The sequence below is a fragment of the Rothia sp. HMSC058E10 genome (assembly GCF_001809415.1).
Classification (GTDB): domain Bacteria; phylum Actinomycetota; class Actinomycetes; order Actinomycetales; family Micrococcaceae; genus Rothia; species Rothia dentocariosa.
Map to the genome: position 1 here is coordinate 115343 of NZ_KV797612.1, position 54488 is coordinate 169830.

58 protein-coding genes (1 of these 58 cut by a window edge) are annotated in these 54488 nt (G+C 55.2%); 27 read left to right on the top strand and 31 right to left on the bottom strand.

Going from position 1 to position 54488, the window contains the following annotated elements; genetic code table 11:
* The 3 genes from HMPREF2609_RS01585 to HMPREF2609_RS01595 form a co-directional block, all read right to left on the bottom strand.
* Positions 1-516, bottom strand: partial view of a uracil-xanthine permease family protein gene (locus HMPREF2609_RS01585; protein ID WP_070534652.1) — the beginning only. 819 nt of this gene lie to the left of the window's left edge; the window shows 516 of its 1335 coding nt (coding positions 1-516); its start codon is at positions 514-516; its stop codon lies beyond the left edge, outside the window.
* A 172-nt stretch (positions 517-688) separates the two neighbouring features.
* Entirely contained in the window at positions 689-1771 is a 1083-nt protein-coding gene (locus HMPREF2609_RS01590; protein WP_004005854.1) for an acyl-CoA dehydrogenase family protein, read from the bottom strand.
* Positions 1772-1806: 35 nt separating this feature from the next.
* On the bottom strand, positions 1807-2331 hold the full coding sequence (locus tag HMPREF2609_RS01595; protein WP_004005853.1) for a DUF4242 domain-containing protein: 525 nt from the start codon (positions 2329-2331) through the stop codon (positions 1807-1809).
* Between the two features lie 534 nt (positions 2332-2865).
* On the opposite strand from HMPREF2609_RS01595, the gene HMPREF2609_RS01600 reads away from it, so the two are divergent.
* Positions 2866-4062, top strand: a complete 1197-nt coding sequence (locus tag HMPREF2609_RS01600) for a Fic family protein (protein ID WP_048755371.1) — start codon at positions 2866-2868, stop codon at positions 4060-4062.
* A 143-nt stretch (positions 4063-4205) separates the two neighbouring features.
* Here HMPREF2609_RS01600 and HMPREF2609_RS01605 read toward each other — a convergent pair whose 3' ends face one another.
* Positions 4206-5660: a peptide MFS transporter gene (locus HMPREF2609_RS01605; RefSeq protein ID WP_070534654.1), complete on the bottom strand. Its 1455-nt coding sequence runs from the start codon at positions 5658-5660 to the stop codon at positions 4206-4208.
* Positions 5661-5904: 244 nt separating this feature from the next.
* Here HMPREF2609_RS01605 and HMPREF2609_RS01610 point away from each other — a divergent pair, with 244 nt between their 5' ends.
* The 6 genes from HMPREF2609_RS01610 (at position 5905) to HMPREF2609_RS01635 (ending at position 11220) form a co-directional block, all read left to right on the top strand.
* Positions 5905-6237, top strand: a complete 333-nt coding sequence (locus HMPREF2609_RS01610) for a rhodanese-like domain-containing protein (RefSeq protein WP_070450675.1) — start codon at positions 5905-5907, stop codon at positions 6235-6237.
* A 177-nt stretch (positions 6238-6414) separates the two neighbouring features.
* Positions 6415-7920: an anthranilate synthase component I family protein gene (locus HMPREF2609_RS01615; protein ID WP_070534656.1), complete on the top strand. Its 1506-nt coding sequence runs from the start codon at positions 6415-6417 to the stop codon at positions 7918-7920.
* Entirely contained in the window at positions 7917-8708 is a 792-nt protein-coding gene (locus HMPREF2609_RS01620) for an HAD-IIB family hydrolase (protein WP_070534658.1), read from the top strand. The genes HMPREF2609_RS01615 and HMPREF2609_RS01620 overlap by 4 nt, the downstream gene beginning before the upstream one ends.
* A 197-nt stretch (positions 8709-8905) precedes the next feature.
* Entirely contained in the window at positions 8906-9616 is a 711-nt protein-coding gene (locus HMPREF2609_RS01625) for a C4-dicarboxylate ABC transporter permease (RefSeq protein WP_070534659.1), read from the top strand.
* A 160-nt stretch (positions 9617-9776) separates the two neighbouring features.
* Positions 9777-10358 (top strand): orotate phosphoribosyltransferase, encoded by a 582-nt coding sequence (gene pyrE, locus HMPREF2609_RS01630; RefSeq protein ID WP_070534661.1) that lies wholly within the window; start codon positions 9777-9779, stop codon positions 10356-10358.
* 121 nt (positions 10359-10479) lie between these two features.
* Entirely contained in the window at positions 10480-11220 is a 741-nt protein-coding gene (locus tag HMPREF2609_RS01635; RefSeq protein ID WP_070534663.1) for a TrmH family RNA methyltransferase, read from the top strand.
* A gap of 106 nt (positions 11221-11326) precedes the next feature.
* On the opposite strand, the gene HMPREF2609_RS01640 is transcribed toward HMPREF2609_RS01635, so the two are convergent.
* The 3 genes from HMPREF2609_RS01640 to HMPREF2609_RS01650 form a co-directional block, all read right to left on the bottom strand.
* On the bottom strand, positions 11327-12367 hold the full coding sequence (locus HMPREF2609_RS01640; RefSeq protein WP_070534665.1) for an ornithine cyclodeaminase: 1041 nt from the start codon (positions 12365-12367) through the stop codon (positions 11327-11329).
* Between the two features lie 175 nt (positions 12368-12542).
* Entirely contained in the window at positions 12543-14126 is a 1584-nt protein-coding gene (locus HMPREF2609_RS01645; protein WP_048753559.1) for an amino acid permease, read from the bottom strand.
* A gap of 371 nt (positions 14127-14497) precedes the next feature.
* Complete coding sequence (locus HMPREF2609_RS01650; protein WP_070534667.1) at positions 14498-14803, bottom strand: hypothetical protein; 306 nt, start codon at positions 14801-14803, stop codon at positions 14498-14500.
* 207 nt (positions 14804-15010) lie between these two features.
* Between HMPREF2609_RS01650 and fbaA the strand changes: the two genes are divergently transcribed.
* From fbaA to HMPREF2609_RS01670, 4 genes are all read left to right on the top strand, one after another.
* Positions 15011-16036, top strand: coding sequence for a class II fructose-bisphosphate aldolase (gene fbaA, locus HMPREF2609_RS01655; protein ID WP_048755365.1), 1026 nt, complete (start codon positions 15011-15013; stop codon positions 16034-16036).
* A 174-nt stretch (positions 16037-16210) separates the two neighbouring features.
* Entirely contained in the window at positions 16211-16960 is a 750-nt protein-coding gene (locus HMPREF2609_RS01660; RefSeq protein ID WP_070534669.1) for a hypothetical protein, read from the top strand.
* A gap of 273 nt (positions 16961-17233) precedes the next feature.
* Entirely contained in the window at positions 17234-18040 is an 807-nt protein-coding gene (locus HMPREF2609_RS01665) for a hypothetical protein (RefSeq protein WP_070534671.1), read from the top strand.
* Positions 18041-18076: 36 nt separating this feature from the next.
* Positions 18077-18775 (top strand): alkaline shock response membrane anchor protein AmaP, encoded by a 699-nt coding sequence (locus tag HMPREF2609_RS01670; protein WP_246825532.1) that lies wholly within the window; start codon positions 18077-18079, stop codon positions 18773-18775.
* 115 nt (positions 18776-18890) lie between these two features.
* Here HMPREF2609_RS01670 and HMPREF2609_RS01675 read toward each other — a convergent pair whose 3' ends face one another.
* Positions 18891-19493: an arsenic metallochaperone ArsD family protein gene (locus tag HMPREF2609_RS01675; RefSeq protein WP_070534672.1), complete on the bottom strand. Its 603-nt coding sequence runs from the start codon at positions 19491-19493 to the stop codon at positions 18891-18893.
* Positions 19494-19841: 348 nt separating this feature from the next.
* Between HMPREF2609_RS01675 and HMPREF2609_RS01680 the strand changes: the two genes are divergently transcribed.
* The 3 genes from HMPREF2609_RS01680 to HMPREF2609_RS01690 all read left to right on the top strand — a co-directional run bounded on the left by HMPREF2609_RS01680 (position 19842) and on the right by HMPREF2609_RS01690 (position 23347).
* Positions 19842-20354: a PTS sugar transporter subunit IIA gene (locus HMPREF2609_RS01680; protein WP_041321625.1), complete on the top strand. Its 513-nt coding sequence runs from the start codon at positions 19842-19844 to the stop codon at positions 20352-20354.
* A gap of 402 nt (positions 20355-20756) precedes the next feature.
* Positions 20757-22418 (top strand): glycerophosphodiester phosphodiesterase, encoded by a 1662-nt coding sequence (locus tag HMPREF2609_RS01685; RefSeq protein ID WP_070534674.1) that lies wholly within the window; start codon positions 20757-20759, stop codon positions 22416-22418.
* 179 nt (positions 22419-22597) lie between these two features.
* A complete protein-coding gene (locus HMPREF2609_RS01690; RefSeq protein ID WP_070534676.1) occupies positions 22598-23347 on the top strand; it encodes a DUF6891 domain-containing protein in 750 nt (249 codons plus the stop codon).
* 122 nt (positions 23348-23469) lie between these two features.
* Here the strand turns inward: HMPREF2609_RS01690 and HMPREF2609_RS01695 are convergent, their stop codons facing one another.
* The gene (locus tag HMPREF2609_RS01695; protein WP_070534678.1) at positions 23470-24066 is read right to left on the bottom strand and encodes a TetR/AcrR family transcriptional regulator; all 597 of its coding nucleotides are present in this window, start codon (positions 24064-24066) and stop codon (positions 23470-23472) included.
* 168 nt (positions 24067-24234) lie between these two features.
* On the opposite strand from HMPREF2609_RS01695, the gene HMPREF2609_RS01700 reads away from it, so the two are divergent.
* The 3 genes from HMPREF2609_RS01700 (at position 24235) to HMPREF2609_RS01710 (ending at position 27610) form a co-directional block, all read left to right on the top strand.
* Positions 24235-25443, top strand: coding sequence for an ABC transporter permease (locus tag HMPREF2609_RS01700; RefSeq protein ID WP_070534680.1), 1209 nt, complete (start codon positions 24235-24237; stop codon positions 25441-25443).
* A gap of 83 nt (positions 25444-25526) precedes the next feature.
* Entirely contained in the window at positions 25527-25916 is a 390-nt protein-coding gene (locus HMPREF2609_RS01705; RefSeq protein ID WP_006888382.1) for an RNA-binding S4 domain-containing protein, read from the top strand.
* Between the two features lie 191 nt (positions 25917-26107).
* Complete coding sequence (locus HMPREF2609_RS01710) at positions 26108-27610, top strand: MATE family efflux transporter (protein ID WP_070534681.1); 1503 nt, start codon at positions 26108-26110, stop codon at positions 27608-27610.
* 174 nt (positions 27611-27784) lie between these two features.
* Here HMPREF2609_RS01710 and HMPREF2609_RS01715 read toward each other — a convergent pair whose 3' ends face one another.
* The 9 genes from HMPREF2609_RS01715 to HMPREF2609_RS01750 form a co-directional block, all read right to left on the bottom strand.
* Positions 27785-28126: a transcriptional regulator gene (locus tag HMPREF2609_RS01715; RefSeq protein ID WP_070534683.1), complete on the bottom strand. Its 342-nt coding sequence runs from the start codon at positions 28124-28126 to the stop codon at positions 27785-27787.
* Positions 28116-28652 (bottom strand): Asp23/Gls24 family envelope stress response protein, encoded by a 537-nt coding sequence (locus HMPREF2609_RS01720; protein ID WP_070534686.1) that lies wholly within the window; start codon positions 28650-28652, stop codon positions 28116-28118. The genes HMPREF2609_RS01715 and HMPREF2609_RS01720 overlap by 11 nt, the downstream gene beginning before the upstream one ends.
* Complete coding sequence (locus HMPREF2609_RS01725; RefSeq protein WP_070534690.1) at positions 28649-29296, bottom strand: RNA polymerase sigma factor; 648 nt, start codon at positions 29294-29296, stop codon at positions 28649-28651. Before HMPREF2609_RS01725 ends, HMPREF2609_RS01720 begins: the two co-directional genes overlap by 4 nt.
* Positions 29286-29936, bottom strand: a complete 651-nt coding sequence (locus tag HMPREF2609_RS01730; protein WP_070534692.1) for an Asp23/Gls24 family envelope stress response protein — start codon at positions 29934-29936, stop codon at positions 29286-29288. The genes HMPREF2609_RS01725 and HMPREF2609_RS01730 overlap by 11 nt, the downstream gene beginning before the upstream one ends.
* Positions 29937-29949: 13 nt before the next feature.
* Positions 29950-30498 carry a DUF6286 domain-containing protein gene (locus HMPREF2609_RS01735; protein WP_048755352.1) on the bottom strand — a complete coding sequence of 183 codons (549 nt, stop codon included), beginning with the start codon at positions 30496-30498 and terminating at the stop codon, positions 29950-29952.
* On the bottom strand, positions 30495-30914 hold the full coding sequence (locus tag HMPREF2609_RS01740) for an Asp23/Gls24 family envelope stress response protein (protein WP_048755351.1): 420 nt from the start codon (positions 30912-30914) through the stop codon (positions 30495-30497). Before HMPREF2609_RS01740 ends, HMPREF2609_RS01735 begins: the two co-directional genes overlap by 4 nt.
* Positions 30914-31090 (bottom strand): hypothetical protein, encoded by a 177-nt coding sequence (locus HMPREF2609_RS10870; protein ID WP_004005823.1) that lies wholly within the window; start codon positions 31088-31090, stop codon positions 30914-30916. Before HMPREF2609_RS10870 ends, HMPREF2609_RS01740 begins: the two co-directional genes overlap by 1 nt.
* Before the next feature lie 33 nt (positions 31091-31123).
* Positions 31124-31606 carry an Asp23/Gls24 family envelope stress response protein gene (locus tag HMPREF2609_RS01745; RefSeq protein WP_070534802.1) on the bottom strand — a complete coding sequence of 161 codons (483 nt, stop codon included), beginning with the start codon at positions 31604-31606 and terminating at the stop codon, positions 31124-31126.
* A 370-nt stretch (positions 31607-31976) separates the two neighbouring features.
* Positions 31977-32237 (bottom strand): GlsB/YeaQ/YmgE family stress response membrane protein, encoded by a 261-nt coding sequence (locus HMPREF2609_RS01750; RefSeq protein ID WP_037231409.1) that lies wholly within the window; start codon positions 32235-32237, stop codon positions 31977-31979.
* Positions 32238-32985: 748 nt separating this feature from the next.
* Here HMPREF2609_RS01750 and HMPREF2609_RS01755 point away from each other — a divergent pair.
* The gene (locus tag HMPREF2609_RS01755; protein ID WP_048753593.1) at positions 32986-33324 is read left to right on the top strand and encodes a hypothetical protein; all 339 of its coding nucleotides are present in this window, start codon (positions 32986-32988) and stop codon (positions 33322-33324) included.
* Between the two features lie 198 nt (positions 33325-33522).
* On the opposite strand, the gene HMPREF2609_RS01760 is transcribed toward HMPREF2609_RS01755, so the two are convergent.
* The 3 genes from HMPREF2609_RS01760 to HMPREF2609_RS01770 all read right to left on the bottom strand — a co-directional run bounded on the left by HMPREF2609_RS01760 (position 33523) and on the right by HMPREF2609_RS01770 (position 35018).
* On the bottom strand, positions 33523-33957 hold the full coding sequence (locus HMPREF2609_RS01760) for a hypothetical protein (RefSeq protein ID WP_070534694.1): 435 nt from the start codon (positions 33955-33957) through the stop codon (positions 33523-33525).
* A 117-nt stretch (positions 33958-34074) separates the two neighbouring features.
* A complete protein-coding gene (locus tag HMPREF2609_RS01765) occupies positions 34075-34224 on the bottom strand; it encodes a hypothetical protein (RefSeq protein ID WP_048753597.1) in 150 nt (49 codons plus the stop codon).
* A gap of 65 nt (positions 34225-34289) precedes the next feature.
* On the bottom strand, positions 34290-35018 hold the full coding sequence (locus HMPREF2609_RS01770) for a nitroreductase family protein (RefSeq protein WP_048753598.1): 729 nt from the start codon (positions 35016-35018) through the stop codon (positions 34290-34292).
* Between the two features lie 194 nt (positions 35019-35212).
* Between HMPREF2609_RS01770 and HMPREF2609_RS01775 the strand changes: the two genes are divergently transcribed.
* A complete protein-coding gene (locus HMPREF2609_RS01775; RefSeq protein WP_070534696.1) occupies positions 35213-35473 on the top strand; it encodes a hypothetical protein in 261 nt (86 codons plus the stop codon).
* A gap of 44 nt (positions 35474-35517) precedes the next feature.
* Here HMPREF2609_RS01775 and HMPREF2609_RS01780 read toward each other — a convergent pair whose 3' ends face one another.
* The 7 genes from HMPREF2609_RS01780 to HMPREF2609_RS01810 form a co-directional block, all read right to left on the bottom strand.
* Positions 35518-36177, bottom strand: a complete 660-nt coding sequence (locus HMPREF2609_RS01780) for an NAD(P)H-dependent oxidoreductase (RefSeq protein WP_048755347.1) — start codon at positions 36175-36177, stop codon at positions 35518-35520.
* Between the two features lie 132 nt (positions 36178-36309).
* Entirely contained in the window at positions 36310-36738 is a 429-nt protein-coding gene (locus HMPREF2609_RS01785; RefSeq protein WP_070534698.1) for a DUF2703 domain-containing protein, read from the bottom strand.
* A gap of 72 nt (positions 36739-36810) precedes the next feature.
* Entirely contained in the window at positions 36811-37503 is a 693-nt protein-coding gene (locus tag HMPREF2609_RS01790; RefSeq protein WP_070534700.1) for an O-methyltransferase, read from the bottom strand.
* Positions 37504-37678: 175 nt separating this feature from the next.
* Positions 37679-40078 carry a heavy metal translocating P-type ATPase gene (locus HMPREF2609_RS01795; protein WP_070534702.1) on the bottom strand — a complete coding sequence of 800 codons (2400 nt, stop codon included), beginning with the start codon at positions 40076-40078 and terminating at the stop codon, positions 37679-37681.
* Between the two features lie 89 nt (positions 40079-40167).
* On the bottom strand, positions 40168-40605 hold the full coding sequence (locus tag HMPREF2609_RS01800; protein WP_048753608.1) for a hypothetical protein: 438 nt from the start codon (positions 40603-40605) through the stop codon (positions 40168-40170).
* 2 nt (positions 40606-40607) lie between these two features.
* A complete protein-coding gene (locus tag HMPREF2609_RS01805; RefSeq protein WP_023133507.1) occupies positions 40608-40823 on the bottom strand; it encodes a heavy-metal-associated domain-containing protein in 216 nt (71 codons plus the stop codon).
* Positions 40824-40880: 57 nt separating this feature from the next.
* The gene (locus HMPREF2609_RS01810) at positions 40881-41204 is read right to left on the bottom strand and encodes a metal-sensitive transcriptional regulator (RefSeq protein ID WP_006888377.1); all 324 of its coding nucleotides are present in this window, start codon (positions 41202-41204) and stop codon (positions 40881-40883) included.
* Between the two features lie 166 nt (positions 41205-41370).
* Between HMPREF2609_RS01810 and HMPREF2609_RS01815 the strand changes: the two genes are divergently transcribed.
* The gene (locus tag HMPREF2609_RS01815; protein WP_070534704.1) at positions 41371-42312 is read left to right on the top strand and encodes a type IV toxin-antitoxin system AbiEi family antitoxin domain-containing protein; all 942 of its coding nucleotides are present in this window, start codon (positions 41371-41373) and stop codon (positions 42310-42312) included.
* Positions 42313-42411: 99 nt separating this feature from the next.
* Here the strand turns inward: HMPREF2609_RS01815 and pta are convergent, their stop codons facing one another.
* Positions 42412-44505: a phosphate acetyltransferase gene (gene pta / locus HMPREF2609_RS01820; RefSeq protein ID WP_048751675.1), complete on the bottom strand. Its 2094-nt coding sequence runs from the start codon at positions 44503-44505 to the stop codon at positions 42412-42414.
* A gap of 406 nt (positions 44506-44911) precedes the next feature.
* Between pta and HMPREF2609_RS01825 the strand changes: the two genes are divergently transcribed.
* The gene (locus tag HMPREF2609_RS01825; RefSeq protein WP_013398021.1) at positions 44912-45232 is read left to right on the top strand and encodes a thiamine-binding protein; all 321 of its coding nucleotides are present in this window, start codon (positions 44912-44914) and stop codon (positions 45230-45232) included.
* Between the two features lie 274 nt (positions 45233-45506).
* Positions 45507-46370, top strand: coding sequence for a spermidine synthase (locus HMPREF2609_RS01830; protein ID WP_070534707.1), 864 nt, complete (start codon positions 45507-45509; stop codon positions 46368-46370).
* A gap of 136 nt (positions 46371-46506) precedes the next feature.
* On the opposite strand, the gene HMPREF2609_RS01835 is transcribed toward HMPREF2609_RS01830, so the two are convergent.
* The gene (locus tag HMPREF2609_RS01835; protein ID WP_070534709.1) at positions 46507-47436 is read right to left on the bottom strand and encodes a hypothetical protein; all 930 of its coding nucleotides are present in this window, start codon (positions 47434-47436) and stop codon (positions 46507-46509) included.
* Positions 47437-47576: 140 nt separating this feature from the next.
* Here HMPREF2609_RS01835 and pheA point away from each other — a divergent pair, with 140 nt between their 5' ends.
* The 4 genes from pheA (at position 47577) to HMPREF2609_RS01855 (ending at position 52487) form a co-directional block, all read left to right on the top strand.
* Positions 47577-48542, top strand: a complete 966-nt coding sequence (gene pheA, locus HMPREF2609_RS01840; RefSeq protein ID WP_048751677.1) for a prephenate dehydratase — start codon at positions 47577-47579, stop codon at positions 48540-48542.
* Positions 48543-48652: 110 nt separating this feature from the next.
* On the top strand, positions 48653-49957 hold the full coding sequence (serS, locus tag HMPREF2609_RS01845) for a serine--tRNA ligase (RefSeq protein WP_070450636.1): 1305 nt from the start codon (positions 48653-48655) through the stop codon (positions 49955-49957).
* A gap of 816 nt (positions 49958-50773) precedes the next feature.
* Positions 50774-51715: an ABC transporter ATP-binding protein gene (locus HMPREF2609_RS01850; protein ID WP_070534711.1), complete on the top strand. Its 942-nt coding sequence runs from the start codon at positions 50774-50776 to the stop codon at positions 51713-51715.
* Positions 51705-52487 (top strand): ABC transporter permease, encoded by a 783-nt coding sequence (locus tag HMPREF2609_RS01855; protein WP_070534712.1) that lies wholly within the window; start codon positions 51705-51707, stop codon positions 52485-52487. Before HMPREF2609_RS01850 ends, HMPREF2609_RS01855 begins: the two co-directional genes overlap by 11 nt.
* Positions 52488-52659: 172 nt before the next feature.
* Here the strand turns inward: HMPREF2609_RS01855 and HMPREF2609_RS10475 are convergent, their stop codons facing one another.
* Positions 52660-52788 carry a cell division protein FtsL gene (locus HMPREF2609_RS10475; RefSeq protein WP_080972598.1) on the bottom strand — a complete coding sequence of 43 codons (129 nt, stop codon included), beginning with the start codon at positions 52786-52788 and terminating at the stop codon, positions 52660-52662.
* A gap of 579 nt (positions 52789-53367) precedes the next feature.
* On the opposite strand from HMPREF2609_RS10475, the gene HMPREF2609_RS01865 reads away from it, so the two are divergent.
* Positions 53368-54459, top strand: coding sequence for a diacylglycerol/lipid kinase family protein (locus HMPREF2609_RS01865; RefSeq protein WP_070534714.1), 1092 nt, complete (start codon positions 53368-53370; stop codon positions 54457-54459).
* The last annotated feature ends 29 nt before the right edge of the window (positions 54460-54488 follow it).

Sequence of the window (54488 nt, forward strand, 5' to 3'; positions counted from 1 at the left end):
GAGCGCGGTGATGGGCGCCTTCATGAAGTTCGCTTTCGCACTCGGTGCCAGGTTGAAGCCGATGAGCGCCACGATCGCGCCGGTCACCACGGGCGGCATGAGCTTCGTCAGCCAGCCGGTACCCGCAAACTGCACAATAACGCCCACCAGGAAGAGCGACAGACCCGCCATGACGATACCGCCGAGCGCACCCGCCGGACCGTGCTGGTTCGTCGCCGCCGCCAGAGGTGCGATAAATGCAAAGGAAGAGCCCAGATAAGAAGGCACACGCCCGCGTGTGATGAGCAGGAACAAGACAGTGCCCACACCCGAGAAGAACAGCGTGGTTGCGGGCGGGAACCCGGTCAGCAGCGGGACGAGGAAGGTTGCGCCGAACATCGCCACCACATGCTGGGCGCCGATGCCGATCGTAATAGGCCAGGCGAGGCGTTCGCTCGGCGCCACGACCGAGCCGGGTTTAATGCTTCTGCCGTCGCCGTGCAGACGCCAACCGAAACCGGATTTCTGTGTGCTCATGGGATGCGATTCTCCAGGTGAAGGTGAGGACAAAATTCCCAGTAATTCTACACCTGTTGAGCCTGGTGTGCGCATTGTAAAAAGGCTCTTTATTTGAATAAAGAGTGTTTTTTGCCGCTTTATTCAAATAAAGAGCCTTTTTAGGGTTGGGGGAGGCGGTGGCAGGTTGCCGCTACAGTGCCGCCTGCAAATCCTCTAAGTGGTCATACTTCGAGAGCTCGAAACGCAGATGTCCCTCAGTCGGCGACTGCACCGGCAGGAACGAAGCCTCACGCAAACGCCGCGCAGTCGGCGAGGAAGCAACGTAACCGGCGCCTCCAACAACCTGCAATTCAAAATGCGTAGCAATCGTTGCCAGATGCGAAACACCCAGGCGCAGGCTCAACAAATCGCGACGCTCGGCACGCTGCGGCTCACGCGCCAAACGCACCAGCTCATCGCGCAAACTCTCGTACTCGCCCACAATCAGCGGGAACTCAGAACTAAAAATACCCTGCGATGCCTCAAGATGCTTCGAAGCCTCTACCAGCGCACCGGCGGCAAGACCCAAGCAGAACGCGGACTGCACCAGCAAGAACGGCGCGGTCACATCGTTGAGGAAACCCTCAAAATTATCGGTCAGAATATCCTCGGTCGGCACAAAAACATCCTCAAAAATGATCGTGCCAGACTCGGTTCCGTTGAGTGCCAGCAGGTTACGGTGATATACAACCTTCAACCCCGGAGCATCCTGGCGAACCGTCACAATATACCGGTTCGGATGCCCCTCCTGCGCATTCTGCACAGCTACCGGCAGCACAATCACGCCGCCCGGGTACAGGTTAGAAGCCCACGACACCGTGCCGTTGAGCTTCACACCGCCCTCTACCAAAGTGCCCAAAACCTTGATCGGCGCAAGCCCCGAAGCCTCCTTATACGCCGCCGCCATCGCGCTTGTACCGCTCGTCGTGGCCTCAGCCAAACCCTCGGGCAGCTCACGGTTCACCGCATCAAAGAACGCAATCGTAGAACGATGAGCCCACAGCGAGAACCCGGTTGTCGCATCCTGCGAAGCAAGGTCAAAAGCAACCGAAACCTGCGGAAGCAAAGACCCGGTGCGCCCCAGAGTTAGCAGACCATCCTTCGCAATCTCGCGCAGATTCTCAAACGGGGAACGCTCACCGGCATCGACGGCATCAGCGTGTTCGGCGGCAAGCGCAAGCACGCGCTCGCGCTGAGGATAATCCTCAAGAGGTTCAAGAGTGAATTCAGACATGGTAGAGAGCTCCTATATGCAATGTGCAGGTGTGCTTATGCGTGTAGCTTGAAGAGACGGTCGATAGGGGTGCTCACGGCTTTGCGGGCGCGAAGTACCGCATCCTCATCGGGGGCGTCGTAGAAGCACAGGCACTTAGCGGTATCCTCACGCACATAGGTGCGCAGGAAGGAAACCTCGGGCACCTCGGCGTATTTGGGCGCGTTCGCCTTCTTGCGGGTCAGGTACTGCTCCATCGTGATTTCGGCGGGAATATCCCACTCGACCAGGTAGTCTGCATCTTTCTTGAGCTTCTTGATGTCGTCGAGTTCTGCGCCCACCAAGCGAACCTCGTCGGGGCCAACCACGGATGCGCGCTCGCCAATAGCCGCAGTGAGGGCGGGTGCGAACGCGGTGTTTTCAGATTCGATGATGGCGAAGATCAGCTTGTGATCGGCGGAAACCTGAGTTTCGATGAGCTCCGCGCCTTCGCTCAGGGAGTTGGAAACGGTTTCGATGAGTGCGGTTGCCTCGTCCTTGGATGCGGTTGCTGGGGTCAGCTCGATCAGGTACAGTGCCATGTCTGTTTTCTCCTTAGATGGAACGTTGTCTTCTACCTGCCTGTGCGGCGGGTCTGGCATATACCCTAAACCGGTCGCGGGCGCGGCGCATAATGTTTTTCGCTATGAGTCCTAAAACGAAGATTTAAGAACCCTTCACCCGTCACATGAAGTAATGCGGAGACACAAAACGTCATGTTACAGCGGTGACGGGAATATTTATACGGCGTCTAATGTTCAGGGCGGGTTTAAGATCCTGAGGGTTAGGATGCGCAGCGAGCAAAACCTGACTTTTGGTAGCGTAGAATGCCTCTATTTACTATCTGACTAGTGAAAATACGTGTTTTGTCAGATCTGCTGACGAGGGGTTTATTCTGCCCTTATGCCCCTGCTGACTGAATAGCGTGCAGTAGCTTGCCCTAGCGAGAAATGAGACCTCTATTTTCTCAATAGCATTCTTAATGAGAAAATAGAGGTCCAAATTCTCATTAACTGCCCGTACTTACCTCATTTTTTAGGGCATTCCCTATCATGCAGCAGAAAGGAGCGTGGGATATGCCAGCCATCTCATGGGCTTCTCTCGATTGGGAACAGCAGGCTCTGTGGCAGCATCGTGACCCACTCGCATCCCATCGTGCTCGTCGGCGGAACACTGGCGAGTTTAAAAGTGCCGTTACACCGCGCATCGCCGAACAAACACCTCAGCTTTCCCCGCAGCTACATACTCTGGTGCAGGACTGCACTCGCACGATTACTCGCTTCGACGAGCAGCATGCGGCGTTAGGTGGTGTGCCATTTGCAGCGGTGCTTTTGCGGGGTGAATCGGCATCAAGTTCGCAGATTGAAAACCTGACGGTTTCAGCACGTAGGTTATCGTTGGCGGTGATGGGCGCTTCCAGCTCTGCCGTGGGGCATAATGCCGAGTTGGTGGCACGCAATGTTCGCGCCATGCAGGCAGCTTTAGGGGCGGCAGAGAGCCTGACCATTGAATCTATCGTGCATATGCACCATGAACTGACGGCTGGCACCCTAGATGACGCCGGGAAGTTCCGCCAACAGTGGGTGTGGGTTGGCGGGCAGTCGCCTGTAACAGCAGATTATGTGGCACCGCACTGGAAGCTAGTACCCGCCGCCATGAATGACCTCGTTGAATTTATGGCGCGTCGTGATCTTGACCCGCTGGTGCAGGCTGCCATCGCTCATGCACAATTTGAGACTATTCACCCTTTTACTGATGGGAATGGGCGTACCGGTCGGGCACTTATTTCGGCTTTGCTCATGGCACGTGGAGTCACCGAACATGTTGTGCTGCCAATTTCTTCGGGGCTTCTGCATGACGTCGCAGACTATATTGCGGCGCTTACCGCATACCGCGCTGGAGATATAGAGCCTATGATCCGGTGCTTTATTCAAGCTTCAAATGCTGCCGTCGAGAACGCTCGTATTCTGGCAGAGGATATCTCCGGATTGCGCGATAAAATTCTGGGAACAGCACGTCGAACAACATCCGCTTTGAAGGCGGTCGCCGATTTTTGCTGCACCGAACCGGCTTTTACGGTACAGATGGTGGAGCAGAATACGTCTGTGGCACCGGCAACGATATACCGCATTATCGCAACCCTTGAGAAAGCGGGGGTGATACGCCGTGAGAAAACCTTTGTTGCGGGTCAGCGCGTATGGACGGTTCCTCACCTTAACGATGCGCTTGATGCATTCGCGGCGCGTGCCGGGCGGCGCATCCAGGCTGAATAATCATGTTGTGAGAGGCTCTATACCCCTCCTGGAATATAACGTAGGCGGCATATACCCAAGTCAAACCACAGAAATTAAAACTGGTGGGTGCATCTTCTAGTGTTGAAGATGCACCCACCGCTATATATGCCTAAAACGGAATACTACCTCACATCGCGCATAAGTTTCTGGATGGGTGCACGGCAGAGGAAGAGGACAATACCAGCAATAACCGAAACGGCACCCACCCAAACAAAATAAGAAGCCTCAGTGTCTTGGCTGTAGAACTGCGCGCACCAGCCCGCGAATGCGGTACCCATCGCCAGCGAGGTCCAGTAAAGCGCCATCATGTTCACCTTATACGCTTCGGGCGCGAGCCTGGTGGTCAGCGCCATACCCGTGGGCGAAATCGTAAGCTCGGCAACAGTGAAGATGAACATGATGATAACCATCCAGTAGACCGCCACGTGAGAGACGCCCACCTGCGTGAGGAAAACCCAGTATGCCGGGCCGATAATCACGAGCGCGAGTGAGAACTTGGTGGTTGTGCGCGGCTGCCGATCGCCCAGTTTCGTCCACATGGCGGCGAACCCCGACCCCAGAAGAATCACGAAAATAGGGGCAAGGGAATTGACGAGGGTCGGAGGAAGATCCATTCCCAGAATATGCCAGTCGAGTCGCTCCTCAGAATAGATGGGAATGACCGTGAACTGCTGCTGGTAGAGCGCCCAGAAAATAGCGTTGGCAATCCAGAGGGGAATGAACGCCCATACCCGCGAGCGTTCGGTGTTGGTTACGTTCTTGGCGGTGAGCAACTGAATAAAGAGAGCTATGGCCCCGATGCCGACGGCGCTTACCACCCACGTGGCGAGGTTGCCTGTAGTCATCCAGCCCATCATGACCAGCAGGAATGTTATGAGAGCTATACCCGCCAGAACACCGGCTAGAATACCGTTCTGACGTGGGGTGAAAGGAACAGTTACCTCGTGCACCGACTCTGGCAGGTTCTTGCGGGTGAGCGCATACTGAATAAGCCCGGCCGCCATGCCGATAGCCGCGATCCCGAAGCCGAAGTGGAAGCCTAGCCAACCCCATCCCCAGCCGGTTAGTGCTGGGCCTAAAAGCGCACCGATGTTGATGCCGATATAGAAAAGCGTGAACCCCGCTTCGCGTTTGGGGTCGTCTTTGCTGTAGAGCGAGCCGACCAGAACCGATGCGCTGCTTTTGAGGCACCCTGAACCGATCGCGACCAGAAGCAGACCGGTGATCACGCCAGCTGCGCCGGGCATGACGGCAAGAACAATGTGCCCCGCCATAATACCGATAGCGGAATAAAAGAGGGTACGTTCGGGGCCTAAAACACGGTCGCCCAAAATACCGCCGAGGATCGCCATGAGGTAAACGGTTGCACCATACGCTCCTATAGCGCCGGTGGCTGCTTCTTTGGGGATCCCTAATCCGCCGTCTTCGATAGTGTAGTACAGGTAGTAGAGGGCAAGAGCCTGCATCCCATAGAATGAGAACCGTTCCCACATTTCCACGGTGAAAAGATTGGCGAGCATCGGCGGATGCCCAAAGAATGTTCGCGGCTTCTGCGCCGCTGGTTGTGTGGCTACCATAAAGCCTCCCAAGAATACACAGACCAGAAGTGTTCTAGGTTATATTTCCTTAGTCTATACCTATGAAGTGCATATGTATACAGAAGACTGTGCAGAAATTAGGCATAAATTCCGTATTTACTCTGCATGAAATCTCATATCGAATGGTGGGGCTGGGGTGTATTGCGTGCACGCGCGCGTGCCTTATGGCCTCAAAATTTTGTAGAGTTGATAATGTATCTCACGAGACTATAGAGGAGAATCCATGAATAACGTACCCCAGGTAACCCCTGCCGATGTTCCTGCCGGCGCCAAGATTATTGATGTGCGCGAAGACTACGAATGGGAGGGCGGCCACGTTGCTGGCGCCCAGCACATCACCCTAGGAACGCTGACCGAACGACTTGCAGAGCTGCCCGGCAAAGATGAAGAATTCTATGTAATCTGCCACGGTGGTGGGCGCTCAAATCGTGCGGCTGAATACCTGCGCCAGAACGGATACCAGGCGAAAAATATTGCTGGCGGAACAAGTGCTTGGTTCACCGCAAAGCTGCCCATGGAAAGCGAAAACGGGCAGGAACCTGCCGTCGTTCACTAATGACGCTATACCCTAAAAATTTGGAATATATCTGGTTTAACTAGTGTATATAGCCAAAACGACATATAAAGATGCGGCACCCCAGCCCCCGAAATGGCTGCTGGTGCCGCATCCTTTGTATTCGGGTCAAAACCACGCCGCTCAAGACCGACGGCAATGCACTCTACAATAGGAAACGTGATTCTTCAGCACGATCAATACCCAACGCTGCACGTGCGTGCCCTCGACTTCGAGATAACGCCCGAGGCTGCATACCCCGTGATCGCTGCGGGTGCTCGGTACGCCTATTGGCTTGATTCTGCACGAGAAGAATCGCCCATGTCTCGCGTCTCGTATGTAGGGGTCGTCCCGCACTGGGCGGCTGTGTTGCGCATCGAAAACGCACGCGAGGCAACAAACCCGACACCTTGGGATGCCCTCGACACTGCGCTTGCCAGCATGGCTGAACCCGACAATATCGCCGAGCTGCCCGAAGGTTTGCGCGGTGGTTACGTGGGTTATTTCGGGTACGAGGCGCGCGCCGCCCTGCACCCCGGGCGCATCGGATACACACCCCGGCACACGGCACAAACCCCGGATTCTCTCTGGATGCCCGCCGTGCGGTACCTGGTCTATGAACATGAAACTCGCCGCGCGTGGCTGCTTGGCGACGAACCCTGGATTGAGGAAATCGAGCCGCGTTTGCGCGAATTGGCGCGGGAAGATTCTTTGCGCGACGAGGCACAGAGCAATAACGCGCCTAGTGGCGATAAACCATTGATCCAGCATGTGGAGCATCTGCTTTTTGAAGCCCCGGATTGTGAAAGCTATTGCGCAGATATTGAGCGCGCACAATGGCATATTTACGAGGGGAATAGTTATGAGGTGTGCCTGAGCGCCGAAAGTACCGCGCGGGTAGAACATCCTCTCACGCCAGATCAGCTTTTTGAGCTGTACCGCACTCAGCGCAGGCACAATCCCGCACCCTATGCCGCCTATTTGCGGTGCGGCGATTTCTCTGTGCTTTCTTCGTCTCCTGAGCGTTTTCTGATGGTTGATACGCACGGAAACGCCGAAACGAAGCCGATTAAAGGGACGTGCCCGCGCGGTGCGAATCCTCAGGATGACGCCGCCGCGGCTCACTGGCTGCAGCACGATGCGAAAACCCGCGCCGAGAACCTGATGATCGTCGATCTTTTGCGCAACGACCTCTCGACGGTGAGTGACCCCGCGAGTGTGCAGGTTCCTGTACTCATGGGTGTGGAAAGTTATGCAACGGTGCATCAGCTTGTTTCGACCGTCACTGCGCGCCTTAAACCCGAAATTTCGGCGGTGCATGCCAGCGCGGCCTGCTTCCCTGGCGGATCTATGACCGGCGCGCCTAAGCCCTCAACAATGAATATTATTGAGGATCTGGAGGTGCGCCCCCGCGGCGTATACTCGGGTGCTCTCGGATTCTTCTCGGCGGATGGCGGTGCCAATCTCTCTATTGTTATACGTACCTTGGTTGCGCACGATAACGGGCTTATAACCCTCGCCGCCGGCGGCGCTATTGTCGCCGATTCAGACCCGAACGCCGAGTATGAAGAAATGCTGACGAAACTGCGTGCGGCGCTTCCGCCGAGTGTGGGGCGCATCGTTGAAAAAGGTGTGAGTAAGCAGAGCGTCGCCGCGACCGACCGAGAAAACTCAGGGGTATCATGAATTTTGTCTTCGATATCGACGGCACCACTAGCTTTAACGGCATGGTGATTGAGCCCGCCATTGAGCGCGAAATTTATACGCTGCTGCGGGCGGGACACCGCGTGGTTTTTGCCTCCGCCCGACCGGTGCGAGATATTCTGCCCATGCTCTCTGATGATGTGCGCGCGCATAGCGGGTTGGTGCTGATCGGCGCGAACGGTTCGCTGCTATATCGGGACGGGCAGCTGCGGGCGCGGGAACACCTAGATACGCATAGTTATGCGAAAATTCGGGACCTTATCGAACGTCACGGGCTGCACTATATCGTGGATTCCCTGGATTCTTACGCCTTTGATTTGCCCGATGTGCATGTGCTCGTGGAACGGCTAAACCCTGAGGGAACGGACCGCCTAGTTTCCTTGAAAGATTTGGAGAATCCGGTCAAAATAATTCTGCTTGACATCAATGATCCGCATCTTTACGCCGAGCTTGAAGAGACTATTGCGAGCCTAAACCTGCATGTGACTAAGCACCAGGATGCCACCACGAGTATTGACCTGGCACCCGGGGGCGTGCATAAAGTTTCGGCTCTCCCGCAGGCGCTTGGCGCGCGTCCGGACGAAAAACCCGACCCCTATATCGCGTTCGGCAACGATATGAACGATGTAGGGCTGCTTGAGGGTGCTCAGTATGCGGTCGCGGTGGGCTCACATGAAGCCTTGCTGCCGCTCGCAGATCTGACGGTGGACCCGCATCCGGATGCGGTCGCCGCCGCCATCCGCGCACTCGCTTCCTCGTCCGCCTTGTAAAAAGGCTCTTTATTTATATAAAGCGGGTTTTAACGCTTTATTCACTATCAAGGCTCTTTTTATGCGGCATGTTCGGTGCAGTCTGAAATCCGACGAATCATCGCAGAATACCCCTATTTCACATAATTTCGGCTATGCTCTAGAGGTGGTTTTACAAAACCATCTTTCCGCACACAATATTTGAAGGAGTATCACCGATGAGTGAAAACATTACGTCCGGTCAAGAAAAACCGCAGAATTCCCCGTCTGTTCAGCAAACTTCTTCTCAAGAGCCTATGATGCAGCCCGCACCGACAGCTTACGCCGCTGCACCTTCAATACCAGCCACTCGCCCCAAAATTACGGCGTTGGCTATGACCGCTTTTATAGTCAGTCTGGCGTGCGCGCTCTTACGCCTCGTTGAGTTCGGTACCATGAGGTCTGCCATGAGCTCTCTGCAGACTGTGGCTGCGATGAATGGCGGGCAGTCACTCAGAAACTACAATACTCTAGAATCGTTTGTGTCCTTTATTTCTCTTCCGCTGTTCCTCAGCATTATTCTGTACATCCTGTTCGGTGTTTTCATCTACCGAGGATACAACTGGTCGCGTATCGTCATGACCGTTATTGCTGTTTTGGCCCTTGCCGGTATTGTTTTGCACACGTTTATCACATCGGCGGCTTTGAGCGGCATGAATGAAGAGAGGTCATCGCTCGCGCCCGGTTTTACGTCTTCCCTTTCTACGCTCATTGTGATCTACGTGGTGTTGTTTATTGCTAACGTTGCCCTGATTGTTTTCTTGTGGCTGCCCGGGACCAACAGGTTTATGCGTGACTCCAAGGCGTACCGTCTGGCACAGAATCCGATGGCTCAGCCCACAGTCGTACAGACACAGCCCGTTCAGCCCCAGGCGCCGTACCAGAACTAACCTGCATATTTAGGGCAGTAGGTGCTAAAAAGGCTCTTTATGTGAATAAAGAGCCTTTTTTACGCGGCAGAGATCCAGGACGCACCCCTAAGGCACCTAAGGCATAGCCCTGGACACCCACCGCCAGCCCGTGCCCGGGGTAACCCGCTAAACTTGAAATATGACTAAACTTTCCAAAACCCTGCCCATCGAAGAAGCCCGCGAACGTCTGCGCCAGCTCATCTCCGAGCTTGCCGTGGTGCGCGGTAAAGTGACTCTTGCCTCCGGGAAAGAAGCCGACTACTACGTCGACTTGCGCCGTATCACCCTGCATCACGAAGCGTCGCGCCTGGTCGGTCAGGTGATGCTAGATCTGCTCGATCGCAACGGCATCGAGTTTGAGGCCGCCGGTGGTCTAACGATGGGCGCCGACCCCGTTGGTTCCGCAATTATGCGCGCGGCGGGCGATCAGGACCGCGCTATCGATTCATTTGTGGTGCGTAAGGCGCAAAAGTCCTACGGGATGGGTCGCCAAGTTGAGGGGCCCAGCGTTGAGGGTCGCCGTGTGGTTGCTGTCGAAGATACTTCCACCACCGGCGGGTCCGCGTTAACCGCCGTGGATGCACTGCGCACAGCGGGCGCCGAAGTCGTCGCCGTCGCCGTCATCGTAGATCGTGCAACCGGGGCGAAAGAACATATCGAAGAGGTTGCCGGGGTCCCCTGCTTCTACGCCTACTCCAAGGATGATTTAGGGCTCGACTAGGGCTTTGTAGATGCCCGCGCGTGCCGGTAGTTAGCGGCGTGCGGGCCTTGCCGCACCGCACGCCCCCAGATTCCTTCGCCGCGCATCCGGCACTATATGTACGCGCCATCAGAAAGAAACCATGAGTTCCCCAAGCCATCAGACCCCCCTTGACCCCTCAGATTCCGGGCAGGATTCCTGCGTGAACGAGTCTGCAGAGCCGCAGAATACACCGCAGGAGTATCCCGAAAGCGAGGCTTTCGGAACGCCCCGGTTTGAGGTTGGCGTCGGCCCCTGGGAGGGCGAGTGGCCTGAGGGCGAGCATTGGGATGAACAGCTTCTGCGCGAGGGCGACTGCCGCAATGTGGTGGATAAGTACCGTTACTGGAGCATGGAGGCGATTATCGCCGACCTTGATACGCGCCGCCATGATTTTCACGTCGCGATCGAGAACTGGCAGCACGATCTGAATATCGGTACCGTGGTGCGCACCGCAAACGCCTTTTTAGCGAAGGAAGTGCACATTATCGGTAAGAAACGCTGGAACCGACGCGGTGCGATGGTGACCGACCGGTATCAGCATGTGCGGCATCACCCCACGATTGAGGACTTCGTGGCGTGGGCGCAGGGCGAGGGGTTAGACATTATCGGCATCGATATTTTTCCGGATTCGGTGCCGCTTGAAACCTACGATCTGCCGAAGAACTGTGTGCTGGTCTTTGGGCAGGAAGGCCCAGGGTTGTCGGAAGAAATTCACGCCGCCGCACGCGATACGCTCTCGATCGAACAATTCGGCTCAACCCGGTCGATGAACGCGGCAACCGCCGCTGGGATCGCGATGCACGCCTGGGTGCGCCGCCACGTTTTCGGACAGAAACCTTAAAACAAATACACCGCGAGCAGGTAGGATTTTGCCGAAAAGGTAGGAAAATCCTACCTGCTCGGACCAAAAACCACCTGCTCGCGGTGTTGTGTAGGGGAGTGAACCCCTAGCCCACCGGAACGTTCACGTTCACGAGCGAGAAAAGATCCTTCGGATCGTCCGGGTTTGCCACCAGGTCAATGAACTGCTGCAGATCGGTGCCCCGGGTCGCCTCGCGTGCATAGCGCAGTGCCGAGAAGTCGGCGATCGCAAAGCCCACCGAATCGAAGAGAGTAATCTGCTCATCCGAGACGCGCCCGGGCTCCTCACCGGTCAGAACCTTCCAGAACTCCACCACGGGGAAGTCCGGATCCTTCTGCTGAATTTCACCCTCGATGCGGGTCTGCGGCGGGAACTCCACGAACACGGTCGAACGATCCAAAATCTCGCTTTCCAGCTCGGTCTTGCCGGGGCAGTCGCCTCCAATAGCATTCAGATGCACACCGGGTTTCACCTGCGAATTTAGAAGCACCTTTGCCTGCTGTTTATCGGCGGTGCAGGTGGTAATAATATCGGCGTCTGCAACGGCCTCGTCCACGCTGGATGCGGCATGAATCCTGAACCCCAGCGGCTCCAGATTACGGCGGAACTTCTCGATAGCGGCGGGATCAACATCGTACACCGCAAGATCTTCGATGCCGAGGACGGCGCGCATCCCAAGAGCCTGGAATTCAGACTGTGAGCCGGTGCCGATCATCGCCATCTTCCGCGAATCCTTGCGTGCCAGATGCTTAGCCACCATGGCAGAAACAGCGGCGGTACGAAGGGCGGTCAGCAGGGTCATCTCCGCGAGGAAGACGGGGTAGCCGTTATCCACATCAGCCAGCAGACCGAACGCGGTCACGGTTTGGTATCCGCGTGCAGGGTTCGAGGGGTGCCCGTTCACGTACTTGAAGGAATAGATGATGTTATCTGAGGTCGGCATTAACTCAATCACGCCGAAGGGGGTGTGGGATGCCACGCGCGGAATCTTATCGAAGCTCTGCCATTTCTTGAAATCTTCTTCCAAGAAATTCACCATACCGGCAATAATATTCCCAACACCGTCACGCTGAATCCACTGTGCCATGGATGCAACATCAACAAATTCAACCCTGTGGTCGGTCACGATAATCTCCTTAGTCGTGAGAGGCTGACATGAAATACTGAATCAGTATATCAGCAGTCAAATGTATAGATTATTACTGTGATGTATATAATATTCCCCGGAATACGCTGACAATATGCATGACATTATGTCAGCGTAGTGTGTGCAATATCCGGAAAATAATGTGTGTAAAAAGCTACTTCCGATCCTCATCCGAATCATCGTCGTGTTCGGCAAGTTCCGTGAAGTAATTCTTGTACACGCCCTCATTCGAGAGCTTGCGCGCCATCGGGGGAGCCGCAATCACCGGAACAGCGCCTGTGAAGCCCTCACGAACACGCGCAATCTCATTCACGCGATCGCGCACCACAAACCAACCAATGATGAGCAGCGGAATCACGAAAAGAAGCGAGATAAGAGTCCATGTGCCCACGGGGTAGTCGAGTGCCATCAGCACAATAACAATAGCCATGAAGGTCAGAACCGACCAGTCGGCAAAGCGCCCGCCGGGAGCACGGTATTCGGGGCGTGTGTACTTTCCTTCCTTGGCCAGCTTGAGGAACTTCTGGTGTGAGAGCGAAATGGCAACCCAGGACGCCATCGTACCGAAGGCCGCAATATTGAGGACGACCTCAAACGCCTGTTCGGGAACAATGAAATTCAGGACCACACCGAAAAGCCCCACCACGCCGGTTAGCAGAATACCCGCCACCGGAACGCCGGACTTAGAAACCTTAGTTGCGAACTTCGGCGCAGACCCGGCAACACCCATCGAATGCAGAATACGACCAGTCGAATACAGGCCTGCGTTCAGCGACGATGCGGCGGCGGTAATCACGACCAGCTGCATGATTGGGGCACTTGCGGTCACGCCAATATTGTCGAAGAAGGTTACGAAGGGCGACTCGTCATCGCTGTAGACGGTGTACGGCATGAGCAGGCACAGCAGCACTACGGCACCCACGTAGAAGATGGCAATGCGCCACACCACAGCGTTGATAGCGCGCGGAATAATCTTCTTGACGTCCTTTGTTTCGCCGGAGGTGGTGCCCACCAGTTCGATACCGGCGTATGCGAACACAACGCCCTGCACAACAATTAACGCCGGAAGAACACCCTGCGGGAAGAGCCCGTCATGTGACATAATCAGCGGAATACCGGGCTGCACGCCGTTGATGGGCTGTCCGAAGATGAGGTACCAAATACCAACCGCCATGAAGGTCAGCAGTGCCAGAATCTTGATGAGTGCAAACCAGAACTCCAGCTCGCCGAAGAGCTTAACCGAGACTAGGTTCAGGGACACGGTCACAATCACCACGATGAAGGCGGTGAGCCATTGTGGTAGGTCGGCAAAGAATTGGTTATATCGCCCAAACCAGGAGATGTAGATAGCAATTGCGGTCGCATCCGCCACCGCTGTCATGGCCCAGTTGAGCCAGTACAGCCAGCCGGAGACGAACGCCGCCTTTTCGCCGTAGAATTCGCGGGTGTACGAGACGAACGAGCCAGAGGAGGGGCGGTGCAGGATCAGCTCGCCCAGTGCGCGCAGGATCAGATAGCCGAAGAACCCGCAGACGGCAAAAATGATTGCAAGCATAGGGCCGGCCTTTTCAAGGCGCCCGCCTGTCCCCAAGAATAGACCGGTACCGATAGCGGAACCGATCGCAATCATTTGAAGTTGTCGAGCGCCTAGCCCCTTGTGCAGGCCTTCCTGCTCATGAGCAAAGGCATCTTCGTGGTCTGGTCGCGTCATAGGTTTTTTAGGTGAATCGAGACTCATATTTTTCCTTATGACCTGCAGCGCCCAGCGGGAACGATGGTGTACCTTCTCAGGCGCCACAATACGGTATTGTTCCATGCGGATATATAGTAAATCCCGGAAACCGCATGGAGTTTTTTAAGACTATAGCAGACCAAGTATAAGAATGTTACGGGGAGCACACCCCGATAATATGCGCGTCAACGCATAATGTACGTACTGCTGTGATGCCGGGAATATTCCGAAAATTGTTATTGAAATTTAATAAATACAGTTTATTCCTTGCTATAGCAGGGAACATAAAATTATCCCTGGCTCACAGAAAAATATGTGTGTATTTATACAGGTAGGGTGTGCAGGATATGAGGAGACGGCGCTCGCTTTTCGTGGGTTTAGCTGCCGCCCAGTGCGTGAATCTTTCGGTCGAGGCGCTTCTTGCGGCGGGTCAGCAGCCACCAGCCGGGCACGTGAAGTGCAGATTTGCGCCCCACCTCGATGACGGAGGGGAGCTTCTTCTTGGCGAGAGCGGTATCGATCTCAAGGTCGGTGGCACCTTCGGCGCGCATCCGCTCAATAAGGGCGAGGGATTTGGCGACGGGTCCGCCTCCAATGACGTGCGCATCCATGCGGGCTTGAATCGCCGCGCGGCGTTCGTGCAGGCGTGTTAACTGTGCATTCTTAGGGTTATTTTCACCCATTCGGCGTTCCCCTCAATATGATGACAATGACTCTCAAATACGGGCTAAAATGCCTCATCAAAGCCCGAAATAAGCCGAAAAACCGGCGCTTTCAGTCTACAGAAAACCCTAACCCCCTTGGTAAAATAGTCTCTGTAGATGGCGTTCAGACGCGCCAACAAAACCACGGGAATTTACGTTTTCCCGCACCCTAGTCAAGGAGTCAGCATGGCTATTGCAACCCCCGAAGTCTACGCAGAGATGCTGGAGAATGCGAAAGCAAAAGGCTTCGCCTACCCGGCAGTAAACGTCACCTCCTCGCAGACCCTCAACGCCGCTCTTCGCGGTTTCGCTGAGGCTGGTTCTGACGGTATTGTTCAGGCATCCACTGGTGGCGCAGCGTACTGGTCGGGAGCATCGAAGAAGGATATGGTCGCTGGTTCCCTGGCATTCGCGGCATACGCTCGTGAGATCGCCAAGCAGTACGACGTGAACATCGCGCTGCACACTGACCACTGCCCCAAGGACAAGCTGGATGGTTTTGTTCTTCCCCTGCTCGCCGAGTCTGAAAAGGCTGTGGCGCGCGGCGAAGACCCCATCTTTAACTCCCATATGTGGGATGGTTCCGCTATTGATCTTGACGAGAACCTCAAAATTGCGGCTGAGCTTCTGGAGCGCACCAACAAGGCAAAGATTGTGCTTGAGGTTGAGATTGGTGCCGTCGGCGGCGAGGAAGACGGCGTTGAAGGCGCTATTGATGACACCCTGTACACCACTGTTGATGACGCGGTGAAGACCGTTGAGGCTCTGGGTCTGGGCGAGAAGGGTCGCTACATTGCGGCGCTGACCTTCGGTAACGTGCACGGCGTGTACAAGCCCGGTAACGTGCACCTGCGCCCCGAACTGCTCAAGCAGATTCAGGACGAGATCGGCGCTAAGTACGGTAAGGAGAAGCCGTTCTCGCTCGTGTTCCACGGTGGTTCCGGTTCGACCGCTCAGGAGATTGCGGATGCGGTTTCCTACGGTGTGATCAAGATGAACATTGATACCGATACCCAGTACGCTTTCACTCGCCCGGTCGCCGGTCACATGTTCACCAACTATGACGGCGTGCTCAAGGTTGACGGCGAGGTCGGCAACAAGAAGGCATACGACCCCCGCGTGTGGGGCGCTAAGGCTGAAGAGGGCATGGCAGCTCGCGTGGTTGAGGCTTGCCAGCAGCTCGGCTCGGCAGGCACCTCGCTGAACAAGTAGGTAATTCTTAGCCGGTTTGCCCCGGCTTCAGAAGGCTCTTTATTCCAATAAAGCGGGTTTTCCACCGCTTTATTGGAATAAAGAGCCTTTTTAGTATGTGTGTGAGAGGTCTGCCGGGCGAATCCGGCGAAAATAGTCGCCGTCGTGAACGGTGTACATGGTAGTTTTAAATTTATGAGTGAGCAATCATCGAGAGAAAACTTTGTCGAACAGAGTCCGCGGGATGCGGTAAAACCTGGGACGGCGTCGCAGCCTTCCGACGATCAGGCTTCGACGGTACCGGGGCAGTATGCGCACCCGGGAGCTGCGAACCAAACGGAGGCGTCCATAGCCGTGACGACGGCAGACCCTAAATTCCCGTTCCGTTGGCTGTATGGGGTGCGCATCATAATCATGGCGGCGAGTTTATGGTTTAGTGTACGGAGTTTCTACATCCTTATTACCATAATGCTTGATGATTATATGTGGTTTGCTTTCAAAAATTTTATCGAAGCACCGCAGGTTATTGGATATCCGGTCTACGAAATCATGCAGATTATCGCGGTAGTACTATACCTGCGGTCCAAAGGGCTTGGCTATATTCTGGGCGTGAATATCCTCGGTTTAATCGTCCAGTTGCCCTCGCTACCTAAACTTATTGAGAATCTTCTGCGCTTAGATATTTTCTTTGAATATGCCAAAGCTTCAACGTACTTAGATTGGGGACTGTACATTATTGACGTAGCCCTGTGCATATTCTTTATCGTCATTACAATTCGCGAATATTCTCGCCGCCAGAGAATGAAGACGGCTCAAGCTCAGCCCGTTTACGCGGCGACTCCACATACTTCTGTACCGCCGACCGTCATGCCGCACAACCCTGAAGCGCCAGCACAGGCACCGACTGCACAGACTCAGAATCCGCCGGAGCCGCCCTTAATCTAGTCTCTATACTCCGTAGGTTGTGAAATACATGAGTGCCTCGGACTCCTTCAAGGAGTCCGAGGCACTCTCATATAAACATTTGGGAACGGATGCTACCCGTGTGGAAATGCGCGCTTTAGCTGCCGCATCTGCTTATGTCAATGGAGTAGGTTTTCCGATGCTTTATTGACGTAAAGAGCCTTTTAGCATTAGAAAATGTGTAAGGAATATATTCATTGAGAATGTTCAGGGGGTTTTCATAGAATATCCAGGGTGTAATCCTAGGGTGAAAATATGAGTACTGACCATGACTTTTCACCCCATAGTTCTGCTCGCGATGCGCCTGCAGCTCAAAGCAGCCGCAAGGTTCCTTGGTCGGATGTAGCCAATAGCGCCTCGGCAGGTCATGAACTTCCTGCGTATACAGCACTTTACGGTCAGCTGGGGGATGAGGAACTCGTGATCCGCCCTAGTGGAGAGCCGGAAAATGATGCCGAAAAGCCGGAAAATCCCACAAGTTCAGGAAGTCCCGTAAAATCGCCGGAGAAGGCGCACGATTCAGTGGAAGTCTCTGCGGCAAAACCCCTAGGGCTTGAGAATCTCAAGATATTCTATGTTCTTCGTATAGCTCTGGCGTATATTCCGATAGTAGTTATAGCTTATTCGTGGATAAACTCTATGGCGCGGTATTCAACTTCATATCGCGAAGAAACTTCTGTAAATCTGTTATCGGTTGAACGGCCATTATCCCATATAGCAATTCTTGGGTTTCTGATGATTCCTTATGCAGTATATATTACGGCCGTACAGACCCGCGCCTGCGCAAAATTTATACGGCGCAAAGACTATCCCTGGGTTAAAAAGGTGAATAACTATGGTCTTGTATTCTCTTTCGTGATGACCATGGTTACCGTTGCATACGATAACCCCTTTGGGTGTCTTATGGTTCTTTTTGACCTTGGGGTGAGCATTGTTTTCGTGAAAATGATGGGTTCAGGGACGGCAAAAACTAAACCTGCCGCCCGACCTCTAAATATCGCAAACCTCGATAGTAAGGAAAGTTCATACAACAGCTGCAGCGACGAAGAGGCAGAAAAATAGCGGGATGTGAACGATATGCGTGATAGTTTTGAATTTATGAGCGAGCAATCATCGAGAAAAAACTCTGCCGAACAGAACCCACAGGATGCGGTAAAACCCTGGGCGGAATCGCAGTCTTCCGGTTTTCAAGCTTCGACGCTACCGGGGCAGTATGCGCACCCGGGAGCTGCGAACCAAACGGAGGCGTCCATAGCCGTGACGACGGCAGACCCTAAATTCCCGTTCCGTTGGCTGTACGGGGTACGTATCGCGTTCATGCTGGTGAGCCTGGGGACGTCTGTGTGGGGTCTATATAACTATGTGGAGTTTATGGCTAAGTATGGATTCGAGTATTGGGATGCAGAAGATTTTCTGCACTTAGCGTTGACATGTGCATTTCTGGCATATTATGGCCTTCAGATATTCGCCGGTATCTTCTATCTCAGGTCTAAAGCGCTGGGATTTATTCTGAGCATCAATATTATTGGTCTGATCCTTCAAGCTCTAGAAATAGCAACGCTAATTGACGTGATCACCCATATGGATGACTTCTTCCAGTACGCCAATGGCTTGGCGTACCTCTACTGGGTTCTATATTTCGTAGACGTAGCTCTCTGCATCGTCTTTATCGTCATGGTGAGTCAAGAATATTCACGCCGCCGGACGAATAGTACGGTTTGGACTCAGGGAGCACATGCGCAAACCTCACAATCTCAGCATGCACAGACTCAGAATCCGCCGGATCCTCTAATGTAGCCGGTAGCCAGTTGTGAAAACATATGAGAGTGCCCCAGACTCTTTATCAAGGAGTCCGGGGCACTCGCATCTAAACATATTCAGGGCGGGAACTACTCGTGCGGGGATGCGCGCTTTAGCCGCCGCATCCGCAGCCACCGCATCCGCATCCGCCGGATTTGGTGGCGACTGAACCCTCAGAGGGAATGCCATCGCCGGTGTCGCCGCCCATGAGGTTCACGCGGTTACCAATATCGGGACCACCTACCACCTGGGGCTTTTTACCGGCGAGGGTCGCCGCGAAACCGGCGGGTTCGCGCAGAGCACCGGGTGCCAAATCGGGAATGGGAGTGAAGCCTGAGGAACCGCTCGGGCCGCATGCCGCTGCAGCCGCATTCGCCTTCGGCTTTTTGACCTTGTGGGCTTTCGAGAAGCGCGTAATCTGCTCGGCGGTCGGGTACATAAACGAAACTTTGACCTCGCCGTTGACGAGCATAATCGGTAGAACGTCGGTACCGCTCATCGCCATTTGCTCGGCGACGGGCTCGCATTCCTCGAATGCTGACGGGTAACTATCGGTTGAGTAAACCTCAATATCGACCCCCGAATCGAGTGCTTCCTGTGCGGCGCCCAAAAAGAGGGTTCGTTCCATATCGTTAGGGTCCTCAGGGTTCTCGCCCGGGCCTGGAATGAAAACCTCAAGGATGGTGCCGGTTAGTTCTTCGGTTTGCTCACTCATGCGGGAACACTTTCTCGTCGTTAGGGTTCAAGCCTTCAATATGCTCTAAGTGTACTCGTGTTTACCCTATGCAGGGAGGGCTTACAAAAATACTGAGCGATCGGCGAAATCCTCCAGAGCTCTAGTGCTGTGTCTGCCGCCTGATTGAGCGACTGCATCATGAAATATACTCTGGAAATTCGGCATATTATGCAGGCTGGGAATATTTTTTCAAAATCCCTCGACCTGTGGTGGACACAGTAACAAAAACCTGACGAGTACGGTATTCTAAAGGGAAAATACATGTATTTGCCTGTGTCGTTACACAAACGACATCTTTCGGGTGTTTACTACATCAAAGGAGATCTTATGTTTGGTTTCGGGAAGAAAAAAGCAGCGGCACCGACGGAATCGACCGCAACCGCTGATATTTATGTGGCACCGGTGACGGGGGAGTACCTTCCGCTGTCTGAAGTTTCTGACCCCGTATTTTCGCAGGGTGTCATGGGGGATGGCTACGCCGTTAACCCTACATCGAATATGATCGTTGCCCCTGCGGCAGGTACGATCGCCTTGATTCAAGACACCATGCATGCCTTTATGCTGCGTACCGATAACGGCGGCGAGGTGCTGGTGCATATCGGTATCGATACTGTAGATCTCAATGGCGAAGGCTTTACCTCGCACGCTAAGGTGGGCGATAAGGTTGAGGCGGGCGCCCCCATTATTGAGGTTGATTGGGAGGCCATTAAGGATCGTATTCCCTCCAAGGAGACGATGGTGATGGTGACCAACACCCCCAAATTCAATATTGTGAAGGACTCCGAAGAGCGCCGCACCGTCAACGCGGGCGATCATGTGGCGGAAGCGACCAAGAAGTAGAAGACGCGTAGAGCCTTGTGATGCTTCGACAGGGCAGAAGGCGCCGGTTTTCTCGCTCTGTCTGGCACGATGCTCCGGCTTTACGCAGCCTCGCTTTACGTGAGGTCTTGTGCCGCAGCTGCCGACGAGCAGACCTCACGAAAGAGGTTTTCTCATATGGTTTCACCGATTTTCGGTGGAACCATATTTTTTTAACAAAAACTTTTTAACGGGCAAAAGATATTGTCTCGAAGAAATAGGCGTGGGAAAATATTTGACAAAGATAAATTTTCTCGCTCAAGCAAAAGTGATTTACAGGTAAAAAATAGTTATGCTATTTATGTGACGCGTCAAGAAAATGTTTTTTGACGCATCCGCCTATTCATTCACTCAGCAACATATAGTATTTGGGAGTTCATACCCATGAGCCTTTCTTCGCAGAAACTCAACCGACGTACCGTTCTTGGCGCCACCACGCTTGGCGCTGCCGCCGCTATGATGCCCGTGGTGGGCGCATCCGCAGCAGAGGCGAGAATTCAAGGAAGTCTTCCCGGCGAGAAGGAACAGCCTGTCAATGATGAACAGCAGCCTATCCTCGATGAAGATATTGAATTTGACCCGGAACATGCGGCCTGGACCTTTCTTAGACAAAAAGAATTCTTTGTAGCACATCGTGGTTCGGGCGATATTAATCCCGAACACACCGCATACGCATATACTCAAACTGCAAGAAATGCCGATGCTATCGAAATTTCTTTGCGAACCACGGCTGATAATATTCCCGTTTGCATTCATGATGAATCGCTGATGCGCGTTACCGGACTTAATCGCAAAGTACGTGATCTTACCCTGCAAAAACTGCGTGGCGTTTACGTCAATATGCGCAAGACTCTCGGTGAAGGTACACCGCTGGAGCAGATTCCCACATTTGAAGAGGCCGTGGATGCGATCAACAACGCCCCCACCGGCAAGCGCCTTCCCCTCTTCATCGAAGCGAAAGACTGGCGCGCACAGGGTCATCTGTTGAAAGCTATCAAAGAACGCGGGCTGGCGCATCGTGTAGTGATCAAGATGTACCGCGACGGTCACGGCGGTTTCAACCCCAACTCAAAGTATCTGGCCCAAGCGAAAGCCGCGGGCTGCCAGACCTGGTGCTACTTCGACGCCAACGACAGCCTTGAAGGAATCCGTCAGCTGGCGGGATCCAACAACGTGGATGCGCTCGGCGTGCCCTACTTTGAATCCGTGCGCGGTCCCGGGTACGGTTCCATGGCGGATGATAAGGTGCGTGCCATTGTCGGCTTCGGCAAGCCCGTGATTGTTTGGGAGGTGCACCGCCGAAGCACCTACGAACACTACAAGAGCCTGGGCGTGCGCGGGTTTATGAGCCCCGACCCGTCCTGGGTACTCGGATGGAAACGAGACGCCGTGATCAATGTTGCGAACGGGCGTCGGGAGCACGGCATGCTGCCCTCTAGCATCACCAACGCCCAGGATTATCCCGACTTCACCCGCGGGGCAATCGTGCACCGGCAGAATTACGACGAATCCTTGCTGCTGGGGCCGCTCGCTGCTGCCACTGACAGGGAACAGTACACCCTCGAATTCGCTATGCACTGGGATAAGAAACTGCCCACAACCACCTGGAATTACGGGTACATGGCGTTCGGTCGCAGCCACGACGGTCCGCTCGGTATCGCCGGGAAGTTCCGGGGTGCATCCGAGGACGGCTGCTATGTGCTCGCTCTTCGCCCCGGCGCGAAGGTTCGGGACGAGCACGGCAAATACCGGACGGGCGATCTTGCACAGCTGATTCGTCTTGACGGCGGGCCGGGTGCGTCTCGCGAAGGTAAGGTTCTGCACACCATGAGTTTGAAAAAGCCTATCAAGCCCAACGAGAGCATCGAAGGCAAAATTGTGGTGAAGGGCAAGTACTTCTACTTTGTGATTAACGGCCAGTATTCCGCGCAGATTCATGATGCCGCCTACCGCGGCCCCTACGTGCATTTCGGCCGCTATCACGGCAACGCAACCGGCGGTCCGCTCGTGCTCACCCGCGCACTTGCCCGTGAGTCTTGGGTATAAGCCTTTGAATCAGGCTGCCTGGGCGGCTTATTCACCCGGAAAATTAGATGGATAAGCCGCCGCGGGTTCGCCAAGAATAAGTTGGGCAGTGCACAAAAACTGTTTGACGTCAGGTACAGGTTACCGTAGCAATTCGGGCGGGGTTAAGGCGATGCTGATCTAGGTGCTACTCTAGGGGCATGACAACTTCATTCACCGATAAAAAAGCTGTAACGACTGTGAGCCCCGAAGCTCGGGACGCATGGTTTAAATGGCAACTCACTCCACCCGTTCCCACCTCCTGGGAACTGCCCGAAGAAGCACGAGAAGACTTTGAAGATGCAATCATGCTCCTGCTCCTCACCGGCGAGGACGCCAGCGAATATGCGGATTACCTCAACGACTGCCTAGAAGAATTTCTAGGCGAATCGCAGGTCAAAGGCGACTTCTACCACGATATTGAACAATACGCGCAGAAAGTCGTGAGGGAGCGCCGTGCGCTCGCCGAGCGTTTGGGTGTTACGGGTGATTCTGGCAACTTGGCTGCGGCTTTCGCTGATTTGGAGGCGCACGGCGTGCTTGCGCGCGGTAAATTTTCGTGCTGCGGAACCTGCGCCAGTGCCGACATCTGGGAGGAGCGCGAGGGCTCTGACCGATGGAAGGGCTATATCTACTATCACCAGCAGGATGCCGAGAATCTGGCGGAAAGCGGGAGCACCTACATTGGCTTCGGCTCGTTTGAGGCGTACCCCTCTGATGAAGAGGCGTGGAAGAAACTCAGCGATGAACAGCGCGCGGCCGTCACCCGCAAACATGAGGAACTATCACTCGCACTGATGCTTGACACCGTGATCCCCACGTTGGAACGTTACGGCGTTAAGGTGACCTGGAACGGCAGCTACGATACCCGCCCGCGCCTCGATAACGTTGAGGTCTATGAGATTCCGTAAGCTATAAAACCGTGCGTGCGGTCCGCCGTGGGAGTCGCGCGTGAGTTGAGGGGCGCATCCTGTATGTTATACGGGATGCGCCCCTAGCTTTTTTGTATTCTCTTACTGGTGCTCGCGGGAAGCTATTCGGGCAGCAGGCTCAGTGCAATCTGGAAGAGGTGCTCACGGTTGGTCGAAGGTGACAGGGTTGAGCGCACCATGAACCCCTGGAAAGTGAGGATGAGCGCATCCGCTGTGTCGTTGACGAAGGCTTGAAGTTCGTCGGCAGAAGGTTTGCGTTTATTCTCTGCTTCAAGATACCGCTGACCCCAGGGGGTGAGTGATTGAGCGACGATATCGTGCAGGGTGGTAAAAAGCGTGTTGGTGGATTCTTGCACCTCGGGAACGGTAAACGATTCCAGACGGATGCGCAGCATCGAGGTGAAGTTCGCTTCGACGGTTGAGGTGGTGAAGATCATGCGCATAATATCGCGCGGGGAGGGGTCTTTGAGTTCACCGTAAGCTGCAGCGATCATATCGATACGCTGTTGAACAGTGGCGTAAAGAATGTCGCCTTTGCCGCTGAAGTGCGAGTAAATGGAACCCGAAGAAAGTCCGGATTCTCTGATGATGTCCGTCATAGAGGTGTGGGTGTACCCCTTGGCGGTAAAACACGTGAAGGCGGCGTCGATAATTTGGCGTCGACGTGCCTGTTTAGTGGCTTCGGTCAGACGTGGCATGCCTTAAGACTATACCTTTTCGAAGAGTTTGCGCTAGATAAAAATAGAATGAATATTCTCTGTTGTGACATTATAAACAAAATGATTATTGTGTTTGCATCCGGTCTTTATTCAGAGTAGAGTCTTACGTGTTGATAAACAAAACATATATTTTGTTTGGAGAGTTTCATGGCACGCACAACCGAGGCGATCACGCCCTCATCCTGGCGCAAGGTTATCGCCATCGCCACGCTGACATCCGTCATTGTCAGCATCGTGATTCTTGCCTTCACTTGGCCCACTAAAGCCATGGAGGCGAAAAACCTGCCCGTCTCCATCGTGGGACCGGAAGCAGCCGTCAGCCAATTCGAGCAAGGACTCAAAGATCGAGGGATCGAAACCTTCGAGTTCAAACAGGCGTCCTCCCGCGAAGACGCCGAACGGCAGATCAAAGAACGCGAAACCTACGGCGCGATCGTCTTCACCGAAGGCGCAGCACCCGAAGTCATGACCGCGCCCGCCGCAAACGCATCCGCAAACCAGATGCTCACCGGCGTAGCCCAGCAGATGAACGCTCAGGTACAGCAGAAAGCCACCGCAGCTAAAACTCAGGCGCTGCAGCAGGCCGCACAGGCAGGCGGTGAACAAGGAGCCATCGCCGCCCAGCAGCTCGAACAGCTGAAAACCGAGCAGGAAAAACTGCAGCAGGCACAGGTTAAAACCACCGCAGTCGTGCCGCTCGGCGAGGGCGATCCCAACGGTATGGGCCTGGCGGTTGCCGCGTTCCCGCTTGTTATGGGCGGTATGCTTGGCGGAATCCTCAGTATCTCTCTCGTTGAAGGAATCGTGCGCCGCTTCGTGACCGCTGGGCTCTACGGGGTTATCGGCGGACTCTTCATGACCCTTATTCTGGGCACCTGGTTCGGGTTCGTTCCCGGCGATTTCGGGGCGCTTTGGGCGACTTTCGGCGTGACCGTTTTCGCGACGGCCTCCTTCACGATCGGAATGTCCGCGCTATTTGTTGATGCCGCCGGTATCGGCCTTGGCGCCGTGCTCTCCATGTTCGTGGGTAACCCGCTCTCCGGGGCAAGCATGCCGTGGCAGTTTATCCCCGCACCCTGGGGAGCCCTCGGGCAGCTGATGGTACCGGGCGCATCCAACACGTTGCTGCGGAATATCGCCTATTTCCCGGATGCTTCAAACTCCCTGCAATGGGCTGTGCTGTTGGGCTGGGCAGGGTTCGGCCTTCTCGCTGGGGCGATCGGCTGGGCGTGGAAGGAACGTCGGGCAACTCGCATGAGCGCAGAGGATGATACCGCGAGCGTCGGTGCGAAAACCGAGGCGAACGCAGACGTGCCGGACAACGTTGAGATTCCCTGGAAAGCGGCAAACATATAGCGACCTCGCCCCCAAGTAGATCCGCGAGCAGATAGTATTTTCAAAATACTATCTGCTCGCGCCGCATGGGGGAGGTTCCTAGAATGGGAAGTATGAGCGAAGAGATCACCAGCGCCCGCATCGACGTCTGGCTGTGGTCGGTGCGCATCTTCAAAACCCGCGCACTCGCAGCCGACGAATGCAAAGGCGGGCACGTGCGCGTGAACGACGCATCCGCAAAACCCTCACAAAAACTCAAACGAGGCGACATCGTGCGGGTGCGCTACCCCGGCTGGGAACGCGTGTTTAAGGTCGAAAAACTCATCACCAAACGGGTGGGCGCGCCGATCGCCGTCACCTGTTACGAAGACCTCTCGGGGCCGCGCCCCGCGCACCTGTCGATGCCGCCGGTCGCCAAACGTGAACGCGGCACCGGGCGACCCACCAAGAAAGAACGCCGTGCCCTAGACGAGCTGCGGGGGCGAAAAGGCTAAACCCAGTTCCGCTTTCTCTCACCCCGCGATCGTCGTTAAGACCCGCGAGCAGGTAGGATTTTGCCGAACAGGTAAGATTTTCCTACCTGCTCGAACCAAAAACCACCTGCTCGCGGAATAAGAAGCGGTCATAGCGTGAGACAGATAAACGCATCGCTGACGTGCCATCTTTGCGGGAGTAGGCTGTACCTATGAGCAACAAGGCCTCAGAACCCAAAACATCAGGCGCCGCGAAAACATCCGACGGCACCGCCAACACACACGAACCCCAAAACCTGCTGGATGCGACCCCGCGCACCGGCAGCCTCCCCCTTCACCTGGGGGAAGGCGACGCGGACTCTGAGAAAACTCAACCCGAAAAATCGCTCAACAGGCGTATTCTGGCGCTCGCCGTACCCGCCTTCGGCGCGCTGATTGCCGAGCCGCTGTTCGTGCTCGCCGACTCCGCACTCGTGGGGCAGCTGGGCACCGAAACCCTGGCGGGCATGAGCATTGCGGCAACCCTCATCACAACCGTGGTGGGACTCATGAATTTCCTTGCGTACTCGGTGACCCCGGCGGTTGCGCGCGCGTTCGGGGCGCATCGGCTGGCGCACGCCTACCGCATCGGCGTGGACGGCGTGTGGGTTGCGCTTGGACTCGGTCTGCTCATTATGGGTGTGGGTTATATCTTTGCCGACCCTGCGCTGCGCGGCATGGGCGCGAACGACGCAACCATCGGCTATGCGCGCGACTACCTGCACCATTCGCTGTGGGGCATTCCGCCCATGATGATGATTTTGGCGCTCATGGGCACCCTGCGCGGGCTGCAAGACACCGTGACCCCGCTCAAAGTTGCGGGCGTGGGCACCGTGGTGAATGTGGCGCTGAATTGGGTGCTGATATACCCGGTCGGCTGGGGCGTGGCCGGTTCGGCGACGGGCACATCGCTCACGCAGTGGGGCATGGCGCTCGCACTCGGTATATTTATTCATCTTAAGATGCGCCCGCAGGGCGTGACTTGGCGACCCGATATTGCGGGGATGCGCGGCGTGCTATCCCTCGGTTCCTGGCTGATGCTGCGCACCCTCTCGATGCGCCTGGCACTGCTGTCTACCGTATTTGTGGTGGCTCGCCTGGGCGACGAGCAGACGGCGGCATATCAGCTGGGCATGAGCGTGTTCAACCTGCTGCTCTTTGCCCTAGATTCTCTAGCAATAGCGGCGCAGGCGCTGCTGGGCAAGGAACTTGGAGAACGCGACCTGACGGCTGAATCCGGGCGTGCGAAAGTGCGTGAACTCAAGAATCGCCTGGTGCGTATGAGCCTGGTGTACGGGGTTGTCACCGGCGTTGTTGCACCCGTGATCGGTTTCTTTGGGAACTGGATTTTCACGCAGGATGCGCCCGTCGCCACCCTCTTCGCGTGGGCTACCCTCGTGATTGGCGTGGGGCAGCCAATAGCCGCATATGTATTCGTTCTTGATGGTATCCTCATGGGTGCTCAGGACGTGAAATACCTGGCAATTGGCTCATTTGTGATGCTGGTTGTTTATGCGCCCGTCATTTTCGGGATCCACTGGGCGGTTTCCGGTGGCCTGCTGAGTGCCACGGTGGGGTATCTGGGGCTGTGGGCAGCATACATCCTGTGGTACCAGGGCGTGCGGGCGTTCATCTTCGGCCGCCGCGCCGCCTCGGACGTATGGATTAAAGCTTAATTTTCCGGGGTTTACGCAGAATTCAGGCGTTGAGGACAAGTGTTTTCACGGTCTTTTAGCTTACGCATCGCGTTGAGGCATCTACTGGTGGCCCACGGCATCTATGTGCGAACGGACTATACCCTTAGTGGTATGTGTGCCCCTGAAACGGAGACGGTTCTGCGATGTGCATTGTCAGAGAAGGGACTGTATTCGCACCCTCACCTGAGGCTGGGGTTTGGAGTCTGACCCCGAAGCGCCGCTCTCTCGACTTGCTTGCGACAGTGAGCGCAGAACCGCTTCTTGAACATCACGGACAATTTCTTTGACCGTACGGGAGCCGTCGATTCCAATCTCGATAATGACCTTCTGCGCGCCCGACTCGATGATGACCCCGAATCGGGCGGCTGCAGGGTCGCCGCTCATACGGCTGCCAATGGCTTTCAGCGTGGAGCCGATCCCCGGTTCAATGCCGCGCACTCCGGGAACGGCAGTGACTACATGAGTCAATTCGGCTGCTGAGAGGTTAATCGTCATCGTGCAGATCCTCAATATGAATATTGACGGTTGGGGATAACTCTAGGTTCTCATAACACGCCTGGCGCACCGCATCACGAACCTGTTGAGCAAGTTGGGGGAGGCTACTGGTTGTGACGTGTGCAGAGATACGGCAGAAGATCGTATCCGGTATTCCCAGCTCTCGCTGACCTTCGGGAGCTGGGGCATGTTTGAAGGAAGACTTGAGTGCGCGAGCTCCGGGTACGGAGTCTACACTGCGTCGCACTAGGGCGCGTAGGGAGAACTCGGACATACTATATGGCCCTAAGTCGGTCGGCGGCATCTCTACCTGGGCACCGTGGCGCGTTTCGGCGAGTACCGCATCCATCATATGGCGCTGAGGCATCACCGATGCGCTCGACTGTGCTTCCAATGTGTCCCAGGTCTTGTGGAGTGAAGCGATTAGACGCAGGTACTCCCGTGTGGAGGCTTCGTCAAGCTCATAAGACTGAGCCGACTGTGTGGGCTGCGGTTCTGCGTGTGGGATGCGGGTGGTGGAACTCATTCCCACTCCTTCATATGGCGCATGACGAGGGAGCGGGCGCGTGCCAGCCTCCCCCGGACTGTGGATTCGGTTAGGTTTAGGGTTTGGGATATCTCCTCGTAGGACATGTCATCAACCTCTCGAAGCACCCAGACGATACGCAGCTCTTCAGGAGCGGATGCCAACAGCTTGGCTAATGCTTCTATCTGGGCGTTGACCTCACTTGACTGTGCCGGATCGTCGGTCGCTGTCGACGTTGTGTTAGGGAGGACGCTCGCGCTCTCAAGACCCTCTGAATCGTAAGGGTCAGTGGCTCGGCGCTGAAGTTGACGAATAGTGCTGGTGGCCTTATTAGTGCAGATACGCATGAGCCAACCCCGGAAGGCATCAGGATCCCGAAGCAGATGAAGACTCCGCCACGCCTGGACAAGGGTCTCTTGGACGATGTCCTCACTGTCATGGCGGTTACGCACGATCATGTAGGCGGTGCGAAACAGGCGCCCCTGATAACGTTCGACGAGCTTTCCGAAAGCGTCAATGTCACCATCCTGGGCTCGCAGTACCAGGTACCTGTCTTTACCCTGAGACGCAGCGCTCGGATGAGGCACATGCTCGGTGGGCGGACCGGTGGACTGCCCTGCATTGCTGCGCTTTTCATCGGTCATGGTTATCAGAACCGCCGCTCTCTAATGAGTGTTGTCCTGCCACAGTGTGGGCTGCACTCTGGGGTTTGCTGGCTTGTTCTAGGCGCAGCAGTACGTCGATCTGACGAGCATGCTTTCCCAGAGAGGAACTAACGTCGTGGTCAAGTCGGTTCCTGAGCTCGCTCACGGTCCATGCAACCTCGCTGTTCTCTGCTACGGTGACGGCTGCCTGCACCCACAGGTTGCTGGGTGAACCGGTGACCCATACTGAGCACCGTTGAACCCCCGGGACGTCTTCGGCTCGCTCAGACAGCGCTTGGGCTATGACATCGGGGCTGAGCGTGGCCAGAAGTGTGCCATCGGAGCCTGTCAGGCGCAAGGGGGATGCGGCAGCTTTACGGGGCACCTGCTTAATGAGCAGGACTAAGCCAAACGCGATGAGAAGAATCGACCCAAGGACGGCGGCTGGCAACAGCCAGTGTACCTGGGGCCCGACCCAGGTATCGACCCGGGTATCAGCTTTGGCGAGAACCGAGCTAAGCGCGGGCCATGACTGACCCACACCCATGCCGGAAGCCATAAGCCAGAGGGCTATCGCCGCGATGAGCAAACCGCTTACCGCAAGGACTATCCTATTGAGAATTCCAGATACCGAACGCATGGTTTTCTCTCTTTCAGCTCGTGTGCTGGATACGCACTCGGCTGTGTGCGGCTCCGACGGGTTTCAAAGTCTGTATAGCCTGCTCAGCTGCCTTCTGTGCGGCCTGACGCACAGGTTCGAGGTCATCCAGAACGCTGAACACTGTCACATTCACGCGCGTTCGACGGACTCGAACCCTAGCGCTGTGAACACCATCGACCCGCTCGACATGGGCTTGTACCAGCCTTGCTAGGTCACGGCGTGAAATGGCTGTCTGACCGGGTACGTTATCTGCAAGAACCTCAGTGCGTTCAAAAGCCCCCGGCCACAGAGCCAGGAGAAACATGAACAGACTGCATACGATCACAAAGCAGGCTGCCGCGAGTACCGCTGGCGACCCTATAATCGTGGAGCCGAGCCCGCTGACTGCTGAGGATGTTCCATTCGGCCACGCCCCGTTTAGAAGCCGGTTTCCCAGCGCCCAGATTCCCAGCCCTCCTACGATGAGGAGCAGTAACGCCAGGATAATGACGGGCAAACTCCGCGATGGGCGCCGGATGAGATTTTGTACGGGGGTTTTCATCGCAGAGCCCTCCTTACCTGGTTGTTCGGATTGAGCCAGGAGATCTCAATGTTGATCTTCTCAACCCTCAGCCCGGTGAAGTGCTCGACGCGCTGGCTCACATGCTCACGCACCTGTTGCAGAGTTGAAACCAGTGCTGTAGGGAAGGTAAGGCCGAGATCTAGGTGAAGGACAGCAACCTGACCGTAGAGATCACACTTTGCCTCGGGGCGTGAATGGAAATTTCGACGTGCCCCGATCCCGAGCAGCCCTCCGGCGTTCGAGCCCACATTTGCGCTCTCGTAGGCAGCCTGAGCCGCGATCTGCGCAACAACCTGGGCGGGAATGACGGTGACGCCGCGCTGCTCCTGCCGAGGGACCTCAGACAGAGAGCCCTCGGCACTGACAGCAGCGGGCTGTGTATTGGTCTCCGTCATTACTTCCTCCATCGATTAAGGATGCTTTGGACATCGACCCGGCCCTCCAGGTAAAGACCCACCACCGTTCCAACCAGGCCGCATAGCGCCACCAGGATGAAGTCGGCGAAGGAACCGAAAGCAAGAATTGTTCCCAGGAATAGGCCCACCAAAAGGGCCAGGTGTGTTGTCTTCATAAAAGATCCTCAGATCGGGGACGTCGGAGTAGATTACTTGAGATCGGCAGAGTCAGCGGAGTCGGAATCGTCGTCGGGCAGGTGAACGTCGGTGACGTCGATATTGACCTCTACTACCTCTAGCCCCGTGGTCCCCTCAATCTGCTCGATAATGTTGCGGCGGATAGCATTGGCTACTTCCACAATGGAGACTCCATATTCGACCACGACGGTGACATCTACGGCCGCCTGGGTCTCGCCCTTCTGGACGCTAATACCGCCAGCAACATTGGTCTGGGCGTTGGGGATGCGGTCGGTCACGGCGCTGAAGGCGCGGCGTACGGCATTGCCCATATCGTACACACCGGGAACTTCGCGGGTTGCCATGCCAGCGATTTTGGCAACAACGTTCTCTTCAATGGTGGTTACACCGTGCGAAGTCTGTAGGGGACCACGAGGAGTCTTGTCCTGCTGGGTTTCCTTGTTGTTTTCGCGCTCGCGCTGCTGACCGGTTTGGGGAATGGAGTTATCGCTCATGAGAGCCTCATTTCGTGTGTTTTCTCCGCTACGCGGATTATGATGTTTGATATTTGCGGCACGCATCGACGGTTGGGGAGTTCGGGCGCTACCCACGCCCTTTATCCGTTGTTGCGGTCGATGGTGACGCTACTATAAAGACGCTTGAGGCACTGAATTCCTCACGAATCAAAATGGTGATATATACCACTTTGTGTTGATGAGCGTGTACAAACACGATTGTTGCCTATGTTTGCTCGGCTCAGCTGCCTATCGTGCGGGTAGTCCTCATATACGCCAAAGCGGGCTATGCGGAAGCTGGGAATAGCTTCTGCATAACCCGCTTTTGCTTTATTTCTGCGATGCTGAAGCGACGCAAGAATATGGACTATTAGTTCTTTTTGCCGGTTACGCTTAGGTATATGGAGATTGCGACAATGGCGGCGATAATGGAGAGGATCCAGCGAATCCAGTCGATACCAGCGGTATCTGCAACGCCGAAGAAGCTCGCGATCCCTCCGCCAACGAATGCGCCAACAGCACCCAAGATAACGGTCCACAGTGCCGAGATGTTCTGGTGACCTCGCATGATGAGGCGGGCCAGAGCGCCGATGATAGCGCCGGCAATGATCATTCCGATGAGTCCAAGCATAATGGTTCTTCCTTTGTGAGTATCCGTCATAGCGCGGGCGCGCCTGAACGGATGATGATATGGGGTCTTAAGTGCGCAGATCGGTGAGGTTCCGCCTGAAAGTTCAGAAGCAGCCGGGGTTTCAGCTGCCTTTACTGTCACATATTGCGTGATTCGACGGGGCTGTTATCGCCTGCCGTCGTCTCTCAAGCCTACGGCGCTGATATGAAGACGCCATGAGCGCGCAAATCCTCACGCGTTCTATAAGTGTTTTACATCACCCTTAGCGTGAAGGGAGCTCTTAAGTCCTTCTGTTCGCCTCTTGCCTCCTGATGCCGTAGGGCAGGGAGGGTGGGGCGCTGGCAGATGGGCTTTTGGTCGGCATGGACTTGATCGGTGCAGCAATAAATAAAAAATCTTATTCTTGAGCATCCACTTTAATAATAAATTCGTGAATGCTGTTGTAAATTTTTAAATACATTATGGGAGTGAGGGGGTTTTATTAATAAATCCGGGGAAATTCCTCAGAATTGAATGAGAGTAGGCTGACAAAAATCTAAAAAAGGTTGTTTTGACGAATGTTCTGGAATTACATTAAAAATACCTCATGAATTCACGGATAAGTGATCATGAGGAAGTATCTTATATATCTATTTTTTGGGTTTTTCTGCATTATTAAATGCGAGGAGGTGGTGCACATACCTTGATGAATCGTGGATAAAAAATACCCAAAACTGTCAGGATTAAGAAAGAAATGAGGCGATACGCTATGAAAAAGTCACTCAAACGAACCCTGGTGGCCGGGGTTGCAGGCGCGGTTCTTGCGGCCGGTGCCGCTATTCCGGCGAATGCTGCATCCAGCACGTCAAGTCTCGTTCCGCCGCGAACTGAGATTGATGCCACGGTCCACGGGCCGGGGTCTAGCATGTGGTGCCACAGTGTTATCTATGTGTTTTACACTCCCATTAACTATCAGGAGCCCCGGTATGAAACCGTGACGGCGTGCGGGAACGAAACGGTGACAAAACACCTGGTGTCAAACCATACGCAGGTGGCGGTCGCTGGTGAGGAATATCATCTGGCTATTACTGCTTCCCCGCGAGGATAGCGGCAAGATTGATATCCAGATGCGGTCTGCGGCAAATTATTGTATCTGCCGCAGACCGCACTGATGCTGAATTATTTTAAATTTTAGAATGCTTTTTGATCCTAGGATTTAATGTAAAAATATTTTCTTGATGATATATACCGATCATTTTATGGCGGTTCATGCCGACACAGTTTAAATATTTTATACTTCTGAAGATTATGTATTCGGATATGCTTTTTCGAGGAAAGAATAGTCATCCCAGTATCCGCGGTCCCACCACTCGATAAATTCGATGTTTTTACCTTCGCATCCGAGGGTGAGGAAATCCTCGAAGAAAATCAGGCGCTCGGAGAAAATAGAACTGTCGTGCCTCTCGATGCGCATTTTTTCGTGAAATTTGCGCGGTGAAAGTCCCAAGCTCACGCCGTCGAGGGTGTCACCATCCAGGATCTGCAGGGAGAACAGAACAACCTTCCCATCAGCCAATCCAAGATCCACCACGCGTTCGGCGCCACCCAGAGTAACGCGACCCTTGAAACGCTCACACCCGGGGAATGACGAATCATGAAGTTCTTTATTAAATTGTTCATGGTAGTAACCGATAGGCTGTCCGAGTTCCAGCTGGGGCGGGGCCTCAAACTGAAAATCCATATTCTTCACCTTTCCTGAGGGGCCATGAAAATCCTTATAAAGTACCCTCGAAACATACGTAATATACCCAAAGGCGCATTATTTACTGAATGAAGGCGTGCAAAATAATCGGAACCGCTATATATCACCGTGTGCTCGTTCCGGGCTCTGATAGTAGATCGGAGCGGCATGTAGCTGCTGGATCGCCTCAATAAAACTCGGGTCCAGCTCCCCCAACTCATCAAACCAAGACCAGTCGTCAGAGCTGGACTCATGCTTATAGGTCATAAGTTCTCCTTTTTTAGAAGACATATAAAGGTGGGTTGGGATCCTTCACTTCGGCCCGCCAGACTCTAAACCCTACGGTAAACCTCGTCGAAGGGCAGGCGGAAGCGCTCGCCCCAGATGCCGTGGCCGGGTTTGCGGATACCGCAGGCGACCACCATATTAATCTCGACATTGCGCGGCAGGTTGAGGAGTTTCTTCACGCGGTGACTGTCGAAGCCTTCCATCGGGCAGGTGTCGTACCCCGCCTCGGTCATTGCGAGCATAAACGTCTGCGCCACCAGGCCGCAGCTCTTGTGCACAACCACGCGATAATCGTGCTCCGAAACCTCACGCATCATCGGAACGAATAGGCCCGCACAATTCGCCATTGCCGCGCGGGATGCGCCCAGCAGACCAAAGCAGCGTGCGTACAGGAGCGGCATAGCCTTGGTGTAGTACATTTCCCAATTCTTGATGCGGTCTTTCTGCTTCTCAGGCGGGCTGTTACGCTCAACATTGCCGCGTTCAAATTCCAGCGCGGCTTTCGCGCGGCGGCGGTACAAATCCTGGCGTGTTACGAACACCACCATCTGCTGCGCGGTCTTGGCGGCCTGTTGGTGCATGCACGCAGCGGCGAGTTTATTCAGGGTGGCGGGATCAGTCACGTGGTAGAGCTCGTACAGCTGCATATTTGAACTTGTGGGCGCCAGCTGAGCCGCCTGCAAACACTCTTTGACAACATTGGCATCAATGGGCTGGTTCTCGTCGTAGTGGCGCACCGAACGGCGGCGGTTCAGCAAGTCTAGCAGGGACATTATGCGACTCCTTTCCACGGCGGCGTTCCGAAGGCATATAAAACTTGCCTTCACCTTTAAGGCTAGCGTTCGCGGGCGCGAAATTCACGCATAATTTTGGATATTTAAGTGAACGCGATGCCGTATAAAGCCCCTTGTGAGCATAGGTTTTATAGTGGAAAGAAGCAGGCGCAGTATAAGAACGAGGAGGCTCTGTGATACTTCTGAACATTCTTGCCCACGATACCCTCAACGAACAGGCTGATGCGCCCGGCTGGATATTCCCCGTTGTGCTTGCAGTTGTTGTTATTGCGTTCGTGGCTATCGGTGCCGTTATTCTCAAGGGTATTATGCGGGATTCGGGCGATACCTCCCAGCGCGCCGCCCATAAGGCGGAACGCAAAATCGCCACAAAAACCGGAAAGAAACTTGGTCGCACGGCACATGATAAATACCGGGAGCACCGCGAAGAATAGCTGGCCGGTACGAAGAGATCGGGCGGGAACTCAAAAAGAGCAGACTACTTGGCCCACACAACGAGCCCATCAAGCGGCTTGCGCGGCTTCGGGTCGATCTCGCGCGAGCGGTAGCCGAAGGTTGCGGCAACGGATACGCCGTAATCCTCGGGGTCGAGGAGCCCTTCCTCGGTGAGGAGCTGGGTGACCGCATCGTAGTCTATGCCTTCAACGGGGCAGGAATCGATGCCGAGCATCGCTGCGCCCGTAAGCATATTCGCCAGCGCAATATAAGTGTTCTTCCTAGTCCACTCGAAAAGGGAACGCTCGTCGTCGGCGATCTTCATATCGTGTACCTGGAACTTTTTGTACCTGTCCAGCGCCATCTGCATCTGGTCTTCGGGAAGATTACGCTTCGCGAGCGCCTGCAGCAGGAAATCGGAATCGTAGCGGGCGTTCTTTTTCGCCACAATAATCACCACGTGGCTGGCGTCATCGAGCGTGTTTGCCATACCCCAGGCGATAGGCTTGAGCTTCTCGCGCAGCTCTTTATTCTGTATCACCAGGAATTTCCACGGCTCGGAACCAACCGAGCTGGGGGAGAGGCGCCCAAACTCAAGGATTGTGTTGAAGTCTTCATCGCTGATTGTACGGGCAGGGTCGTAGGAGCGGGTAGAAACGCGGCGCTTGAAAATTTCGAGTGCTTGTTCACGAGTGAGAATCATGGTTTTCCTTTTCTGTGCTGGGTTTCTATGACGGAATTTAGTATATCGAGCAGGGATGCGCCTCCCGCCGGTTTTTTCGCACAGCGTGATTGACTGCGTTGCCCAAAGCGTGCTTTAGATGCGCTCCTACGGCTAACAACATATCGTTTGGACAAACCGCCGCCGATCTTCAGCTGGTTTTTCGGGTGAAAGAGCCCGGTGAGCGGCCTGCACAATCAGAGAGGCTGGAACTGCATCATATGTTTTCCCCTGGGACTCGACGGTTCGGCACTGTTCACCGTGGCACACATCGTCGCAGGTGCTGCTTCCCTGTATCCCACCCACTAGATCTTCCAGGGGTACACCCATAATCCAGATACGATTGGATTCCTCAGGATGAGTCAAGAATTCTTCTTCACTCATTGTACGGATTTCCAGATGAGGCTGAACACCCTGAGGCAAGAGCTCAGCTTCCAATACCTGTAAAGCCTTGCTCAGCTCCTCACCTGTTGTACCGCACCGTGAGCAGGTTTGTTTTTCGGTATTGACAAGGTGCTGCCAGATAATAGGTAGAGTTTTCATCAGGGACTACCTTTTCTTTTGAAACTATAATCTATTCGGTTGTGATGAGATGGGGCGTGGGCACGCCAGTGTTTACGCCACTTTTACGGTGTATTCCAGGGCCTTGCTCGGGTGCATGGTCACTGAGACGTATCCGTTGGCGGGCGTGCGCACATAGTCGAGGTAATCTTCCATAGACGGACCAAATCCCTCAACATCGTCTACGGCAATCACGGCGCGGTCGGCAAGATGCGGCTCCAACAGCTGAAAGACGGGAAGCACCAGGTCAGGCCACCCGTCGAGAAGCACAAAATCGGGGCTGAAATCCAAGTCTTGCAGGGTCTTCAGCGCATCGCCTTCGCGTAGCTCGATATAGTCCGCAAGCCCCGCCCGCTCAAAATTTTTCCGCGCGGCCTCAGCCTTATGAGGCACGTATTCGCAGGTGATTACGCGCCCGCCATTGCGTTTTGCGGCGGCGGCAAGATACAGCGTCGAGATGCCGTAGGACGTACCAAACTCAACGATATTCCGCGCGCCGCTCGCCAGCGCCTGCATATACAGAAACTCGCCCTGCTGCGGGGTTATGGGGATGTATTTATCGGTATAAAAATCTTCGTTCTCGGTCTCCCAATCAATCCCCCTGCCTAAAATCTGGTGGATTTTCGGCAGAAAATGCATGAACATACGCTTGCCCTGCTTGAGTGTGGCATCGTAGAGATCATAGAGTGTGTCTTCGATCGGTGGGTCGTTGAGGAATGTGAACATTTGCGGGGTTAATTTGGGCATGTGAATCTCCCGGATGCTTCGGCACGTAATTACCTGCACCACAAAATTCAGAGGTATACCCCTGAAAATAGTGCGGTCATGTGATTCTTCTTATCATGCCAGCGTCAGCAGGGGGAGTACAAGGGATTTGCGCGAAGACGCACAAAAGACGAAGCCCCCCCCGTCCCAAACCGGGCTAACGCTCAAATCGGGTGAGGCGCATCGAATTGAGTACCACAAACACCGAACTGAACGCCATGGCCGCGCCCGCAATCATCGGGTTCAGCAACCCTGCCGCTGCGACCGGCACCGCGATAGTGTTGTATGCGAACGCCCAGAACAGATTCGACTTGATAGTGCGCAAAGTCGCCCGCGAAAGCCGCAGCGACGTGGGGATAGCGCGCATATCCGAGCGCATCAGCACAATATCCGCCGCCTGCACCGCAACATCCGTACCTGAGCCCATTGCCATGCCCAGGTCTGCGCGGGCCAGGGCGGGTGCATCGTTCACGCCGTCGCCAACCATCGCCACCCGGTAGCCTTCATCCTGAAGCTGCGCGATAACTTCGGATTTACGTTCGGGCGTGACCCCCGCGAAGACGTTCCCCGGCTTAATCCCCACGCTGGATGCGATAGCCTGGGCAACCTCGGGGGCGTCGCCGGTCAGCAGTACAGGCTCTAAGCCCAGTTCGTGAAGCTCAGCGATAGCCTGCGCCGACTCGGGCTTGGGGGAGTCCGCCAGCGCGATGAGCCCGACAGGCAAGGGATCTTTCGTGCCGATTGCGCGAGCCACAGCCACAGTGGTCAGCCCTTCCGAGCGCGCCTGCGCGAGCATCTGATGCTGCTTCTCGGTGAGTGCAACGCCCGCCTGCAGCAGGTATTCGGGGGTGCCCACCAGCACCAGGCGGCGGGACTCCCCGTCGGTATCGGCGGGCACAAGCTCACCGCGCACACCTCCGGGCACACCCTCAAAATTTTCGACGGTACCGAGAAATGCTCCATAATTTTCTGTCGCAAAACGCGCAATAGCATGGGCTATTGGATGCTCGCTCAGTGCCTCCACGGCTGCGGCATCGCTCAGAATAGATACAGAACGTTCGCTCTTTGAAGAGGCGTTGTCGGCCGTGACTTCGGTGAAATCGTCGAAGGTTCCAAAGCGCGCCACGCGCATTGTGCCTTCGGTGACGGTTCCGGTTTTATCCAGCACGATGCGGTTCACTGTATGCGTAGTTTCCAGCACCTGCGCGTTGCGAATCAGTATGCCCAGTTGCGAGCCGCGCCCGGTGCCCGCCAGCAGCGCCGTGGGGGTTGCCAGACCGAGTGCGCACGGACAGGCGATCACCAGCACCGAAACCGCCGCGTTGAACGCACGCGGCACATCGTGCGATACAACCAGCCACCCGATGAGGGTCAGGAGTGAAATCACCAGAATTATTGGCACGAAAATCGCAGAAACACGGTCGGCAAGGCGCGCGATGGGTGCCTTCGTTTCCTGAGCGGCGGCAACCAGCTCGCCCATTTTCGCGAGCGTCGTCTCAGAGCCCACGCGGGTTGCGCGCACCGTCAGCGACCCGGAGGTGTTCAGGGTTGCGCCGGTGACCGCATCGCCCGCCGAAACCTCGACAGGCACCGATTCGCCGGTCAGCAGGGAGGCGTCCACGGCGGAAGACCCTGCAATAACCGTGCCGTCAGTGGCGATTTTTTCACCCGGGCGCACCAAGAATTCGTCTCCCGGCAGCAGGTCCTCGACCGGAATCTGCACCTCGCGCGTGGTTCCCCGCTTGTCGGTACGAAGCAGGGTCGCGGTGCGTGCTCCCAGGCTCAGCAGGGTGCGCAGAGCCTCAGAAGAGCGGGTTCGTGTGCGGTGCTCAACTGCCCGCCCGATCAGCAGGAATAAAGTCACCATCGACGCCGAATCAAAATACAGTGGCGCATGGTTACCGCTCAAGAACATGCCGAGAATGCCCCCCTGCATGGGGTGAACATGCTCGGTCAGCCCGGGGTTCATGAACAGCTGCGCGAGTGAATACAGGTAGGCGACAATCACGCCGAGAGAAACCAGCGTATCCATCGTGCTGCTGAAGTGGCGTGCGTTCGTGAGAGCGGCGCGGTGAAACGGCTCGGCGCTATAGACCGCAACCGGCAGCGTGATAAGCGCAAGCACCCAGCCCCAGTGCGGGAACTGGAACGTGGGGAACATTGAAATCAAGAAAATCGGCACACCCAGCAACAACGCCACAACGATGCGCCACCCCAAGCCCCCACTGCGCGCGTTGGTCCTCTCTTCGGACTCTGCATCGCGAACCTCGGTTTTGAGCGATGCCGTATACCCGGCGTTATTGACCGTTTCAATGATCTGCTCATCGGTAATATCGGCGGGAACGATCACGCGCGCAGACTCCAGCGGCAGGTTCACGGCGGGATCAACCCCCGGAATTTTGCGGAGTTTACGTTCCACGCGGCCCACGCAGGATGCGCACGTCATGCCCTGAACATCCAGGTGGATAATGCGCGTCTGCCCGCCATTAGCCGAGGAATCGAAAAGAGAACGCTCGTTCTCAGCTGTGGTGGATGCTGTTTGAGTTGAGTTACCCATGTTCTTCGCCTCTGTTCTCAATGCTCACGATGCTGTGCTGTCTTCGGGTTTTGCCTGCTGCGGATGCGCCTGCCGCAGGCCGCCCTGATCTATACTTCGCCTTCGTCCGGCAGTCCATCGGCACGGTTGCTGCGCGGTCGCTGCCCGGTTAGTTTTGAGCCTCGATTGTTCACCCCGCGAACCCGCGTGACGGCGGCACGCCTGAATGTGCGGCGTTGAGCGAGGGCGTCGTATGCGGTGCCGTGCACACCGGGATGCGGCTTATCGCCGGTGCCGTCAGCGGGGGTATTCGCCGCATGATCCTGTGAGGAATGTATACGCGATGCGCCCCGCCGTTTCAGCCCGCGCTGATCCTCGCGCGCCGTATAGGGGGTGAAGTCGCGCACCCACGCATCCAGCAGATCGGAGTCGAGTCCCATCTGCCGTGCCACGCGGGAAATCGCCTCGGTCAGGTGAATGTTCTCGGTGCCTACGAGTGCGCGCACTGCCCCGACCGCCATTGCCTGGTACTGCGGAGAATACGCCATGATTAGACGGCGGGAGTGAAGCCAGCTTCAACGATGGCGTCCGCTACGGCTTGTGCGTTGAGGGTGCCTTCGTGCTCGATGGTGACGGTCGAAACGCCGTCTTTGACCACGTCTACGTTCACGCCGGTGACGCCCGGAACTTCGCCGACTTCTTCACTCACGCTCATGGCGCAGTGGTTGCAGGTGAGGCCGGTTGCTTTGACGGTGGTGATTGCCATGATGGTTCCTTCCAGAATTTTTGGAATTACAAAACTTGTGGATGCGCCGCCCGCGTGTCAGCTGCGCATCATGCGGGATATTGCGGCGGTTGCCTCTTTGATTTTCTCATCAACGATCGTCGCATCACCTGTACGTTCGGATTCAATCGCGGCGTTGGTGACGCAATGCCCCATATGTTCTTCGAGCAGGTTGAGAGAGACTGCATGAAGCGCTTTGGAAACCGCCGCGACCTGAGTAAGCACATCAATACAGTACTTGTCTTCCTCGACCATGCGGGCGATACCGCGCACTTGCCCTTCGATGCGGCGCAGGCGCTTCAAATGCGCCTCCTTGTTTGGGGTATACCCGTGTGGTTGTGCTGAGGAATCACGCTTTGTCATATCTTTAGCCTATACCTCCCAGGGGTATATGTGCAACATTGTTTCGCCGTCTGTAAATCTGCCCCCTCGCGTCGTAAATCGTACACTTTCCTGCATGTCGTACGCTTTAACCCTACGAATATGCAGCAAAGTGTACGACTTATGATTTGCATGCCATGATTTCTATATGACGACAATGAAGTACATCATCGATAGCATCAAAACATATAGCGACCTCATTGCTGAAGGCTATTCGGAACGCTATCTCGCAAAGCTCAAAAGATCGAATACCATATTTCCGCTGGTAAGAGGCGTCTATGTTAGCCTGCAGAAGTGGAGCTCATGGAGTACTCAAGAACAAAACTTTGCGTACCATGTAGCCGCTGCCCGCCGTGCACCTCAGCTAACTTTTACCCGCGAATCGGCGGCATTTTTACACGGTATTCCTCTCTTGCAGATGCCTCAGAAAATACATGCGGCAACCTCAAAATCCGTCAGGCGTGGTGCCCGCACACGGGTGATGTACCATGTCACAACCGCTGAGGTTCAAGAACGTGCAGTCTGGATTGAGGAGTTTTTGAGAACACTTAATCCGCTGGATACGCTTGTTGATTGTGCTCGCAATCTTCCTTTTTATGAAGCCTGCTGTATAGGCGATGGCATACTTCATCGGGGTCTCGTCACATCCGCTGAGGTTCAGGAATCCCTCACAGCTGTATCGCGTCGAGGGTCGGCTAAAGCCCGAAAAGTCGCTGCGGCTGTAGATGAGCGTTCCGGGTCGGTCGCCGAAACTGTTACCCGCCTCCACCTGTCTGCTCACGGTTTTCCAGTCCCTGAGCTGCAATACAAATTTACCCACCGTGGAAGAAACTACTACAGCGATTTTGCGTGGAAAGAATATAAACTCGTACTCGAAATTGATGGACGCATGAAATATCGTGGTACTTTTGGGATTCCCACCGAAGAGGCGCTTATTGCCGAGCGTGAGCGCGAGAAGATTATCCAAAACCAAGGATGGCATGTGGTGCGTGCACATTGGGAAGACCTTTACCCAACCTCGGCAGGTCTGCGAGACATCCTTGTTCCGTATCTAAAGCCCGTACACTTTCCTGCATGTCGTACGCTTTAACCCTACGAATATGCAGCAAAGTGTACGACTTAGTGAGCGCAAAGCAAAAGGACGCCCGTCGATACCGAGCGTCCCTAGCCAATAAAGAGCTTTACACCCTTACATCCCCTGCGCCTGGATAGCGGTGATCGCCACCGTGTTGATGATGTCCTCAACGGTGGTACCGCGTGAAAGGTCGTTCACAGGCTTGCGCAGACCCTGCAGCACGGGGCCAACGGCGGGGGCACCCGAAGACTGCTGCACAGCCTTGTAGGTGTTGTTGCCGGTGTTCAGGTCAGGGAAAATAAACACGGTCGCCTGGCCCGCCACCTGGCTGTCGGGCATCTTGGTCGAAGCAATCGACATGTTCGAGGCCGCATCGTACTGAATCGGACCCTCCACCGCGAAATCCGGGTTAGAGGCGCGCACAATCTCGGTTGCCTCACGCACCACATCCACATCCGCACCAGAGCCGGAGGTACCGGTCGAGTACGAGAGCATAGCCACCTTTGGATCAACCCCGAACTGGCGCGCAGTCTCGGCGGAAGCCTTCGCAATATCCGCCAGCTGCTCGGCATTCGGGTTCGGGTTCACGGCACAGTCGCCGTACACCAGCACGCGGTCTTCCATGAGCATCAGGAACACCGAAGACACAATCTTGGTGCCCGGGCGGGTCTTAATGAACTCCAGCGAGGGGCGAATCGTGTTCGCGGTCGTATTGATAGCGCCCGAGACCATGCCATCCGCAAGACCCTTGTAAACCAGCATCGTACCGAAATATGAGGGATCGCTCATGCGTTCACGCGCACCCTCAATAGTCATGCCCTTGTGCGCACGCAGTTCAGCATAGGTTGCCGCAAAATCCTCACTGTATTCGTTATTCGCAATGTCGATAATACGAATCGAGGCAGGCAAGTTAATACCCTCAGCCTGGCAGATTTCCGAAATCTTATCCGGGTTGCCCAGCAGAATCAGGTCACAGAAATCGCGGCGCGCAATCATCTCGGCTGCACGCAGAATACGCACATCATAGCCCTCAGGCAGAACCACGGAACGGCGGTTCGCGCGGGCGGTCTCAATCAGGTTGTGCAGGAATCGCAGCGGAGTCATCGAAGCCGGGCGCTCAAGCTCAAGGCGTGAAAGCAGCTCTTCCTGGTTCACGTATTCATCCCAGCCGCCGAATGCGCTCGCAAGCTTGCGAGCCTGGCCGCTGATCACGCTGCCGTGCACGCGGGAAACAGCGCGCGCCGACTTAAAGGTGTCGCGGTCGGTCGATAGTACCGGGAAAGGCGCGCTTTCAAGCAGGCTACCCACAGCGGTGTTATTGCCGGGCAGGTTGTTGAGCCCGCCTGTGAGCAGCATACCCGAAGGTGCCGGGAACGTGGGCGAAAGCGCGGATGCGAGGGTCGCGGCCACAACATCGGCGCGGTCGCCGGGAACGATCACGAAGTCGCCGTCGGCAAACTGGTTGAGGAAGTTTGAGACGGTCATTGCGGCAATCTTGATCTCGTTAATGTCACGGCCAAGATCTTCCTGCGACAGGTGCGAACCGTCGAGTTTGAGGGCGGAGACGACCTCCGCGATGGTGGGCTTACCCAGGTCTGCGATTTCGGGCAGAACGTAGACGGGGAACTTATGCTCGCCCAGCTTAACGTTCTTCTCAATGCTCTCACGCAGCTCGGGGTCGGCACGGTTGACGATAATCGAGAACAGATCAACCTTGGCTGCCTTAAGCTCGGAACGTGCAACCTCTACGGCGTTGGTTGCCTCTTCGAGGGATGCCTCGTTCGCACCCACGATAGCGATCACGGGCAGACCTAAATCGCGGGAAACCTGGGCGTTGAGATCGAACTCGACGGCGAGTGCGTTCTGGGCGGTCAGGTATATGCCGTCCACGATCACAACATCGCTGTGGGCGGCAATTTCTTCATAGGCGGAAACCGCGCGGGCCGAAATTTCTTCGGTGTTGCCCTCCGCAATGAACTCTAGTGCCTCGGTGAGCGATACTGCGCCGCCCACCTGCTCGTCAGAGAGGTTAAAGTGCTCTTTCATCAGGCGGATCATGGGGTCATCGCTGGCAGTTTCGCCCTTGAAAATGGGGCGGAAAAAGCCTACTCGATCGGCGCGCTTCACAAGGGAATCTGCGAGGCCCAGGGCGATCAGGGATTTGCCTGAGTCCTGGGTCATCGCCGAGAGATAAATGCCGGTGGTCATAGTGCTCCTTTGGCGTTGAACGTTCGGCGGGGGCGCGCTAACAATCCGGTACGTACGTTGGATGCGCCGGATGCGGCGACTCTCGTCGAGTTTGTCTTGTCCTTTCTATCTTATCGGGGTTGAGAGTCGGGCAAACCTTTTGTCGCGGTGCGAGAGGGATTGAAGACTGCATCATGGTGTGTTTTTGGTGCGTATTTTCGTGGTTAATATGGTTTTAAGTGGGGCTTGAGAAACCTTTTGTGGCGAAAAGCATGCTGTCATGCACTAAACACACAATCAAATATCTCGCCCTATCAAACGTCGCTTTCACGCAGTATTATGCAAAATTCTTGTACTTTCAGCGAAAGTCCCCGGGGCGCGTGTCGGCTCTCTGTAGATTTTTCGTGTGAGAACCTACGATTGAAATATGTTGTTTGCATTTTCTGTAGCTCCTACGGGCGGGGGTTCCGCCGACGGTTCTGTTCACGATGCGGTTGCCGAGGCCGTATCTATCGTTCGTTCTTCCGGTCTGCCGCATCAAACCGGGCCCATGTTCACCACGATTGAGGGCGACTGGGACGAGTGCATGGATGTTATTAAACGCGCTACCGAGGCGGTGACGAAACGTGCCCCGCGCGTCTCACTGGTGGTCAAGGCCGATATTCGCCCCGGTCACGATCATGGCGAAATTGAGGGTAAGGTGCAGCGTCTCAATGCGGCTATAGATCAGATGGAATCTGGTAAATAAGCTCGGAATACTGGCTTGACAAGGCTATATGTTGTATGCGGCATATAGAATTAACGGCTATCGTGGCGATGCTCTATGCGTGCGTAACGGGTGGTGCTTACAGTCCTTGTGAAGGTACTTCTAGCCGTTGAAATGCGTGTGCCGCAGGAAAACTCAACTGTATTCCAGATTAGGCATATACGGCTGACCTGGTAGCTCGGGCAGCGACAGGCAGGTTCGCGGTTTAAGGCTCGAATTCCTGCCTGCTGCCCGAACCTAGCGTAGGCTTATGTGCATGGCGAAAAAGAAAAACCGCAACGCTGCCTCGCGCCGCGCCGAGCATCCGAACAAAACAGGTGCGGTTGCCGGTGTGTACCCCATTTCGACCGGTGAGGCTGAGCTTGTGCCCGATGGTTACCACTCTGATGGTTGGCTTCTGCTCATCAACGGTGTGCAGTCTTCGCATGTAATAGTGGGGCAGCCGCGCATGCTCGATTTTGAGTACATGCGCTGGATTGTTGCGGTTCTCGACTCGCATATTCAGACTCATCTTAATCCCGAAAAACTGCGTATCACCCATCTGGGTGGCGGGGCGTGTTCTCTAGCGCGCTATTGCGCGGACGTATACCCAAATTCACGCAATACCGTTGTGGAGCTTGATGCCAAGCTGGCCGAACATGTGCGTGACTGGTTTGATATTCCTAAGTCGCCGCGCGTAAAAATTCGGGTGGGTGATGCAGGCACCGTCACTCGCTCGTTTGCACCGGCATCGCGCGATGTAGTTATTCGCGATGTGTTCGCGGTAGATAAAACTCCGGTGGAACTTACAGGCGTGGATTTCGTGCGGACGGTTGATCACTCCCTGGCGCCCGGTGGACTGTATATTCTCAACTGCGGCGATGACCGCGCGCTTAATGCCGCCCGTGCCGAAGCCGCCGCCTTGCTTGAGGTGTTTGAATACGTGAGTATTGTGGCCGATTCCGCAATGCTTAAAGGAAGGCGGCGCGGAAATATTATTCTGGCGGGTTCACATGTTCCGCTTCCGCAGCTTAGAAGTGCCGAGGCGGCATCTATTTCTCGCGTCCTCATGGGTGGGGGAGTACCTGCCCAGTATTGGGATACTGAGAAGGTTCGGGCCTTCGCCCGGAAGGGTGCATAAATCGCATTTGTCTAACCCTGATACCTGCTATATGCCTGATCGGGAATATGGCATATATCGGCAAAAATTTTTATTTATACTAGTCAAATACCTTATATTCCTATATCGGAATATATTTTATGTACCCAAAAAGCACTTACCCAAGCTGCGGAAAATAAGGATGCAGTTTCTCGCGAAGCACCCGCGACGAAGGATAAAAATCTTCCCACCGAACCTGAACCATATGCCAACCTGCGGGGGTGGGTACATCCGCGTGAGGAAGCGCGGCGTCGGAAGCCACCATTGCAAGACCCACCCGCTGTTCGAGCCACACGAAACTCGCCTGCCGGGTGCGTAACATGCGGTACACACCCGCATAGTCCGAGGCTCGGTTCGGGGCATGCGCATCCGAAGTCCCCAGCAGATATGCCTCAAAATCCAGCCGATGCACGGGCGCAGGAAGACCCATCTCAACCAGCTGCAGACGCGCCACGCTTTCCAGAAGTGAGCTGCTGCGCGCATCCGCATGCGTGGCAATATGGGTGGCCGCCGAATTTTGGCTCGCCTGCAAACGCGGCAAAATCTCTTCGGGGGCAAGCATTCGGCGATGCAGCGCGGCATCGACAAGGGCGCATCCTTCAAGAACGGGAAGTGTGCGGGCACAATCCAGGAGGGTCTGCGAGAGCTCAGTAACCCGAAAATTCGGGCGTAAAACCGTCACCTGTACTGAGGCTTCATTGCTTGTATGCTCCAGAATGCCGTCCGACGCCGCCCCTCGCACCGAATATCCGGCAAGCACATGCAAATTCTGCGGCACATGCAGAAGCGGCAGACCGTATAAAAACGCCGCCGAAGACAGGCAAAACACGCATGTAGAGTCACGCAGTGCCAGCGCGGTGTGGCGCGCCAAAACCTGAAGGGAAGGCGTAAAAGAATCCCAGACCGATGCGGCAATATACACCCCTTGAAGCACGCTGACCAGCTCTTTTGTGCGTAGTTTACGCCGCATCGTGGTGCGGGTATACCCGGAATTAAGCAGCCTTTCCTGGGTATAAAGCTGATCAAGAAGCGTGAAGTTGGGTGACATATCCTCAAGTATGGCACGACATGAACACCACTCAGCGCACGAAGACGATATGCGTCATAGAGCTCAACCTTGTGTTAAATAACGTCTCATCCTGCGAGCTTGTGGCGGTGCCGAACCCACCTCGCGCTAAGATTGAACCCATGCGATACACCTACCTTGGACCCTCAGGCACCTTTACCGAATCCGCGTTGCTTTCCGTGCCCGGCGCGGTCGGTGCCGAACGCATTCCCGCCACCAGCGTGCCTAATGCGCTCGAACGTCTTCGCAGTGGCGATGTGGATGCCGCCATGGTGCCCATTGAGAATTCGGTCGAAGGCGGGGTGAGCGCTACTCTTGATGCGATCGCGGTTTCCGAGGGAATGCGCATTATCCGCGAGGTTCTGGTGCCCATCAGGTTCGTGCTGGTCGCGGCGCATCCGCTCGCTTTGGAAGATATTAAAACCGTTTCAACCCACTCGCACGCCTGGGCCCAGGTGCGGCAATGGGCAGATGAGACTATCCCCACCGCTGAGTATCTACCCGGTTCCTCTACTGCGGCAGCAGCCGTGGGTCTGCTTGACCCTTCCTGCGCATATGATGCCGCGATTTGTTCCCCCGCGCTTTTGGCAACTCACCCCGACCTGCATGTGCTCGCCGAGGACATTGGCGATAACAAAAACGCCGTCACCCGGTTTGTGCTTATCAGCAGCACCGCGGATATTCCAGAGCCTACCGGTGCCGATAAGACGACGCTCACGATCCCTCTGCCCGAAAATCGAGAGGGCACTCCCGAAAACCGTTCGGGTGCGCTCCTGGAACTGCTCGAACAGTTTGCTTCGCGCGGCGTTAACCTCTCACGCATCGAATCGCGCCCCACCGGCAGGCAGATGGGATCCTATATGTTCAGCGTGGACGCAGACGGGCATATTTATGAGGCCCGGATGCGCGACGCCCTGCGTGGCCTGCACCGCATAGCACCCGGCATTAAATACCTGGGATCGTACCCGCGTGCCGACCGGCAGCCCACCGTTGCGCCGCGCATCCACTCCGAGAATTCGTTCGATGCTGCCCATGCCTGGGTGGAATCGCTCTTCCCGGGTGGGCGACCTGCGCATCTGAAACGCTAACCCCCTGCGATCGTATAAAAACGCTCGTGATGTGAATACAGAAGGTTTTCAACACTTTATTCATATCAAGACTCTTTTTACGGCTGGGGGCGACTGGGTACTATTGATATGTGATTGATATTAACCTCCTCCGCGAAAACCCCGAGATTTTCCGCGCCTCCCAGCGAGCACGCGGCAAAGACGAAGCCCACGTAGACCGTATTCTTGAGGCGGATGCCGCACGCCGCGCCTCGATCGGCACCTACGAGAACCTGCGCGCCGAACAGAATGCCTTCGGTAAACAGGTGGCGAAGGCGCCCAAGGAAGAGAAACCCGCTCTCGTAGCGCAGGCGAAAGAACTCGCCGCCCACGTAGCAAATGCGAAAGCGGCATCTGAGGCGAAAACCGCCGAATATGAAGAGCTGCTAAGCTCCATCGAAAACCTGATTATCGACGGCGTACCCACCGGCGGCGAAGACGACTTCGTGGTGCTCAAAGAAGTCGGCACCCCCCGCGATTTCGCTGCAGAAGGTTTTGAACCGCGCGACCACCTGGAAATAGGCGAACTCATCGGCGGCATCGATATGGCGCGCGGCGCCAAGGTCTCCGGTTCGCGCTTCTACTTCCTCAAAGGGCAGGTTGCCCGCCTGGAGCAGGCGCTCATGTGGATGGCACTCGATCTGGCAACAGCCAACGGCTTCACCATGATGACAACCCCCACCCTCGTGCGCCCCGAGATCATGAACGGAACCGGGTTCAACGTCAAGCACGACGACGAAATATACCGCCTCGAACGTGATGACCTGTACCTGGTCGGCACCTCGGAGGTGGCGCTTGCGGGCTACCATATGGACGAAATACTCGACCTTAGCGACGGACCCAAAAAATACCTGGGCTGGTCATCCTGCTATCGCCGCGAAGCCGGTGCCGCAGGTAAAGACACCCGCGGTATCATTCGCGTGCACCAGTTCAACAAGGCCGAAATGTTCGTCTACTGCCAGGTGGAGCAGGCGGAAGAAATACACGAGCAGATGCGCGCCCTCGAAGAGGAAATGCTGCAAAAATGCGGCCTTGCGTATCGCGTGATTGATACCGCCGCAGGGGATCTGGGCACCTCTGCCGCACGCAAATTCGACTGTGAGGCGTGGGTTCCCACCCAGGGCACCTACCGCGAGCTGACCTCGACCTCGAACTGCACCACCTACCAGGCACGCCGCCTGAACATACGCGAACGTACCGCAGACACCGTAGACGATGCGGGCAATGTGCGCAAAGGTCGTACCCGCGCGGTCGCAACCCTCAACGGCACCTTGGCGACTACCCGTTGGGTTGTGGCGATTCTGGAGACACACCAGCAGCCCGACGGTTCGGTGCGTATTCCTGAGGCGCTGCGCCCGTATATGGGCGGCGCTGAGGTTATTCCGGTCGCGTTGTAGGTTTGAGATAGTTTGAGGGGTGCTGGAGTGGGTCTCCACTCCGGGCGCCCCTTGATTCCCTCGCGCGCTCGGAAGGTGCGGCCCTTCGTCCCCTCAGCATCCGGGCGGTTCGGTGCGTATTCCTGAGGCGCTGCGTCCGTATATGGGTGATGCTGAGGTTATTCCTGTGGTGTAAAAACGGGTACTTCGCCGAGTCGCTAGAGGCTGATAAAACAGCTATGGCGGTGTGATAGCATGATGATATTACTTTGATATGCAAAGTCATCTTTTCGCACACGAAGAAGGGGCTCAGAAGCGGGAACTTCCGAGCCCCAGGTGGGGACTACTTCAAGATTTCCAGTAGGTTCTTGACGTAATCATAGATGGCTGACACGACCCAGGATGATCCGTCCGTGAGGATGAAGCTCACGAGGATTGCCTGGGTCGTTTCTATGAATTCATAGAAAGACATCCTAACCACACCACCTCTCTGCCCCAAGAATCAACGCGCAGGGATTTTACTTTGATATGCGTGGCGCGTGCGTACCCCGGGAAGAGGGAGTATTAACTTTACCCAACAAATATAAGCAGAAGCTCGAAAATACGGTCTGCATATTCACTTAACAGGGTTCATATAGAATTATATTGGGTGTATTGTTGGTATGTGTTTAAGTACGCACCTGAGACTTCTACACATTATTTCTATTTCTATTCATTCACCTCTTCAGCAGTAAAAGTAATAAAACTATTCTTTTATGGGTGTAACTACCTTTGTGTGTATTCATATGTGATGACACAGATGTATTCAGCCTTTATAGCTCTTGAAAGGAACTGCTGATGATGCCTTCTTCGCCTCCGGTGGTGATGCGTGATGTTGTTCAGAAGTTTGGTAGTACTACTGTTTTGCATGGTCTTGATCTGACGGTTAATCCTGGTGAGATTGTTGCTCTTTTAGGGCCGAATGGTGCGGGGAAAAGTACTGCGGTTGATATTATTTTGGGTTTGACTAAACCGTATGCTGGGTCGGTTGAGGTTTTTGGGACGACTCCGCAGCATGCTGTTAAAGCGGGGCGTGTTGCTGCTGTGCAGCAGGATGGTGGTTTGCTTCCTGATTTGACGGTTAAAGAAACCGTGCAATATATGGCGTCTTTGTACGGCAAGCTTAAGAATGTTTCTGCTGTTCTGGCTCAGGCCGGGCTTGAGGGTAATGCTAAGACGCTTGTGCAGAAATGTTCTGGTGGGCAGAAGCAGCGTCTTCGTTTTGCTATTGCGTTGTTGACTGATCCGGATTTTTTGATTCTTGATGAGCCCACGGCTGGTATGGATGTGCAGGGTCGCCGTGATTTTTGGGCGTCGGTGACTCAGTCGGGGGATCATCAGCGTGCTGTTTTGTTTGCGACTCATTATTTGGCTGAGGTTGATGAGTTTGCTGATCGTGTGGTGGTTATTAATCAGGGGCATGTGGTAGCGGATGGGACTCCTGCCGAGATCAGGTCGTATGCGCGGGGTTCTACTTTGCGTGCGACGGTCAATGATGCGTGGTCGTCTGAGCAGGTTGAGGAGCGTCTTGCGGAGCTTCGTGCTCTTGATGGTGTGAGTGCAGTATCGTTGCACGGTATTCGCTTGGAAATCTCCGCCGCTGATGCGGACGCTGTTGCTTCGCATCTGCTTGCTGATGGGTTCGCTAAGAACCTGGAGATCACATCGTCTTCCTTAGATGATGCGTTTGTGTTACTGACCGAGACCGATTCTGAAGGAGAGCGCAAGAATGCCAAATAACACTAGTGCCCAGGCGGCGAGTCTTTCTCAGGTGCGTCCCGTGTGGATTAATAGCACTGTTGTTCTGTTGGAGCTGCGCAGGAAATTCCGTAATTTGCGGGTCTTTATCCTGGCTATTTTGCTTCCTGTTATGTTCTTCTTTATGCTCGCCTACCCGCAGCGTGACAGCCTGGAAGGGGCGGTGAATACCGGGACCTACTATATGATCGGGATCAGCGCCTATGCTGCTATTGTCTCTAGTTCGGCTGCCGGTGCTGCTATTCCGATTGAGCGTGCTCAGGGGTGGTCGCGTGCCCTTGCGCTGACGCCGTTTCGGCCTTTAGGGTACGTTATTACGAAGGTGATCTCGTCTATGTTGCTGGGTGCTATCGCTGTTGTGGTGATGATGGTTCTGGGGCTTGTGACGGGTATGCCTTTGGATGCGTGGCAGGCGGTGCAGTCGTCGCTCATTATTATTGCTGGAAGTTCTGCTTTTGCTGCGTTTGGTATTTTTGTGGGCTATTTTATGTCCGCTGATAGTGCGCAAACGCTTATTAATCTTATTATCTCTGTGTTCTCTTCATTTGGTGGGTTGCTTCTTCCGCTGTCCCTTTTTCCTCAGGCGCTTCAGGATATTGCGCATTGGCTGCCGTCGTACGGGTTAGGTGTTTTGGCTCGTTTGCCTGTGGGGGTGGAATGGGATCCTTGGGCTTTGGTGAACCTGGTGGCGTGGCTGGTGATTTTTGTGGCGGGTGCAGCTTGGTGCTTGAGTAAGGATACGCACAGGGTCTAGTTCCTGCCCTCTCAATCGTGCGGGGGAACCCACCAACGACGGAAGTACGGTGGCAAAGCCGGTGCGCTAGCATGGGGGTGTTACTAAGGTGAAAAGCACTGTAGATAATTCACCTTAAAGTGCAGAGAGGTTCGAGCGCTCTCAACACCCGAACCTCTCCTGTGGGGTGATGTTACTTCAGGTTACGAACGATAACCTTAAGCGCATCAACAGTGTATGAAACAGCCTGAGCTGATCCATCGGTAAGGATGAGACTTACCAGGATTGCTTGGGCTGTTTCCATGAGTTCGAAGAACGTCATGACCTTCCCGCCGCCTTCCTGCCCCAAGAGTTGACCACAGGGGTTTACTAAGGTGATTGTGCTGCGGCGTACCCTGGGAAGAGGGCAGTATTACCTTTACCTAAAAAGTATGTGGTGGATTTGGTGCGAGATAGAGGATGAGCAGTCGGGTGCCATCGCTTGCGAGTATCAGTGTGTTAACATGGGGGATATCTACTATTGCTTTCCGCATCAAGCGGAAGGAGCTGGCTCTCTGACCTGCCAGCCCCTTCCTGGCGGGTAACACTAACTCAAGATATTACGGATATGCTTGATAGTGTTATGGATGATGAAAACGACCTGAGCTGATCCATTGGTAAGGATAAGACTTACCAGGATTGCTTGGGTCGTTTCTATGAATTCATAGAAAGACATCCTTCCCACCCCCTCTCCGCCCCGGGAGTCAACGCAGGGATGTATCTACTATTGCGTGCTGCGGACCCACCCTGCGAAGAGGGCAATAATAACTTTACCCGACAAATATTTGGGTGATTCTCTAAAACCTGCGCTTTTCGTCAGTGTTGGCAAACTCAATATCGCTGCACCCGGTACTCTAAAGATATGTCCCTTTTTCGGAACCTTGTTGGTGCATCCGCCGCGGCAGCGACTCTCACGGCGGTTGCTCGGCGTGTTCGCAAGCACGCGCAGCGCATCGTTACGCCCCTCGGAATCTGGAGTACCCTGCCCGTCGCTCAAGAACGGCACGTCGGTATTGTGTATAACCCCAGCAAGTCGAGCACCCACGCGGTAGTTAATATTCTGGAACGTACCGTGGTCGCTAACCGCTGGAAACCGGCCCTCGCGAGTACCACCCGTATCGACGAACCCGGCACCCAAGCCGCTCGCGATCTGATCGACCGGGGCGTCGACACCCTGCTCGCGGTCGGCGGGGACGGAACCGTGCGTGCGGTCGCCGCCGCCATTCAAGAAGCCAGGAACCGAGGCAAAGATGTCACGCTCGGTATTATTCCGTTAGGGACAGGCAACCTGCTGGCACGTAACCTGCGCCTGCCTATCACCGATATAGCCGCCTGCATTAACATTGCGCTCAACGGAACGCACCAGTTGGTCGATGCTATCGACATGAGCGCCGAATCGGCGGAAGGCGACGTTACCAACCATATGTTCTACGTGATGAGCGGTGCGGGGTTTGATGCGCTTGTCATGAACGACGCCAACGAAGACCTTAAAGCGCGTATCGGCTGGTTAGCCTACGTGCACAGCGGGCTGAACCATATCTTCGGGCACTCTCACAAGGTCAGAATACAGCTCGACGATGATGAACCTTTCGAAGCACGTGCGCGTTCGGTTCTCATCGCCAATTGCGGTCGGCTGCAGGGAGGACTGCAGCTGACCGATATTACCGAGGTTAATGACGGCAACCTCGAAGTGATCATCGTATCGCCGCGCACCATCCTGGAATGGGGTCTTCTGACCGCAAAAGTGGTTCGCCGCGCCCTGCCCGGTTCATCGCGCATCTCGCTGCCGGTCATGCGCCATTATGTGGGGCATCGGGTTTCACTGGACATGCTTTCGGGTGCCCAGCCTATTGAAGTCGACGGCGATTTAGTACCCTCGGCGATCAGGCTGCAGGCGCGCATCGTGCCGAGCGCTCTCAGCGTGAATGTGCACCCGGATGCGCTCACAACCTAGAACCTCGACCCGCCCGAGCGCCTGTGTTT

Excerpts from the sequence above, each read along its gene's own strand:
- HMPREF2609_RS01590 (WP_004005854.1), bottom strand. The coding sequence starts at position 1,771 with ATGTCTGAATTCACTCTTGAACCTCTTGAGGATTATCCTCAGCGCGAG.
- HMPREF2609_RS01595 (WP_004005853.1), bottom strand. The coding sequence starts at position 2,331 with ATGGCACTGTACCTGATCGAGCTGACCCCAGCAACCGCATCCAAGGAC.
- HMPREF2609_RS01600 (WP_048755371.1), top strand. The coding sequence starts at position 2,866 with ATGCCAGCCATCTCATGGGCTTCTCTCGATTGGGAACAGCAGGCTCTG.
- HMPREF2609_RS01605 (WP_070534654.1), bottom strand. The coding sequence starts at position 5,660 with ATGGTAGCCACACAACCAGCGGCGCAGAAGCCGCGAACATTCTTTGGG.
- HMPREF2609_RS01610 (WP_070450675.1), top strand. The coding sequence starts at position 5,905 with ATGAATAACGTACCCCAGGTAACCCCTGCCGATGTTCCTGCCGGCGCC.
- HMPREF2609_RS01620 (WP_070534658.1), top strand. The coding sequence starts at position 7,917 with ATGAATTTTGTCTTCGATATCGACGGCACCACTAGCTTTAACGGCATG.
- HMPREF2609_RS01625 (WP_070534659.1), top strand. The coding sequence starts at position 8,906 with ATGAGTGAAAACATTACGTCCGGTCAAGAAAAACCGCAGAATTCCCCG.
- pyrE (WP_070534661.1), top strand. The coding sequence starts at position 9,777 with ATGACTAAACTTTCCAAAACCCTGCCCATCGAAGAAGCCCGCGAACGT.
- HMPREF2609_RS01635 (WP_070534663.1), top strand. The coding sequence starts at position 10,480 with ATGAGTTCCCCAAGCCATCAGACCCCCCTTGACCCCTCAGATTCCGGG.
- HMPREF2609_RS01645 (WP_048753559.1), bottom strand. The coding sequence starts at position 14,126 with ATGAGTCTCGATTCACCTAAAAAACCTATGACGCGACCAGACCACGAA.
- HMPREF2609_RS01650 (WP_070534667.1), bottom strand. The coding sequence starts at position 14,803 with ATGGGTGAAAATAACCCTAAGAATGCACAGTTAACACGCCTGCACGAA.
- fbaA (WP_048755365.1), top strand. The coding sequence starts at position 15,011 with ATGGCTATTGCAACCCCCGAAGTCTACGCAGAGATGCTGGAGAATGCG.
- HMPREF2609_RS01660 (WP_070534669.1), top strand. The coding sequence starts at position 16,211 with ATGAGTGAGCAATCATCGAGAGAAAACTTTGTCGAACAGAGTCCGCGG.
- HMPREF2609_RS01665 (WP_070534671.1), top strand. The coding sequence starts at position 17,234 with ATGAGTACTGACCATGACTTTTCACCCCATAGTTCTGCTCGCGATGCG.
- HMPREF2609_RS01670 (WP_246825532.1), top strand. The coding sequence starts at position 18,077 with ATGAGCGAGCAATCATCGAGAAAAAACTCTGCCGAACAGAACCCACAG.
- HMPREF2609_RS01675 (WP_070534672.1), bottom strand. The coding sequence starts at position 19,493 with ATGAGTGAGCAAACCGAAGAACTAACCGGCACCATCCTTGAGGTTTTC.
- HMPREF2609_RS01680 (WP_041321625.1), top strand. The coding sequence starts at position 19,842 with ATGTTTGGTTTCGGGAAGAAAAAAGCAGCGGCACCGACGGAATCGACC.
- HMPREF2609_RS01685 (WP_070534674.1), top strand. The coding sequence starts at position 20,757 with ATGAGCCTTTCTTCGCAGAAACTCAACCGACGTACCGTTCTTGGCGCC.
- HMPREF2609_RS01690 (WP_070534676.1), top strand. The coding sequence starts at position 22,598 with ATGACAACTTCATTCACCGATAAAAAAGCTGTAACGACTGTGAGCCCC.
- HMPREF2609_RS01695 (WP_070534678.1), bottom strand. The coding sequence starts at position 24,066 with ATGCCACGTCTGACCGAAGCCACTAAACAGGCACGTCGACGCCAAATT.
- HMPREF2609_RS01700 (WP_070534680.1), top strand. The coding sequence starts at position 24,235 with ATGGCACGCACAACCGAGGCGATCACGCCCTCATCCTGGCGCAAGGTT.
- HMPREF2609_RS01705 (WP_006888382.1), top strand. The coding sequence starts at position 25,527 with ATGGGAAGTATGAGCGAAGAGATCACCAGCGCCCGCATCGACGTCTGG.
- HMPREF2609_RS01710 (WP_070534681.1), top strand. The coding sequence starts at position 26,108 with ATGAGCAACAAGGCCTCAGAACCCAAAACATCAGGCGCCGCGAAAACA.
- HMPREF2609_RS01715 (WP_070534683.1), bottom strand. The coding sequence starts at position 28,126 with ATGACGATTAACCTCTCAGCAGCCGAATTGACTCATGTAGTCACTGCC.
- HMPREF2609_RS01720 (WP_070534686.1), bottom strand. The coding sequence starts at position 28,652 with ATGAGTTCCACCACCCGCATCCCACACGCAGAACCGCAGCCCACACAG.
- HMPREF2609_RS01725 (WP_070534690.1), bottom strand. The coding sequence starts at position 29,296 with ATGACCGATGAAAAGCGCAGCAATGCAGGGCAGTCCACCGGTCCGCCC.
- HMPREF2609_RS01730 (WP_070534692.1), bottom strand. The coding sequence starts at position 29,936 with ATGCGTTCGGTATCTGGAATTCTCAATAGGATAGTCCTTGCGGTAAGC.
- HMPREF2609_RS01735 (WP_048755352.1), bottom strand. The coding sequence starts at position 30,498 with ATGAAAACCCCCGTACAAAATCTCATCCGGCGCCCATCGCGGAGTTTG.
- HMPREF2609_RS01740 (WP_048755351.1), bottom strand. The coding sequence starts at position 30,914 with ATGACGGAGACCAATACACAGCCCGCTGCTGTCAGTGCCGAGGGCTCT.
- HMPREF2609_RS10870 (WP_004005823.1), bottom strand. The coding sequence starts at position 31,090 with ATGAAGACAACACACCTGGCCCTTTTGGTGGGCCTATTCCTGGGAACA.
- HMPREF2609_RS01745 (WP_070534802.1), bottom strand. The coding sequence starts at position 31,606 with ATGAGCGATAACTCCATTCCCCAAACCGGTCAGCAGCGCGAGCGCGAA.
- HMPREF2609_RS01750 (WP_037231409.1), bottom strand. The coding sequence starts at position 32,237 with ATGCTTGGACTCATCGGAATGATCATTGCCGGCGCTATCATCGGCGCT.
- HMPREF2609_RS01755 (WP_048753593.1), top strand. The coding sequence starts at position 32,986 with ATGAAAAAGTCACTCAAACGAACCCTGGTGGCCGGGGTTGCAGGCGCG.
- HMPREF2609_RS01760 (WP_070534694.1), bottom strand. The coding sequence starts at position 33,957 with ATGGATTTTCAGTTTGAGGCCCCGCCCCAGCTGGAACTCGGACAGCCT.
- HMPREF2609_RS01765 (WP_048753597.1), bottom strand. The coding sequence starts at position 34,224 with ATGACCTATAAGCATGAGTCCAGCTCTGACGACTGGTCTTGGTTTGAT.
- HMPREF2609_RS01770 (WP_048753598.1), bottom strand. The coding sequence starts at position 35,018 with ATGTCCCTGCTAGACTTGCTGAACCGCCGCCGTTCGGTGCGCCACTAC.
- HMPREF2609_RS01780 (WP_048755347.1), bottom strand. The coding sequence starts at position 36,177 with ATGATTCTCACTCGTGAACAAGCACTCGAAATTTTCAAGCGCCGCGTT.
- HMPREF2609_RS01785 (WP_070534698.1), bottom strand. The coding sequence starts at position 36,738 with ATGAAAACTCTACCTATTATCTGGCAGCACCTTGTCAATACCGAAAAA.
- HMPREF2609_RS01790 (WP_070534700.1), bottom strand. The coding sequence starts at position 37,503 with ATGCCCAAATTAACCCCGCAAATGTTCACATTCCTCAACGACCCACCG.
- HMPREF2609_RS01795 (WP_070534702.1), bottom strand. The coding sequence starts at position 40,078 with ATGGGTAACTCAACTCAAACAGCATCCACCACAGCTGAGAACGAGCGT.
- HMPREF2609_RS01800 (WP_048753608.1), bottom strand. The coding sequence starts at position 40,605 with ATGGCGTATTCTCCGCAGTACCAGGCAATGGCGGTCGGGGCAGTGCGC.
- HMPREF2609_RS01805 (WP_023133507.1), bottom strand. The coding sequence starts at position 40,823 with ATGGCAATCACCACCGTCAAAGCAACCGGCCTCACCTGCAACCACTGC.
- HMPREF2609_RS01810 (WP_006888377.1), bottom strand. The coding sequence starts at position 41,204 with ATGACAAAGCGTGATTCCTCAGCACAACCACACGGGTATACCCCAAAC.
- HMPREF2609_RS01815 (WP_070534704.1), top strand. The coding sequence starts at position 41,371 with ATGACGACAATGAAGTACATCATCGATAGCATCAAAACATATAGCGAC.
- pta (WP_048751675.1), bottom strand. The coding sequence starts at position 44,505 with ATGACCACCGGCATTTATCTCTCGGCGATGACCCAGGACTCAGGCAAA.
- HMPREF2609_RS01825 (WP_013398021.1), top strand. The coding sequence starts at position 44,912 with ATGTTGTTTGCATTTTCTGTAGCTCCTACGGGCGGGGGTTCCGCCGAC.
- HMPREF2609_RS01830 (WP_070534707.1), top strand. The coding sequence starts at position 45,507 with ATGGCGAAAAAGAAAAACCGCAACGCTGCCTCGCGCCGCGCCGAGCAT.
- HMPREF2609_RS01835 (WP_070534709.1), bottom strand. The coding sequence starts at position 47,436 with ATGTCACCCAACTTCACGCTTCTTGATCAGCTTTATACCCAGGAAAGG.
- pheA (WP_048751677.1), top strand. The coding sequence starts at position 47,577 with ATGCGATACACCTACCTTGGACCCTCAGGCACCTTTACCGAATCCGCG.
- HMPREF2609_RS01850 (WP_070534711.1), top strand. The coding sequence starts at position 50,774 with ATGATGCCTTCTTCGCCTCCGGTGGTGATGCGTGATGTTGTTCAGAAG.
- HMPREF2609_RS01855 (WP_070534712.1), top strand. The coding sequence starts at position 51,705 with ATGCCAAATAACACTAGTGCCCAGGCGGCGAGTCTTTCTCAGGTGCGT.
- HMPREF2609_RS10475 (WP_080972598.1), bottom strand. The coding sequence starts at position 52,788 with ATGACGTTCTTCGAACTCATGGAAACAGCCCAAGCAATCCTGGTAAGT.
- HMPREF2609_RS01865 (WP_070534714.1), top strand. The coding sequence starts at position 53,368 with ATGTCCCTTTTTCGGAACCTTGTTGGTGCATCCGCCGCGGCAGCGACT.